At 44.1% G+C, this 47,470-nt stretch carries 43 protein-coding genes and 1 tRNA gene; 16 read left to right on the forward strand and 28 right to left on the reverse strand.

From position 1 onward, the window contains the following. Positions 1-139: 139 nt before the first annotated feature. From csdA to QQ041_RS15015, 3 genes are all read right to left on the reverse strand, one after another. Positions 140-1,351 (reverse strand): cysteine desulfurase CsdA, encoded by a 1,212-nt coding sequence (gene csdA / locus QQ041_RS15005; protein WP_146491377.1) that lies wholly within the window; start codon positions 1,349-1,351, stop codon positions 140-142. Positions 1,352-1,438: 87 nt separating this feature from the next. Further along, entirely contained in the window at positions 1,439-2,332 is an 894-nt protein-coding gene (gene panE / locus QQ041_RS15010; protein WP_285954337.1) for a 2-dehydropantoate 2-reductase, read from the reverse strand. A 110-nt stretch (positions 2,333-2,442) separates the two neighbouring features. Further along, on the reverse strand, positions 2,443-3,252 hold the full coding sequence (locus QQ041_RS15015) for an outer membrane protein OmpK (protein ID WP_146491379.1): 810 nt from the start codon (positions 3,250-3,252) through the stop codon (positions 2,443-2,445). Positions 3,253-3,841: 589 nt separating this feature from the next. Between QQ041_RS15015 and QQ041_RS15020 the strand changes: the two genes are divergently transcribed. Further along, the gene (locus tag QQ041_RS15020; protein ID WP_285954338.1) at positions 3,842-5,188 is read left to right on the forward strand and encodes a DUF4397 domain-containing protein; all 1,347 of its coding nucleotides are present in this window, start codon (positions 3,842-3,844) and stop codon (positions 5,186-5,188) included. 76 nt (positions 5,189-5,264) lie between these two features. Here the strand turns inward: QQ041_RS15020 and QQ041_RS15025 are convergent, their stop codons facing one another. The 4 genes from QQ041_RS15025 to QQ041_RS15040 form a co-directional block, all read right to left on the reverse strand. After that, complete coding sequence (locus QQ041_RS15025) at positions 5,265-6,623, reverse strand: MFS transporter (protein WP_285954339.1); 1,359 nt, start codon at positions 6,621-6,623, stop codon at positions 5,265-5,267. A gap of 53 nt (positions 6,624-6,676) precedes the next feature. Then, complete coding sequence (locus QQ041_RS15030) at positions 6,677-7,225, reverse strand: peptidylprolyl isomerase (protein ID WP_017071274.1); 549 nt, start codon at positions 7,223-7,225, stop codon at positions 6,677-6,679. Next, positions 7,225-7,794, reverse strand: a complete 570-nt coding sequence (locus QQ041_RS15035; protein ID WP_017067736.1) for a YajG family lipoprotein — start codon at positions 7,792-7,794, stop codon at positions 7,225-7,227. Before QQ041_RS15035 ends, QQ041_RS15030 begins: the two co-directional genes overlap by 1 nt. Positions 7,795-7,860: 66 nt before the next feature. After that, the gene (locus tag QQ041_RS15040; protein ID WP_146491382.1) at positions 7,861-9,012 is read right to left on the reverse strand and encodes a methyltransferase; all 1,152 of its coding nucleotides are present in this window, start codon (positions 9,010-9,012) and stop codon (positions 7,861-7,863) included. 174 nt (positions 9,013-9,186) lie between these two features. On the opposite strand from QQ041_RS15040, the gene bolA reads away from it, so the two are divergent. The 9 genes from bolA to nqrM all read left to right on the forward strand — a co-directional run bounded on the left by bolA (position 9,187) and on the right by nqrM (position 17,306). Further along, a complete protein-coding gene (bolA, locus tag QQ041_RS15045; protein ID WP_004737616.1) occupies positions 9,187-9,495 on the forward strand; it encodes a transcriptional regulator BolA in 309 nt (102 codons plus the stop codon). Between the two features lie 521 nt (positions 9,496-10,016). Further along, positions 10,017-11,357, forward strand: a complete 1,341-nt coding sequence (locus tag QQ041_RS15050) for a Na(+)-translocating NADH-quinone reductase subunit A (RefSeq protein ID WP_032545690.1) — start codon at positions 10,017-10,019, stop codon at positions 11,355-11,357. Between the two features lie 5 nt (positions 11,358-11,362). Continuing rightward, the gene (locus tag QQ041_RS15055) at positions 11,363-12,607 is read left to right on the forward strand and encodes an NADH:ubiquinone reductase (Na(+)-transporting) subunit B (RefSeq protein WP_010439046.1); all 1,245 of its coding nucleotides are present in this window, start codon (positions 11,363-11,365) and stop codon (positions 12,605-12,607) included. Then, positions 12,597-13,364, forward strand: coding sequence for a Na(+)-translocating NADH-quinone reductase subunit C (locus QQ041_RS15060; RefSeq protein ID WP_004735209.1), 768 nt, complete (start codon positions 12,597-12,599; stop codon positions 13,362-13,364). Before QQ041_RS15055 ends, QQ041_RS15060 begins: the two co-directional genes overlap by 11 nt. Continuing rightward, positions 13,364-13,996, forward strand: coding sequence for an NADH:ubiquinone reductase (Na(+)-transporting) subunit D (locus QQ041_RS15065; protein WP_008223083.1), 633 nt, complete (start codon positions 13,364-13,366; stop codon positions 13,994-13,996). Before QQ041_RS15060 ends, QQ041_RS15065 begins: the two co-directional genes overlap by 1 nt. A 7-nt stretch (positions 13,997-14,003) precedes the next feature. After that, complete coding sequence (gene nqrE, locus QQ041_RS15070) at positions 14,004-14,600, forward strand: NADH:ubiquinone reductase (Na(+)-transporting) subunit E (RefSeq protein ID WP_009848375.1); 597 nt, start codon at positions 14,004-14,006, stop codon at positions 14,598-14,600. A gap of 29 nt (positions 14,601-14,629) precedes the next feature. Continuing rightward, complete coding sequence (nqrF, locus tag QQ041_RS15075; protein WP_010439056.1) at positions 14,630-15,856, forward strand: NADH:ubiquinone reductase (Na(+)-transporting) subunit F; 1,227 nt, start codon at positions 14,630-14,632, stop codon at positions 15,854-15,856. A gap of 174 nt (positions 15,857-16,030) precedes the next feature. Beyond that, a complete protein-coding gene (locus QQ041_RS15080; protein WP_146491383.1) occupies positions 16,031-17,035 on the forward strand; it encodes an FAD:protein FMN transferase in 1,005 nt (334 codons plus the stop codon). Between the two features lie 16 nt (positions 17,036-17,051). Beyond that, on the forward strand, positions 17,052-17,306 hold the full coding sequence (gene nqrM / locus QQ041_RS15085; RefSeq protein WP_009848378.1) for a (Na+)-NQR maturation NqrM: 255 nt from the start codon (positions 17,052-17,054) through the stop codon (positions 17,304-17,306). Between the two features lie 134 nt (positions 17,307-17,440). Here the strand turns inward: nqrM and QQ041_RS15090 are convergent, their stop codons facing one another. Further along, positions 17,441-18,679, reverse strand: coding sequence for a response regulator (locus tag QQ041_RS15090; RefSeq protein ID WP_285954340.1), 1,239 nt, complete (start codon positions 18,677-18,679; stop codon positions 17,441-17,443). 164 nt (positions 18,680-18,843) lie between these two features. On the opposite strand from QQ041_RS15090, the gene dinB reads away from it, so the two are divergent. Continuing rightward, positions 18,844-19,920, forward strand: coding sequence for a DNA polymerase IV (dinB, locus tag QQ041_RS15095; protein WP_285954341.1), 1,077 nt, complete (start codon positions 18,844-18,846; stop codon positions 19,918-19,920). A 96-nt stretch (positions 19,921-20,016) separates the two neighbouring features. Here the strand turns inward: dinB and QQ041_RS15100 are convergent, their stop codons facing one another. Further along, entirely contained in the window at positions 20,017-21,951 is a 1,935-nt protein-coding gene (locus QQ041_RS15100) for an ATP-dependent DNA helicase RecQ (protein WP_285954342.1), read from the reverse strand. A 145-nt stretch (positions 21,952-22,096) separates the two neighbouring features. Between QQ041_RS15100 and QQ041_RS15105 the strand changes: the two genes are divergently transcribed. From QQ041_RS15105 to QQ041_RS15115, 3 genes are all read left to right on the forward strand, one after another. Next, a complete protein-coding gene (locus QQ041_RS15105; RefSeq protein WP_060983362.1) occupies positions 22,097-22,570 on the forward strand; it encodes a GreA/GreB family elongation factor in 474 nt (157 codons plus the stop codon). Positions 22,571-22,658: 88 nt separating this feature from the next. Continuing rightward, positions 22,659-23,417: a YggN family protein gene (locus tag QQ041_RS15110; protein WP_285954343.1), complete on the forward strand. Its 759-nt coding sequence runs from the start codon at positions 22,659-22,661 to the stop codon at positions 23,415-23,417. Positions 23,418-23,706: 289 nt separating this feature from the next. Further along, positions 23,707-25,068, forward strand: coding sequence for a sodium-dependent transporter (locus QQ041_RS15115; protein WP_146491389.1), 1,362 nt, complete (start codon positions 23,707-23,709; stop codon positions 25,066-25,068). 185 nt (positions 25,069-25,253) lie between these two features. On the opposite strand, the gene lipA is transcribed toward QQ041_RS15115, so the two are convergent. The 12 genes from lipA to leuS all read right to left on the reverse strand — a co-directional run bounded on the left by lipA (position 25,254) and on the right by leuS (position 38,065). Further along, complete coding sequence (lipA, locus tag QQ041_RS15120) at positions 25,254-26,219, reverse strand: lipoyl synthase (RefSeq protein ID WP_017059920.1); 966 nt, start codon at positions 26,217-26,219, stop codon at positions 25,254-25,256. Between the two features lie 4 nt (positions 26,220-26,223). Beyond that, positions 26,224-26,883 carry a lipoyl(octanoyl) transferase LipB gene (lipB, locus tag QQ041_RS15125; protein WP_004737632.1) on the reverse strand — a complete coding sequence of 220 codons (660 nt, stop codon included), beginning with the start codon at positions 26,881-26,883 and terminating at the stop codon, positions 26,224-26,226. A gap of 195 nt (positions 26,884-27,078) precedes the next feature. Continuing rightward, positions 27,079-27,357, reverse strand: coding sequence for a DUF493 family protein YbeD (ybeD, locus tag QQ041_RS15130; protein WP_026084358.1), 279 nt, complete (start codon positions 27,355-27,357; stop codon positions 27,079-27,081). Positions 27,358-27,589: 232 nt separating this feature from the next. Next, positions 27,590-28,771 carry a serine hydrolase gene (locus QQ041_RS15135; RefSeq protein ID WP_017067140.1) on the reverse strand — a complete coding sequence of 394 codons (1,182 nt, stop codon included), beginning with the start codon at positions 28,769-28,771 and terminating at the stop codon, positions 27,590-27,592. A gap of 93 nt (positions 28,772-28,864) precedes the next feature. Further along, the gene (locus tag QQ041_RS15140; protein ID WP_285954344.1) at positions 28,865-29,704 is read right to left on the reverse strand and encodes a septal ring lytic transglycosylase RlpA family protein; all 840 of its coding nucleotides are present in this window, start codon (positions 29,702-29,704) and stop codon (positions 28,865-28,867) included. Between the two features lie 3 nt (positions 29,705-29,707). Further along, on the reverse strand, positions 29,708-30,829 hold the full coding sequence (gene rodA / locus QQ041_RS15145; protein WP_048607962.1) for a rod shape-determining protein RodA: 1,122 nt from the start codon (positions 30,827-30,829) through the stop codon (positions 29,708-29,710). Next, on the reverse strand, positions 30,829-32,721 hold the full coding sequence (gene mrdA / locus QQ041_RS15150) for a penicillin-binding protein 2 (RefSeq protein WP_048657915.1): 1,893 nt from the start codon (positions 32,719-32,721) through the stop codon (positions 30,829-30,831). The genes rodA and mrdA overlap by 1 nt, the downstream gene beginning before the upstream one ends. Before the next feature lie 6 nt (positions 32,722-32,727). After that, positions 32,728-33,198: a 23S rRNA (pseudouridine(1915)-N(3))-methyltransferase RlmH gene (rlmH, locus tag QQ041_RS15155; RefSeq protein ID WP_004735246.1), complete on the reverse strand. Its 471-nt coding sequence runs from the start codon at positions 33,196-33,198 to the stop codon at positions 32,728-32,730. Between the two features lie 3 nt (positions 33,199-33,201). After that, complete coding sequence (rsfS, locus tag QQ041_RS15160) at positions 33,202-33,519, reverse strand: ribosome silencing factor (RefSeq protein ID WP_004735247.1); 318 nt, start codon at positions 33,517-33,519, stop codon at positions 33,202-33,204. A gap of 64 nt (positions 33,520-33,583) precedes the next feature. Beyond that, on the reverse strand, positions 33,584-34,609 hold the full coding sequence (gene holA, locus QQ041_RS15165) for a DNA polymerase III subunit delta (protein WP_285954345.1): 1,026 nt from the start codon (positions 34,607-34,609) through the stop codon (positions 33,584-33,586). A 12-nt stretch (positions 34,610-34,621) separates the two neighbouring features. Then, positions 34,622-35,275, reverse strand: coding sequence for an LPS assembly lipoprotein LptE (gene lptE / locus QQ041_RS15170; protein ID WP_285954346.1), 654 nt, complete (start codon positions 35,273-35,275; stop codon positions 34,622-34,624). A gap of 213 nt (positions 35,276-35,488) precedes the next feature. Further along, on the reverse strand, positions 35,489-38,065 hold the full coding sequence (gene leuS / locus QQ041_RS15175) for a leucine--tRNA ligase (protein WP_239717534.1): 2,577 nt from the start codon (positions 38,063-38,065) through the stop codon (positions 35,489-35,491). A gap of 263 nt (positions 38,066-38,328) precedes the next feature. On the opposite strand from leuS, the gene QQ041_RS15180 reads away from it, so the two are divergent. Beyond that, positions 38,329-38,799 (forward strand): zinc ribbon-containing protein, encoded by a 471-nt coding sequence (locus QQ041_RS15180; protein ID WP_012603380.1) that lies wholly within the window; start codon positions 38,329-38,331, stop codon positions 38,797-38,799. Between the two features lie 85 nt (positions 38,800-38,884). On the opposite strand, the gene lnt is transcribed toward QQ041_RS15180, so the two are convergent. The 5 genes from lnt to miaB all read right to left on the reverse strand — a co-directional run bounded on the left by lnt (position 38,885) and on the right by miaB (position 44,617). Then, positions 38,885-40,402, reverse strand: a complete 1,518-nt coding sequence (gene lnt / locus QQ041_RS15185; RefSeq protein ID WP_285954347.1) for an apolipoprotein N-acyltransferase — start codon at positions 40,400-40,402, stop codon at positions 38,885-38,887. Positions 40,403-40,434: 32 nt separating this feature from the next. After that, complete coding sequence (gene corC / locus QQ041_RS15190) at positions 40,435-41,325, reverse strand: CNNM family magnesium/cobalt transport protein CorC (RefSeq protein ID WP_285954348.1); 891 nt, start codon at positions 41,323-41,325, stop codon at positions 40,435-40,437. Between the two features lie 120 nt (positions 41,326-41,445). Further along, entirely contained in the window at positions 41,446-41,907 is a 462-nt protein-coding gene (ybeY, locus tag QQ041_RS15195) for an rRNA maturation RNase YbeY (protein ID WP_146491396.1), read from the reverse strand. Further along, positions 41,908-43,029 carry a PhoH family protein gene (locus QQ041_RS15200; RefSeq protein WP_285954349.1) on the reverse strand — a complete coding sequence of 374 codons (1,122 nt, stop codon included), beginning with the start codon at positions 43,027-43,029 and terminating at the stop codon, positions 41,908-41,910. Positions 43,030-43,192: 163 nt separating this feature from the next. Then, positions 43,193-44,617, reverse strand: coding sequence for a tRNA (N6-isopentenyl adenosine(37)-C2)-methylthiotransferase MiaB (miaB, locus tag QQ041_RS15205; RefSeq protein WP_060983373.1), 1,425 nt, complete (start codon positions 44,615-44,617; stop codon positions 43,193-43,195). Positions 44,618-44,924: 307 nt separating this feature from the next. Here miaB and QQ041_RS15210 point away from each other — a divergent pair, with 307 nt between their 5' ends. Continuing rightward, on the forward strand, positions 44,925-46,100 hold the full coding sequence (locus QQ041_RS15210) for a 2-octaprenyl-3-methyl-6-methoxy-1,4-benzoquinol hydroxylase (RefSeq protein WP_285954350.1): 1,176 nt from the start codon (positions 44,925-44,927) through the stop codon (positions 46,098-46,100). A 69-nt stretch (positions 46,101-46,169) separates the two neighbouring features. Here the strand turns inward: QQ041_RS15210 and QQ041_RS15215 are convergent, their stop codons facing one another. Then, complete coding sequence (locus tag QQ041_RS15215; protein ID WP_285954351.1) at positions 46,170-47,216, reverse strand: lactonase family protein; 1,047 nt, start codon at positions 47,214-47,216, stop codon at positions 46,170-46,172. Positions 47,217-47,373: 157 nt separating this feature from the next. Then, positions 47,374-47,458 (reverse strand) — tRNA-Leu (locus QQ041_RS15220). Between the last annotated feature and the right edge of the window lie 12 nt (positions 47,459-47,470).

A 47,470-nucleotide genomic window follows, 5' to 3' on the forward strand; every position in this document is an offset into this window, starting at 1 on the left:
AATCCAGTAAGAAGACATGGGACTCTAGGTGGAGTGAGTCCCATGGACTTTGAACTAATCAACTAAACCCCTGTGTCTACTTTTTAGGGGCCATATCACTATCACATATCACTACTCGCTACTCGCTACTCGCTACTCGCTAAAGCATCTCAACGGCTTTTTCTATCGCCGCTACGAGTTTTTCAACATCATCCATGTTGTTGTAAATACCAAATGAAATTCGAACCGTTCCTTTCACTCCAAGTGCATCCATTAATGGGTGAGCACAGTGGTGCCCTGCACGTACCGCGATACCTTGCTGATCCAACAGCGTAGCAATGTCTTGGTGGTGAACGCCATCCATCACAAAAGTAATCACACTTGAATTTGGTTTGTAGCCAAGGATTTGGATGTCATCCAATTGATTGAGTGCTTGGTAGGTTTTCTGTTGTAGCTGGTGGATATGATTTTCGACATCTTGTTGTGCAAAACCACTTAACCACTCAATTGCGGTGCTTAATGCTATAGCACCGGCAACATTTGGTGTGCCCGCTTCGAACTTCCCTGGCAGTTCAGAAAAAGTAGTGCCAGAGAACGCAACTCGCTCGACCATTTTGCCACCGCCATGCCAAGGGGGCATCGCTTCGAGTAATTCAAGCTTGCCATAAAGCGCGCCGATACCCGCAGGGGCATAGAGTTTGTGCCCAGAGAATACGTAGAAATCCGCACCTAAAGATGAAACATCAACAGGCTCATGAACGATGCCTTGTGCGCCATCGACCACAACAATCGCATTCATTTTGTGTGCTTTCTCGATGACGACTTCAATCGGCTGACGAGAACCTGTTACGTTGGTTATCTGAGCTAATGCAACAATTTTGGTTTGTTCATTTAAAAGTGCATCAAACGCAGTGAGGTCAAATTCGCAATCCGATGTCATTGGTACTTTAACGACTTTAGCGCCGGTTTGTTCTGCAACAATTTGCCAAGGCACTATGTTGGCGTGATGTTCCATTTCACTCACTAAGATCTCATCGCCAGGTTGAAGGGTACTTCTTGCGTAAGTTTGAGCAATTAAATTGAGTGCTTCGGTGGCACCACGAGTCCAGATGATCTCTTTTGATGAGGCTGCGCCAATGAACTGAGCGACCTTATCTCTAGCAGCTTCAAACTGACTGGTCGCGTTCGCTGTTAAGCTATGACTACCACGGTGAACATTGGCATTTTGTTTGGAGTAATATTGGCTAATGGCATCAATAACTACCTGAGGTTTTTGTGTTGTTGCCGCGCTGTCTAAGTAAATCAATGGTTGTTGATTGATGGTTTGTGATAGCGCAGGAAACTGCTCTCGGATGTGATTGATATCAAACATCTATTCTTACCTAAAATCTTGGAAATTGGTGCTAGCGTTGTGCTTAGCGGTATTGTTATTTTATCGCGACTTGTTAACCGTTGCTGACTAATCTTGATGATTCCAGCTATTTTCTTGCTCTTTGACCTGATCGAACAGCTTTTGGTTAACGGGAACTTTTATCTGATGCTTAAGCGCTGTTTTTATTAGGTGCCCAGTGATGAAGTCGATCTCTGTCTTGCGTTGGTAAAACATATCCTGCTTCATGGATGAGTTGTTCTGCGCTGTGGCTTGGATTACCTGTTTGACGCTGGCTTCTAATTCGTAGAATGAACAAGCGATCTCTTCGGCTTGCATAACTTTTGTGAGCTCTTCAACGATAGAGCTTAAAGTATCCCCAAACTTTTGGTCTGCAAGTTCGCCATTCTTGATTTGTTCCAACCCAGTCAGTGGATTGATAGCACAATTGATGGCGAGTTTGGTCCAAAGCGCGGTTTTTATTTGTGGGTTCCAACTCACAGCGGGGAGAGCATGTTCCAATACATCAACTAAAAACGTGCACTGCTGACCCGTTTGATTAAAAGCACCCAGTTGAGTTTGTCCTAACCCTGTGTGACAAACATTATTCTTGTCGGGCTTGAATGCGGCTTGGGTGGTGGTTGCTAGTACTACCGGGTGGTCATTAATTTGAGCCGCTATCTGATCAACTGCGCCCATTCCGTTATGCATGAACATGAGAATGGTATCAGAGTCGAGATATTGAAGTAACGGAGTGGTAGCTTCTTCTACTTGCCAAGCTTTGACTGTGGAGATCACTAAGTCACTCGCAGATAGCTTTTCGATATTGTTATTACTGAAGGAAAGTGAAGCTTGCTCATCAAGTGATAGGTCCATTGAGGTTTCTGGGGAGCGGCTCCACAAAGAGACATTATGACCAGCTTGAAGTAGTTTTATTGCCCATAAAGAGCCAATTGCTCCAGGTCCAACAATAGTGATGTTCACAGCAATACCGAGATAAGAAAGTGATGCTGCAAGGATAGCGAGGCATTAAATGAAAGCAATAAAAAATGGCACCCGAGGGTGCCATTTTGGAAACTTTCTTAGAAGTTCGATTAGAACTTGTAAGTTACTGCTACGTAGTGACCTACGCCAGAAGATTCAGCTTGTGTAGATGCATCCCATGGAAGGTTTGCGCCATCTTTAAAGCCGTATACATCGCTGTATAGTTTCAAGCCGTAACCAACTGCAAAGCGATCTGAGTGCCAGTAAAGACCGTTAAACATCGCGCCGCCGTTGCTTACTTGAGAGTACTCATCTTGCATACCGAATTGGTAATCGATGTAACCTTGGTAAGAGATGAATGAACCGTTCTCGAAGAAGTAGAATGGCTTGAACCAGTTAGTCGAGATTTGGAAACCGTTCCAGTCTTTGTTGTTTGAATCGTATGTACCGTAAAGGTTTAGACCCATTTTGCCAAACCATGGAACCATTACATCAGAACCAAGACCAACTTTTTGAGTGTTAACGCCAGAGTTACCACCCCATTCCATAAGCGTAGATACGTAAAGCTCTTGAACTGGACCGAAAGAAAGATCTTTACCTGTTAGCCCGTCAAGAGACATACGAGGAGCAAACTTCATGAAGATTTTTTCTTGGCCATTTTTATCACTACCTGGATCAGAAGTTAGGTTGAACACGTCAACGTAACCGTAAAGATCAAAGATTCCAGAGCGACCACCAAATTCCATCTCTAGGTAATCATGAGTAGACTCAGTAACGCCTTTCTCATTGAATGCACCCATAAGGTTGAACTGCATCCATTTGTAATCGTTCTTATGGATGTCGCCGTCAGAATAATCAGCTGCCATTACTGGAGCAGATACTGCTGCAAGTAGGCCAAGAGTTAAAAGTGATTTACGCATAATGGAACTCTCTATGTTTGAAATAAGTAACCCGCTAATCCGTGCGTGTTTATGATGTCCGAATGCCGAGCATAATAGCGATTTTGTTCTCAAATAAAAGTGAGACAGAGTGAAAACTACAATTATTAAGGTGAGATCGATCACACTACTGAGCTAAATGATGGAACTTTAAGGTGGTAGTGCATCTTGATGCACTTTAGGTTCTATTGGTTTTGTGAAATCTGATTATTTTGTAGATAAATTGGTGAATTGCTGTTCTAAGCAAACGATTATACTAAATAGAGTGATATGCATATCAAAATCAACAGTATTCTTTTCTATGTAATTTATCCCCAGAAAACGACTAAATCTCTCCTCAGTTAGATCCTCTCTTTGATCTATTTTTAACCAACTCCGTAATGGTGGTGGAATCAATTGATGAACAACTCATGTGATAAGTAATTTGGAATGTGAGCCTTTTTACTTTTCCCATCACAGATATTATTGAGACAGTTCACTGCACTAAATACTGAGAGAGAGTATTTGAAGATTTTTTACTGAGCTTATCTTTTGTGTGACGAACTGGTCTAACTTTTTGGAGAGAAGACCGATGAAATATTCACCATTACTAGCGGTAGCAATATCAGCGCTGTTCATTGTTGGGTGTGATGATGACGATGAACCTACTACACAACTTCAAGCTGTTCATGCATCACCCGATGCACCTTTAGCTAATGTTATTGTCAACAGTCAGGCTCGTTGGACTGGCGTCGATTATGCTCAAGCGTCTGGGTACGCTTCAGTAAATCAAGGCCAGACAACTCTTCAAGTCGATGTCCAACTCCCAGGTGACGCAGTTGCCACTGTAATTTCGCCAAGCCAATTCGATTTGAGCGGTGAATTAGATTACACCGTGATGGTGGTCGGTGACGCTGACGGTTCTAATAACCCGGTTGAGGCTTTAGTTGTGACGCGACCTTCTGAGGGAACGACATCGAGTTCAAGTTTAGATGTGCAAGTTGTTCACGCGGCAACAGGGGTTGGAGATGTGAACTTATACGTAACGGCGCCGAATGATCCATTGGGTGCTCCACTTGGCACTCTCGGTTATAAAGACTTTACTGACGTACTCAATATTCCAGCAGGGCAATACCGAGTGAGATTAGAAACCGTGAGCGGCAATGCTATTGCTTTTGACTCCGGAGAAATAACTCTGTCTGGCGGTAGCGAGCTAACGATCGCGGCTGTGCCAAGAGCTGACTCCAATAGCACTTCCCCAGTAAAATTGATGGTAATGGACGGTTCGGGCTCATCTTTAATCTACGACATGGCAGAAACTGCAGAAGTAAGAGTCGGTCATCTCGTTGATGGCGCCCCAGATGTAGATGTTTTTGTCAACGGAGCTGCATTTGCACCTCTTGCTGATTTGATGTTTAAAGAGATCCGCGGTTTTATCGATTTAGCCGCAGGAAGTTATGACATTGACATCTTTGCTGATGGCACTACAACCAATGCACTGATTGATGCAGACGGAGTCGCGGTATTTGCTGGTATGGATTACAGCATCTATGCAGTAGGGACGGTAACTCCACTGAGTTTGGAACCATTGGTTATTCCTGAAAACCGTCGTCCGGTTGCGACCAGCGCGGTGCTAAACATTACCCACGCCGCTGCTAACCCAATAGCGGCTTCGGTGGATATTTACTTAACAGAAAACGCGGGGATCTCTGGTAGCACTCCAGCGCTAAGTGATGTGAAGTTCAAAGATTATGCGAATGGCATTTATGTTGCGGCGGGGTCTTATTTTGTGACGATTACTGTAGCGGGTCAGCCGTCGGTTGTGGCTATCGACTCTGCGCCCGCAACCTTAGCTGATGGTGTAGTGTATCAAGTGGTGGCGATCGATGACTCGGCTGGCACAGGCTTCAACCTTATTGTGAGTGATACAACAGACTAGTTCTTACAGGTTACTAGTGACAAAGAAAAAGAGGGTAGCGTGATGCTACCTTCTTTTCTTTTGCTTTTTTGTTCAACTACTCTTGGTTGGTTTTTGCTTTTTCCAGTAAATCTGTGAAAAAGTGGCGCAACGAATAGAGCATGATCAAACTTGGAATCACCATAAGTGCGGTTAGTATAAAGAAGGTTGACCAATCATTGAGGTAATCAACCAACTCACCACTGAATGAAGCCAGCGTTGTTCGACCGAAATTCCCCAACGATGCTAACAAGGCATACTGTGTCGCTGAGAAAGCTTGCCCGGTTAATAGTGTTAAGAAAGAGACAAACGCTACGGTTGAAAACGCAGTTGTAAAGTTATCGACAATGATGGTTGCCAAGAACAAGGTTTCACTCGGGCCAGTGTGAGCGATCCACGCAAACATTAGATTACTGGCCGCCATTGCCACACCGCCGATCATCAGTCCGCGTACAATACCGAATTTCACATTGAAGACACTGCCTACCAAAGTGAAGAATATCGTCGCGCCCCAGCCAATTAACTTGGAGTAATGACCGATCTGTTCATTACTGAAACCTATCTCTTTATAGAAGGTGATCGACATGCGACCTAGGAAGGCTTCACCTATCTTAAATAGGAACACAAACAGCAATAGAGTAATGGCAACTTGAACTCCGTTTCTTTTGAAGAAATCATAAAATGGTTCAATTACCGTCACACTGAACCAAGCGACAATCTTTGAGCCGACCACTTTATTGTGTCGCTGTTGTGCTTGTTCTTGTAGGGCTTCACGTTGTGTATTTGGCTCTCCGACAAAAAGAGTAAACAGCATTAATACAACAACGACACCTGCCATTCCGTAATACACGCCATTCCAACCGATTGAGTCTGCATTAATAAAGGCAAGGTAGCCTGGTAGTGAATAACCCGTCCACCACCCAATTACGGCCATTGCGGAAGCTTGCGGCAGTTTTGATGCTTCGGATTTTGGGAAGGTATCAATACGAAATGCATCAATCGCGATGTCTTGCGTGGCTGAGGCAATGGCAATAGCGAGCGCCAACATTGAGGTAAACGCCAAATTCTCTGCGGGATTGACGCCTGCGATGAATAAGGTGCCGATTAAAACAATGGTTTGGCAGAAAAAGATCCAACTGCGGCGCTGGCCGAGTATTGCGTGAAGCACCGGCAGTTTTACTCGGTCTACCAATGGTGCCCATAAAAAGTTAATCGCATACACGGCAAACACACTACCAAAGTAGCCAATGGCAGCACGCGTTAAACCTGCATCTTTTAGCCAGCCAGACATGTTGGATCCAATAAGAACCCATGGGAAGCCACTCGAACAGCCGAGCATAAACACCCAAAGTAGACGTTTATCTAGGTAGCTGCGAAAAGTCTGCATCCAAGAAAGAGAGGGAGTGCCTGATGACATAGGGCGTCCTTGTATAGAAAAACGCCCTTAAGAAATAAGGGCGCTACATTGGATTACTTAAGAAGGGTCACTTTAGTGATGACGATTGGGTCGACTGGAATGTCTGACATGCGGCCCATTCGCTTAGTTGGGATCGTTGCCATTTTTTGAACAACGTCAAAGCCTTCGGTTACTTTGCCGAATACAGCGTAACCAGGGTTGCCACCTTTAGCGTTTAAGAAGTCGTTATCTGAAAAGTTAATGAAGAACTGGCGAGTTGCAGAATCAGGCGCATTGGTACGAGCCATTGCGATCGTTGCTGTATCATTCTTTAGGCCGTTACTGCCTTCATTTTTGATAGGAGCATAAGTCGCTTGTTGATTCATATCTTGATCGAAGCCGCCACCTTGCGCCATAAAACCAGGGATAACACGGTGGAAGATAGTGCCTTCGTAGCTGCCGTCTGCGACGTATTTTAGGAAGTTCTCTGCGCTAACCGGTGCTTGTTCTTGGTTTAGCTCAATTGTGAAGTCGCCTAATGTTGTTTCTACGTTCACTTTAGGACCAGCCCAAACGCTCACGCTCACCAGCATTAATGCGATAGAAGATAAAATACGAACCATTAGAAACGTTCCTTCATGTAAGTTTGTAGCTCTTGGTCGTTAGCGATTTCCGTAAGAACCAAGTTAATTACGTCATTAAGAACCATAGAGATGTCGTCATTTGAGGCACTCAAAGCACCAGTGCGCGTTGCAGTACCGTTGAATGTTTTCACTAACTTGCCTTCAGGCGTTTCAGCCGTAACTTCAAGCGTCACTTTACCGTCCATTTTGTTTTCCATAATGGTGTGTTCTACGGTAACAAGCGCTTCTTGAATCTCCAAAACAATTGAGTTTTCACTGTTTACGCTTGCACGAAAACCTTGAGACTCTAACTGCTGAGCAATAGCGTTTTCTAGAGAAATACGCATGTTTTGCTTAGCATGAATTGGTTGAATGTTTGAACGGCCACTATCAACCAATGCAACATATTGAGCGGCACGAACATCTTTACTGGTTAGTGTGTATGTTTTGCCTTGTACAAGGTTGCTTGAGCTTAGTGAAGCTTCTGGCATTACATTGATTTGTTCTTGCTGAGGGGCTGAACATGCTGTCAAAGCCATAATAGAAGCAGCCAAAATCAGTTTTTTCATTCCTTTATCCTTTCTAAATTCACACCAGAAGCTCGGTATCTTAAATTCTTGTGAAGTCGTTTCTGCTTATTTATTAAAATTCGCAGGCTCTCTTGTTGCTTGTAATATCTCAAATTTTTGGTTTAGTTCAAGCGTTTCAACGTTAGCTTCACCAAATAGTCTCGCTAGTTTGACATCGTATCCGAGGTGTCGGTTGCCAATAACAATTAATTTGCCTCCATTGCTAAGAACATGCTTTGCATCACAGAACATTTGCCATGCAATGTGATCAGTAATCGCTTGTTGCTGATGGAATGGAGGATTACACATCACTAAGTAGGTGCTGTTTTTCTTAAAGCCATCTAAACAGTTGTTGGCGATGAACTGGAAGTTGCCGTCTTCACCAAGGTTATCCTTGACGTTTTGGCGTGCTGACTCCACAGCCATAAAGCTTTCATCCACACAGGTAATACGAGCTTGTGGGTTCAATTGCCCTGCTTTTACGCTCAATACACCGTTGCCACAGCCTAGGTCGATGATATGACGCAGCTCTGGATCTTGAGGGATATGCTCTAGCATATAGCGAGCGCCTTGATCGAGTGCTTCCCCTGAGTAAACATTTGGTAAATTTTTCAGGCGGATATCTTCACCGTCTACATCCCACTCCACAAAAGGCTCTACCGTTTGAACAGGTTGGCAATTTGGAGAAGAGAAAACCAAGCGGTGCTTTTTCTTCGCTAACGAGGTTTTGGTCTCGCCTAGGTACTTCTCGAAAAGGTTAAGTGTAGAGGTGTGGATCTCTTTGACTTTGTTGACACCGATCACTTGGCAGCCTTCTGACAGTGCTTGGCGTAACTGACTTAACTGCCATACTAGGTGGCGGTTGGTCTTTGGTAGCTGCATGATCACAAGGTCGATACCGTGCGGGATATCATCCATGGTGTTTAAAAAGTTGACTCGATTACATTGATTACGCTGTAAGTTTTTTAGCGCACCGCGATGAGAAATAAATGAGTCGCTCATCATGGTGACATCATGATCTTTCGAGAACCAAGCGGATAGGGCACCAAAGCTGTCGTTCATGATCAGAATGTGTTTGCCAGGTTCAAGATTCATCTCTTCAACATGACTGATCAGGTATTCGTCGCCCGCATCCCAAGCTTGAAGGGTTTCATTTGAACGTTTTGGGAAACGATGTAAGGTCAAAGTTCTGTCGTGAAAGGTAAGTTCGGTTTTCATTGCTTGAGATACTTATGTAAGAAATAACAAAGATATTGTCTCAAATGCGGCCTGAACAAGATAGATAAAACTCAACCAAACCTATGCCATTCGCTATTAAATACTCGGACACTCGACCTATTAGGGTTTATACTCACCCCACGGATAATGCCAATACGTTATAAAGGAATCACAATGATCCAAGAAGTTATCGAAACAAAATTGCACAATGAGTTTTCACCAAGTCATTTAAACGTGATCAATGAGAGCTATATGCACAATGTTCCGGCCGGTTCTGAGAGTCATTTTAAAGTGATTGTTGTCAGCGATGCGTTTGAAGGTTTACGCCTTATTGCTCGTCATCGAGCGGTAAATAAAGCTCTTTCAGAAGAGCTTGCGAACAATATTCACGCACTGTCCATTCACACTTATACAAAAGATGAATGGTTGAAGCAGCTAGATAACGTGCCAGATAGCCCAATGTGTATGGGCGGTGGGAAATAGTAGAGTAATCGAATATAGAAGAGGTGGCGATGCCACCTTTTTTGTTGCCAAATACATCTGTTTTTCGTTGTTATATCACTCAAACTGATGGTAAATCGAGCGGTTGAAAATACCCACAACGAGTAGTGTTTTTATTAACAGTGTTTCAACATAACTCGAAAAATATGAGTTTGTGACAGAGTATTAATCTCTTGTTTAAAACACGATTCAAAAGCCATTTTATCTGTGCGGCTCGTCAAATTTATACATATTTTAGAGTCCATATGCTTCAAATCTCACCAAATATAGGCCGTATTCAAGTTATTGGTCATGGCATCAAGTTGTCAAAAAATGCTAGAATACGGCACCTGATAAATCTCACATAATCTTTGTGGTGAATTTATTAATGTAATGTTGCGATTTTGGTATCTCAAATTTACCAAGACCGGACACTGTAATGTCGTGTCTAAGGGCGATTTTAAAACGTCCTGAATTTACGCAATTAAAAGAATCTTTTTCCCGATAAAGTAGTGCAAGTGCGTATGATTACAATAAAGAAGGGTTTGGATCTTCCTATCGCAGGAACTCCATCCCAGGTGATTAATGATGGTAAGTCCATCACTAAAGTCGCCTTGCTTGGCGAAGAGTACGTTGGTATGCGTCCTACGATGCATGCTCGCGTTGGTGATGAAGTGAAGAAAGGCCAAGTTCTTTTTGCAGATAAAAAGAACCCAGGTGTTGTATTTACTTCTCCAGCAAGCGGTAAAGTTATTGAAGTGAACCGTGGTGCTAAGCGTGTTCTTCAATCAGTAGTGATTGAAGTAGCAGGCAATGAGCAAATCACGTTCAATAGCTATGAAGCTAACCAACTAGCAAGTCTTGACCGTGAAACGGTTAAAGCTCAGTTAGTTGAGTCTGGCGCATGGACCGCTTTGCGAACTCGTCCGTTCAGCAAGGTTCCAGCAGTTGATTCTGAAACTCAGGCTATTTTCGTTACTGCTATGGATACGAATCCGCTAGCAGCTGAGCCAGAATTAATCATTAACGAGCAGTCTGATGCTTTCGTTGCTGGTTTAGATCTTCTTTCAACTCTGACTAACGGTAAAGTGTACGTTTGTAAAAAAGGTACTAGCTTGCCTCGTTCAGCTCAGTCTAACGTTGAAGAACATGTTTTTGATGGCCCACACCCTGCAGGTCTTGCAGGCACGCATATGCATTACCTATACCCGGTAAATGCACAAAATGTAGCGTGGAGCATTAACTACCAAGACGTTATCGCATTCGGTAAGTTGTTCCTTACTGGTGAGATTTACTCTGAGCGTGTTGTTTCTCTGGCTGGTCCAGTAGTTAATAACCCACGCCTAGTTCGTACTCAAATTGGTGCTAGCCTTGAAGAGTTGACGGACAGCGAGTTGATGCCAGGTGAAGTTCGCCTGATCTCAGGTTCAGTATTATCTGGTGTTCACGCTTCAGGTCCACATGCTTACCTTGGCCGTTACCATCAACAGGTTTCGGTTCTTCGTGAAGGTCGTGATAAAGAGCTATTTGGCTGGGCTATGCCTGGTAAGAACAAGTTCTCTGTTACTCGTTCATTCCTTGGTCACGTGTTTAAAGGTCAGTTGTTCAACATGACAACGACAACAAACGGTAGTGATCGCTCTATGGTTCCAATTGGTAACTACGAGAAAGTAATGCCATTAGATATGGAGCCTACTTTGCTGCTTCGCGATCTATGTGCTGGCGACGTTGATAGTGCACAAGCACTTGGTGCGCTAGAGCTAGATGAAGAAGATTTAGCACTGTGTACCTTTGTATGTCCTGGTAAGTACGAGTACGGTCAGTTACTTCGTGAATGCCTAGATACAATTGTGAAGGAAGGGTAATTTTCATGGGCCTTAAAAAGTTTATCGAAGACATCGAGCATCATTTTGAACCAGGTGGTAAACACGAAACGTGGTTTGCGCTTTACGAAGCTGCAGCAACACTTTTCTACACACCAGGTACAGTTACAAAGAAAAGCTCGCATGTCCGTGATAGCGTTGACTTAAAACGTATCATGATCATGGTTTGGCTTGCGGTATTCCCAGCAATGTTCTGGGGTATGTACAACGCAGGTGGTCAAGCTATTGCAGCACTAAACCACATGTATTCAGGTGCAGAACTAGTTTCTATCATTGATGGTAACTGGCACTACTGGCTAACCGAAATGCTTGGAGCCTCCTTAGGAGCCGATGCAGGTTGGGGCAGTAAGATGCTCTTGGGTGCGACTTACTTCTTACCTATCTACGCGACGGTCTTTATCGTTGGTGGTTTCTGGGAAGTACTGTTCTGTATGGTGCGTAAGCACGAAGTTAACGAAGGTTTCTTTGTTACTTCTATCTTGTTCGCGCTTATTGTTCCGCCAACACTTCCTCTATGGCAAGCTGCACTAGGTATTACCTTCGGTGTTGTTGTTGCTAAAGAGATCTTTGGTGGTACGGGTCGTAACTTCCTAAACCCTGCACTTGCTGGCCGTGCGTTCCTATTCTTTGCATACCCTGCTCAGATTTCTGGTGACGTAGTTTGGACTGCAGCTGACGGTTTCTCTGGTGCAACAGCGCTTAGCCAATGGGCTCAAGGCGGTGGTAGCGCGCTAATGAACACGGTATCTGGTGAGACGATCACTTGGATGGACGCATTCATTGGTAACATTCCAGGTTCTATCGGTGAAGTATCAACGCTTGCACTTATGATCGGTGCTGCAATGATCGTATACATGGGCATTGCTTCATGGCGCATCATTGCTGGTGTTATGATCGGTATGATTGCTGTATCAACATTGTTTAATGTGATCGGTTCTGACACTAACGCAATGTTCAGCATGCCTTGGCACTGGCACCTAGTTCTAGGTGGCTTCGCATTTGGTATGTTCTTCATGGCAACAGACCCTGTATCAGCGTCATTTACCAATGGTGGTAAGTGGTGGTACGGCATCCTAATCGGCGCAATGTGTGTAATGATTCGTGTAGTTAACCCTGCATACCCAGAAGGCATGATGCTTGCGATCCTATTCGCAAACCTATTTGCTCCTCTGTTTGACCACGTTGTAATCGAGAAGAACATTAAGCGGAGACTAGCGCGCTATGGCAAGTAATAACGATAGCATTAAAAAGACGCTGTTTGTTGTTATCGCATTGAGCTTAGTGTGCTCAATCATCGTTTCAACAGCTGCAGTTGTTCTTAAACCTAAGCAACAAGCTAACGCAGTTCTGGATCAGCAAACTAAGATCCTTGAAGTTGCGGGCATTGAACTTGCGGGTAATATTCCAGCACTGTACGCAGAGAACATTGAACCTCGTCTAGTTGATTTCGCTACTGGCGATTTCGTTGACGGCGACGCTGCTGCATACGACCAACGTAAAGCGGCAAAAGATCCAGCTCAGTCAATCAAGCTTTCAGCTGAAGATGACATCGCTAAGATCATTCGTCGTGCTAACACGGGTACTGTATACCTAGTGAAAGATGGCGCTGAAACTTCTAAAGTTATCATCCCTGTTCACGGTAACGGTCTATGGTCAATGATGTACGCATTCGTTGCGGTAGAAACTGATGGCAACACAGTTTCTGGTATCACTTACTACGAGCAAGGTGAAACTCCTGGACTTGGTGGTGAAGTTGAGAACCCAACTTGGCGTGCTCAATTCGTTGGTAAGAAATTATTCGACGAAAACCACAAGCCTGCTATTCAGGTTGTTAAAGGTGGCGCTCCTCAAGGTTCTGAGCACGGTGTAGATGGCCTTTCTGGTGCAACACTGACTAGCGTTGGTGTTCAACATACATTTGACTTCTGGTTAGGTGATATGGGCTTTGGTCCGTTCCTAGCAAAAGTTCGTGACGGAGGTCTGAACTAATGTCTAGTGCAAAAGAAATTAAAAAGAGCATCTTAGCGCCGGTGTTGGACAACAACCCAATTGCGCTACAGGTTCTTGGTGTGTGTTCTGCTCTTGCGGTAACCACTAAGCTAGAAACAGCATTTGTTATGACTATCGCGGTAATGTTTGTTACTGCTCTGTCTAACTTCTTCGTTTCTTTGATCCGTAACCACATTCCTAACAGTGTGCGTATCATCGTTCAGATGGCAATTATCGCATCACTAGTAATCGTGGTAGACCAAGTGCTTAAAGCATACCTATACGATATCTCTAAGCAGCTATCTGTATTCGTTGGCCTAATCATTACTAACTGTATTGTAATGGGTCGTGCTGAAGCATTCGCAATGAAGTCTGCACCAATCCCATCTCTAATCGATGGTCTTGGTAACGGTCTTGGTTACGGTTTCGTTCTTATCACTGTTGGTTTCTTCCGTGAGCTTCTAGGCTCTGGCAAACTATTTGGTATGGAAGTACTACCTCTAGTGAGCAACGGTGGTTGGTATCAGCCAAACGGCTTGATGCTTCTAGCACCTTCTGCATTCTTCCTAATTGGTTTCTTGATTTGGGCAATTCGTGTGTTCAAACCAGAACAAGTAGAAGCGAAGGGGTAAGGTAGTCATGGAACATTATATTAGTCTGCTAGTTAAATCGATTTTCATCGAAAACATGGCGCTTTCTTTCTTCCTAGGTATGTGTACATTCCTAGCGGTATCTAAGAAAGTTAAAACTTCTTTTGGTCTTGGTGTTGCGGTAGTTGTAGTACTTACAATCGCTGTTCCTGTAAACAACCTTGTTTACACACACATCCTAAAAGAAAACGCGCTTGTTGAAGGTGTCGATTTAAGTTTCCTTAACTTCATCGCATTCATCGGTGTTATCGCGGCACTTGTGCAAATCCTAGAGATGGTTCTAGACCGTTTCTTCCCACCTTTGTACAACGCACTAGGTATCTTCCTTCCACTGATCACAGTTAACTGTGCAATCTTTGGTGGTGTATCTTTCATGGTAACTCGTGACTATAACTTTGCTGAATCTGTTGTTTACGGCTTCGGTTCTGGTGTGGGTTGGATGTTAGCTATCGTTGCTCTTGCGGGTATCCGTGAGAAGATGAAGTACTCTGACGTACCTCCAGGTCTACGTGGCCTTGGTATCACGTTCATTACTGTTGGTCTGATGGCGTTAGGCTTTATGTCTTTCTCTGGTGTTCAACTGTAGGGTAAGCACCCAGTAATAAGGAATAACAAATGCAAAGCATTATTCTTGGCGTAGCGATGTTTACCATTATTGTATTGGCTCTAGTACTAGTGATTCTTTTCGCTAAGTCTAAGCTGGTACCATCAGGTGACATCACTATTTCAGTAAACGGCGACCCTGAAAAGGCGATCGTTACTCAACCTGGTAGCAAGCTACTTGGTGCCCTAGCTGGCGCTGGTATCTTCGTATCTTCTGCTTGTGGTGGCGGTGGCTCTTGTGGTCAGTGTCGTGTAAAAGTTAAGTCTGGCGGTGGCGACATCCTGCCAACTGAACTTGATCACATCACAAAAGGCGAAGCTCGCGAAGGCGAACGTCTTGCATGTCAAGTTGCTATGAAAACTGACATGGAGATTGAACTAGACGAAGATATCTTTGGTGTTAAAAAGTGGGAATGTACTGTTATCTCGAATAACAACGAAGCTACTTTCATCAAAGAACTTGCTCTAGCAATCCCTGAAGGTGAAGAAGTACCGTTCCGCGCGGGTGGTTACATTCAGATTGAAGCTGAACCACATCACGTGAAATACGCAGATTACGATATTCCTGAGGAATACCGTGGTGACTGGGATAAGTTCAACTTGTTCCGTTACGAGTCTATCGTTAAAGAGCATTCGATCCGTGCTTACTCTATGGCTTCATACCCAGAAGAGAAAGGCATCATCAAGCTTAACGTGCGTATCGCAACTCCGCCGCCAAACAACCCTGACGTAGCTCCTGGTGTGATGTCTTCATACATCTGGTCTCTTAAAGAAGGCGACAAATGTACTATTTCTGGTCCATTTGGTGAGTTCTTTGCTAAAGACACAGACAATGAAATGGTATTCATCGGTGGTGGTGCAGGTATGGCGCCAATGCGTTCACATATCTTCGACCAACTTAAGCGTCTTAACTCTACTCGTAAGATGTCTTACTGGTATGGTGCACGTTCTAAGCGTGAGATGTTCTACATTGAAGATTTCGATGGCCTAGCGGCTGCAAACGAGAACTTCGTGTGGCACTGTGCACTGTCTGATCCTCAACCTGAGGACAACTGGGACGGTTACACAGGTTTCATTCACAACGTATTGTACGAGAACTACCTGAAGGATCACGAAGCTCCTGAAGACTGTGAGTACTACATGTGTGGTCCACCAATGATGAATGCGGCTGTTATCGGCATGCTGAAAGATCTTGGTGTAGAAGATGAAAACATCCTACTAGATGACTTCGGTGGTTAATCCATTTAAGTGATTGATATTATGGCTGACTCTCACGAGTCAGCCATTTGTTTTTCTAAGACTATTTTTGACAACATACTGGCTTATATAAGAAAGAGTAAGGCATTCAAAATACCTATTTTTTACTCTTATTTTTCCTTATATAAATCCTCAACATTAGACAGGAGTAAGCAAGTGAGAATTTGGCTTGTTGCATTAACTTCTTTAATTTTTCTTGCTGGCTGTGAACAGCCAAGAGAGCAAGTGCATTTAAGTGGCCCGACAATGGGCACCAGTTACAATATTAAATACATCAATGGTGATGAATTTCCGGAGTCTAACGAAGTTCATACTGAGATCGATCGTCTACTTGAAGAAGTGAATGATCAAATGTCGACTTACCGTGAAGACTCAGAGCTGAGTCGTTTCAACCAACACAAAGGTGCGGACGCATTCGAAGTCTCTGAACAAACCGCTATCGTTGTGAAAGAAGCAATTCGTTTGAACGGTCTTACTGAAGGTGCGCTGGATGTTACGGTTGGTCCATTAGTTAACCTTTGGGGTTTTGGTCCTGAAGCTCGTCCGGAAGTGGTTCCATCAGATGAAGAGCTTGCTGCTCGTAAAGCTAAAGTTGGTATTCATCACTTGAGCGTTGAAGGCAACAAGTTAACTAAAGACTTGCCTAATTTGTACGTCGACCTGTCAACCATTGCAAAAGGTTGGGGCGTTGATGTTGTTGCTGATTACCTTGATTCAATTGGTATTCACAACTACATGGTAGAAGTAGGTGGTGAAATCCGCTTGAAAGGCCTAAACCGAGAAAATGTAGGCTGGCGTATTGCCATCGAGAAGCCAAGTATTGACGAACGCAACATTCAAGAGATCATCGAACCTGGTGATATGGCGATCGCAACGTCTGGTGACTACCGCAACTATTTTGAGCGTGATGGTGTTCGTTACTCACACATCATCAACCCAGAAACAGGAAAGCCTCTTCATCATAAAGTGGTTTCTGTGACTGTTTTAAACCCGTCTTCAATGACTGCAGACGGCTTATCTACTGGCCTTATGGTCTTAGGTGAGGAAAAAGGAATGGAAGTCGCAAACCAACATAACATTCCAGTGTTCATGGTGGTAAAAACAGCAGATGGCTTTAAAGAAATTGCTTCTGAAGCATTTAAGCCATACTTAGGTAAATAAGGTAAGCGAGATAATTATGAATACATTTCTGATTACATTTGGTGTTTTTCTTGCAGTAATCGCAGCAATGTCAATTGGCTACATTATCCAAAAGAAAGTTGTGAAAGGTAGCTGTGGTGGTTTAGGTGCTGTTGGTATTGATAAAGTATGTAACTGTCCTGAACCCTGTGACGCGCGTAAGAAGCGTGAAGCACGTGAAGCTTACCGTGAAGAGAAGCTAGCTGAACGCCAACAAAAAGAAGCGGCTTGGAGTAAAGACCGTATCGCCTAATTAGTGACAGTCATAGGGATAGAGTTATCTGTGCCCTTAAATTGAAAAGCTCAAGATTATCTTCTTGAGCTTTTTTGGTTTTGAGGCTTAGTCATTTATCTTGGCAGATTAAAAATGGAAACAAAAACGAATGCCTATTGTTCGATTTGCATGCTGTTACGCGCAAACACTAGCTGGTTTCTACCTTGCTCTTTTGCCGTATAAAGAAGCTCGTCAGCGGCTTTGATCTGTTCATCTAACTTCGCGTCTAAATCGGTTACGCCAATACTGATACTGACCTTGATTCTTTGAGAGTCATGTACAACAACGTGGCTTTCAATGGCTTCTCTCATGGACTCTAAATTGTCAACAAAGCTCTCAAACGCACCGCATGACTGAATACAAAACTCTTCCCCCCCGAAGCGTACAGCGACATCGTCTTTAAAATGATCTTTGATGATTTTCCCTACATCGATCAGCACGGCATCACCACCATCGTGGCCAAAGGTATCATTCACTTTCTTAAAGAAGTCGATATCCATCATCGCGATATTTCGTTGATCGCAGCCCTTACAAGGATGATTGAACAGGTAGCGACGATTCCATAAGCCAGTAAGAGCATCCTCGTTGGCATGTCGAAACAGCTCATTGGCCGCTTCTTTCATATCAAGCAGTTGATGGATTCGGCAGAAAAACTCTTCTTGGTTAAAAGGCTTGTAAAGGAAGTCGTTAGCTCCTGCTTTCAGAAATCGAGCTGTCATGGTGCGGTCATCGCTGCCTGACAGTCCTAGAATAGCTAATTGGTTTCTATCATGATCACGTCGAATATCACGGATCATCGCTATACCATCTTTCTTCGGCATATCATGGTCTGTAACAACGAATGTAATCTCAGGGTCGTTATGAAGAAGCTTTAATGCTTGTTCGCCGTCTTCGGCTTGGATAGTTTGGATATATTGGTGTTCTAGAAGTTGAGCTATGTAACGGCGAACGACCGCAGAATCATCGACAACCAATGCTTTGTGGCGACGATTATTTGAAATTCTTTGAACCAGAGGGAGTAGGTAGCTTACTGATGACATACTGTCTTTAAGTATGTAGTCAATAACGCCTTTTGCTAGGACTTGTTCTCGCAGTTGATTGTCGAACATCCCGGTAAGAACAATTATTTTCTGTTGATAGCTTAATACGAGATCAATGATCTCACCGTCTTGCCCGTCAGGTAAGCAGTAATCTAATACGGCACACAAGAAATCCGTCTCTTGTTCCAAGATGTTTTTTGCTTCTGCAATCGATTCAGCAAGTGCGACCTCATAACCGCTATTTTTAAGCTGTTGGTACAGGTAGTTGCGGAATGCTCGGCTATCTTCCACTACTAGTATTTTTTCACTCACAAGCGATCCCTACTTATAGACTAAATACTCGTTAACAATAGTATCAGAAGAGCTTATGACTATTGAAGCGAAACCTCTTTAGCTGGACTCGAGATCGTTTTAAATCTGATAATAATTGGATTATACTGTTTATAGATACAGTTGTAAGGTCGAGTAATTCCTAGATGTGTAGCGCGGGTGAAGAGAGAGTAAGAAAAATAATTCATGTCGATATGGATTGTTTTTACGCGGCTGTAGAAATGCGTGATAACCCTGCTTACCGAAATCGCCCGTTAGCTGTTGGTGGGCATGAAAAGCAACGCGGCGTTTTGAGCACCTGTAATTATGAAGCCCGCAAGTTTGGTGTTCGCTCTGCAATGCCGACAGGAAAAGCCCTACAGCTTTGTCCTAATCTATTGGTTGTGCCGGGAAGAATGTCGGTCTATGTCGAGATATCTAAAAAGATCCGTGAAATTTTCTCTCGATACACATCAGTCATTGAGCCTCTTTCTTTGGATGAAGCTTTCCTTGATGTCACCGACTCTAAGCAGTGTTATGGTTCAGCTACACTTATTGCTGAGTCGATTCGCCGTGATATTTGGAATGAACTGAATCTGACGGCTTCTGCAGGTATTGCACCGATTAAATTTTTGGCGAAAGTGGCCTCGGATCTGAATAAGCCCAATGGTCAGTTTGTTATCCCTCCACAAGATGTGCAATCAGTGATCGATGAGCTACCACTTGAAAAGATTCCTGGTGTCGGTAAGGTGAGTATTGAAAAGTTGCATCAAGCAGGCTTTTTTACTTGTAAGGATATCAAGGAGTCTGACTATCGAGACCTGCTACTCAAGTTTGGCCGTCAAGGTGCATCACTCTGGAAGCGCAGTCATGGCATTGATGATCGAGAAGTTATCATCGAGCGCGAGCGAAAATCGGTAGGCGTAGAGCGCACCTTTACCCAAAATATTTCAACCTACGCCGAATGCTGGCAGGTAATCGAAGACAAGTTGTTTCCTGAACTTGAAACTCGTTTAGAAAAAGCCAGCCCAAGCAAAGCGATCATCAAACAGGGCATTAAGCTCAAGTTTGCCGACTTTCAACAAACTACTATTGAGCACATCCACGCCTCTTTAGATCGTGAACACTTCAAAGAACTGTTAAGTGAAATACTGAAAAGACAACAGGGGCGAGAAATACGCCTGCTTGGTTTAAGTGTGATGCTGCAACCCAAAGATCAAATGCGCCAGTTGAGTTTCTTTTAGGGTAAGGCGTTGGGAGTATAGATTTAGAAGTGTTGGTATTTGAATGCCGACTAGGTTTGATAACCTAGTCGGTTTTTTCTAATCAAGGAAATTAGCTTATCTAGGAAGTTGCTTAACTCGCGCTAAGGTATCACTGAATGGTTGCTGCTCCAGCTTACCGTAACCAACCATTTTGCTGGCTTTAAGCTTGGTTGAAAGTGGGGTGGCGATTCCGCATAAGAAGCGAGTAATAGCTTCGTCGGTAATCAATTGTTGGCTAGCAGAAATAAATTCATGTATCCATGTCATCACCGTCTCATCATCGACAGGTTCAACATCAACGGTTGGTAAGATTGCCACTTCTCCTCTACATACAGAGCAGTGACCGCAGTTTGTTGGTGCTTTATCATCAGCAAAGTAACTCGCAAGGCGTGAGCTAAGGCAAGTATCCGCCTCAAAGAAATTCAGCATTTGGCTAAGACGGTTTATCTCGCTGTTCTCTTTTGCTTTAAACAACTCAGTTAGACGCTCGGACAGTTGCATCATATCTTCAGAAGTATTGTGGATCGTGTAGACATCCGTGATCTGCTTGCTCTCCAATTCAATCCAACCTTGTTCATTGAAGTAATCGATAGCTGCAATTACGCGCTGACGATCGGCTTGGAAGTGAGTCCAAAGTGCATCGAAGTCGACTTGGCACCACACTCTTGCTTGAGGAGAGCATTGGAAAATCGCTTCTACAAATTGACGACGTTCACTTTGAAATTGCTCTGTGATCTGCTGCTTTGGGCGAATGAACTTAAATTTGTAATCAGCAAAGTAGCTGTACTTCGGCTCAATCACACCTTCAATTTCGAGATACACCAGTAGTGTTTTAAGCGGTAATTGACGAATGTTGGATTCACGTGATAGCTGGTTAAGCATGATCTCCCATTGGTTCGAGCCAGAAGCGCCAATGTTTTGATTTTCGTAGATCTCTTTCAATACTGCCTGGATCGATATGTTGTCGGGCGTATCACCAAAAACGAAGTTCTCGAGTGTGCTTAAACCATGTTTGTTAGCGAGTAGAATACATTCAGACGCTTGACCATCTCGGCCAGCTCTGCCGATCTCTTGTGAGTAGTTCTCTATCGATTTTGGTAAATCAAAGTGAATTACTCGGCGAATGTTGGACTTATCCACGCCCATACCAAACGCAATGGTTGCGACGATACAGCTCACTTCATCATTCATGAATTGATGTTGAATAGCATCTCTATTTTCAGGCTTAAGACCCGCATGGTAAGCCACCGCATTAACGCCAGCATTGCGAAGTTGCTGAGCCACCATCTCTGCTGTTTGTTGAAGGGTGACATAAACAATAGTTGGAGCGAGAGAAGCTTGGTTAACGACATTACACAAGGTTTCTAGCTTGCTGGTTTGTTCGCAAGGTTGAATCGACAGGTCGAGGTTTTGACGATAGAACCCCGTAACCACAACGCGTTCCTCATCAATTTCGAACTTCGATTTCATATCTTGGATAACAGATGTCGTCGCGGTTGCTGTCAGTAGCAGCACTTGAGGAATATTGAGCTGTTTCTGATATTGAGGAAGCTTCAGATAATCTGGTCTGAAGTTGTGTCCCCATTCTGAAATACAGTGCGCTTCATCTACCACCAGTAACGAGATCGGCACTTGGGAGATAAACTGGCGAAAGCGTTCGTTTTTCAAGCGCTCAACGGAGATCATGAGGATCTTGGTGTCACCGTTACGTACCGACTGCATAACCTGTTGTGTGGTTTGTCTGTCTTGGCTTGACTCGATTGCAGCTGCGCTAATGCCTTTACTGTGTAGGAAAGCGAGTTGGTCTTTCATTAAAGCTAACAGTGGTGATATCACCAAGGTTAATTGCGGCAGCTCTAATGCTGGTAATTGATAGCACAGCGATTTACCTGAGCCTGTAGGGAATATGGCCGCAGTTGAGTGACCAGATAGAACATTATCAATGACTTGCTTTTGCCCATTACGCAGTGAGTCGAATCCGAATACTTGTTTTAGCTTCTGCTCAATCATTTATGTTCTACCTGAGTTATTAAGTGTCGTATTGATGCTAAAGCGGGCGCCTATTCATGATAGCGTCGCTTGATGAATCAAATGTCTTGCACCTGATTGTACCTAATTCTATTCTGTAGCTCCTATAGAAAAGCACCCCAATAGTATGAATAAGTCTGAGCTTCGCCAAATAATTATAGAGCAACTCGAATCCCGATTACGTATCGCACAATCTGCCACTCAACGCGCGATTGACGCTGCGACAGATGAAGAGACAGTGCCTGAGCATAAGTACGATACATTGGCGCTAGAAGCTTCATATCTTGCCCATGGTCAAGCGGTGAGGGTGCAAGAGTGTGAGGACGACATTCAGTGTTATCGTAACTTAGTGCTGCGTGATAGTGAGAAGATTACGGTGAGCAGCTATGTTGTGGTCATTGACGAGCGAGATAAATATAAACACTTCTTTATGGGGCCGAGAGTTGGGGGGCTGTCTGTCACGTGGAATGATAATGAAGTAGCTATCGTGACGGCAAATGCACCTTTTGGTCAGGCGTTAATGGGTAAAGAAGTCGGTGATGAAATTGAATTTAAAGTTGCTGATAACCAGTTTTGCTACGAAGTGGTATCGGTTTGCTGAATAATTGGCTAAGGAATATAAGACGTTGCTCTGACAAAGAAGTATAAACCCAAGGTATAGTAATTTGTCAGATTGATGAGAGGATGTTATGAAAAACAGTGTATTAATTGCATCACTAACAGCGGTTATTGCTGTTGTGAGCCTGCCAACGTTTGCAGCGCAGTGTCGAGTTGATTTGAAGAATGAATTACGAATCGATGACCAAAAAGTCGAAATTCATCAGGTGAATGGTGATACTGCGGTCTTCGATGAAAACAATGACCTCTATATCCATGGCGAAAAAGTTGAGCTCGATGCTAACCAACAAGCTGCAATAGAGAAGTATCGTGACAGCATGAGTGAGTATTTACCTCGCGCAAAGCAAATGGCTAACGAGAGCTTAGCATTAGCCAATGACGTTATTGATGATATTGCTGCTAGCCTAGATTCGCCTGAGTCGTTTGATAACGTAAAAGAGTCAATGAAGACGTATTTTGCTGAACTTGAGGCTCGTTACTACAAAGATGGTGAGCTAGTACTACCAGCAGAAAGCTTTGATTCGATGGCCAATGGTTGGTCTGAAGATTTCGAGAAGGCTAAAGAGATCTTTAACCAAGAATTTATTTCTAGCGCTTTTAATGCGATGTCAGAAAAAATGAAACAAGACGGTGGTCTAAACCTTACCGAACTAGCTGACAGTATGGCTGAATTAAAGCTGAAAGTTGAAGAGCGAATGAAAGAACACTCTCAACAAGTACAAGAAGAAGCAAACGAGTTCTGTGATTCTCTTGATGAGATGGCGGAGCAAGAGCAAGAGTTGCATGAAATCATTCCGAACCTAAAAGACTATCAAGTCTTCACGATCTAATCTGGATCGACTTATGAATAGCAAGAGCATCGGTTGGTGCTCTTTTTGTTTGTACAAATGTAGCCACACGGCGAGTATTTATCTCAATTTAATCCATTTCCTTTTCAAGCCTGCCACCTCGCTTTATTGCTTTTAATTGAACGATAAGACTGGTCGTTTGTTAATTTTATGGTTCTAAATAGCGTATTGATTGTAAAAATTAGATAATTGTTCATTTATTGGTTGTACCTATCATTGCTTTTTATTACTGTACTTCTCAACTAGTTCACTGATTTTTAATGCGGGCGATATGGACCAACAATCTTCCTCTTCAAGAGAGCATTTTAGCTCTCGTTTAGGCTTTATTTTAGCAGCGGCTGGTGCAGCGGTTGGCTTAGGTAATATTTGGGGGTTCCCGACTCAAGTTGCCAGCAATGGTGGCGGTGCTTTCCTTTTGGTCTATTTGATCATGATCTTTGTGGTTGCTTTCCCAATGCTAGTGGTTGAGATGGCGATCGGTCGTCACGGCCAAGCAAATCCAGTTGATAGCATGCGCTCGTTGACGGCAAACCCTTTAGGTAAAAAAGTCGGTGAGTTTGTCGGTTGGATTGGCTTAAGTGTACCAAGTGCCGTATTGGCGTTTTACAGTATTGTTGGTGGTTGGTTAATCTGCTTCCTAATTGGCGCCGTCGCTGATCTGATTGGTTTAGAGGCTGCTGCTGATTGGTTTAAAGGCTTCAGCGTTGAGCGTAATGTATTTGGTACCGTCGCGTTCTATGTGCTGACGATTCTGATTGTACAGGGTGGTGTTAAGCAAGGCATCGAGAAGTGGTCGACGCGTTTGATGCCAGCACTGTTTGTGTTGTTCGGCCTATTGTTTGTCTACATCATGACGCAAGCTGGTGCGATGGAAGGCTTAAAACATTACCTAGTTCCAGACTTTGAGAAAGTGTGGGATAGAAAGCTGATTCTAGCGGCGATGGGGCAAGGCTTCTTCTCGCTAACGATTGGTGGCTGTTCAATGTTGGTTTATGGCTCTTACTTAAGTAAGAAAGAAAACCTGCCAAAAATGGCGATGAACGTGACGCTGGTAGATACTGCAGTGGCTTTTATTGCTGGTTTGGTAGTAATGCCTGCAATGTTTGTTGCGATGCAAAAAGGCGTTCAAATCTATGCGGAAGACGGTTCACTATTGAGCTCTGACACACTGGTATTCACTGTTCTGCCGTTGATGTTTGATAGCTTAGGTGTGCTTGGTCAGATCTTCGCAATTGTTTTCTTCTTGTTACTAACCATTGCCGCGCTGACTTCTTCTATCTCAATGTTAGAAGGCCCGGTAGCGTTAGTGAGTGAGCGCTTCAATACTAAACGTACGTCAACAAGTTGGGTGATTGGTGGTGCTATCGCGCTGTTTAGTGTGGTGATTGTTTACAACTTTGCTGCGATGTTTGGCATGGTAGCGATGATTGCAACTCAGTACCTTCAACCAGTCGCTGCACTGATGTTCTGTGTGTTTGGTGGTTGGGTATGGAGCCGAGCTTCAAAAGTGAAAGAGCTTGAGCAAGGTTGCTCTGATTTCCAATTGGGTTGGTTTGGTAAGGTTTGGCCTATGTATGTGAAGTTCGTGTGCCCAATCTTGGTAGCAACGGTTATCTGGGCTTCTTTCGGCTAATTAGCCATTATTGTCCATTTGTCCATTTGTCTATTGTTCACTCGTCTTAATTTAACAAAGCCGCTCTCATAGAGCGGCTTTGTTGTATCTGAATGATGGCGATGTAACGTGACAGTTTGTCGATACTAAAAAGGCGCATACCTGAGGGGATGCGCCTTTCAAATAGAGGGGAGTTAAGTAATGGCTTACTTAATTTCCATACCTTGAGCTTGTAAGTCTGCATGGTAAGAAGAACGTACAAATGGACCACAAGCTGCGTGAGTGAAGCCAAGCTCTAGAGCAATCTCTTTCAGCTCATCGAACTCAGAAGGCGGCACGTAGCGTTCTACTGGTAAGTGGTGGCGGCTTGGTGCTAGGTATTGGCCTAGTGTCAGCATAGTCACACCATGTTCGCGAAGGTCTTTCAGTACTTGAACGATCTCTTCTTTCGTCTCACCAAGACCCATCATCACACCTGATTTTGTTGGAATATCAGGGTGCTGCTCTTTGAATTTCTTCAGTAGATCAAGAGACCACTTGTAGTTCGCACCTGGACGCGCTTTACGGTATAGACGTGGCGCTGTCTCTAGGTTGTGGTTGAAAACATCTGGCGGGTTGTCTTTCATTAGATCAAGCGCAACATCCATACGACCGCGGAAGTCTGGAACCAGTGTTTCGATACGAATATTTGGGTTTAGTTCGCGAATCTCACGGTTACAATCAGCAAAGTGCTGAGCACCGCCGTCACGCAAGTCATCACGGTCAACTGAAGTGATTACTACGTACTTCAGTTTCATGTCTTTAATCGTCTTAGCCAGTTTCTTCGGCTCTTCTGCTTCAGGAGCAACAGGACGACCATGGGCAACATCACAGAACGGGCAGCGACGAGTACAGATAGCGCCAAGAATCATAAACGTTGCCGTACCGTGGTTGAAACACTCGGCTAGGTTAGGGCAAGACGCTTCTTCACAAACTGAGTGCAGGTTGTTTTTGCGCATTGCTGATTTGATTTCTTGAATACGATGGCTGTCTGAAGGAAGTTTAATCTTCATCCATTCAGGCTTACGTAGAACTTCTTTCTGTTCAGCAGGCATATTCTTTACGGGAATTAATGCCATTTTGTCAGCGTCACGATATTTAACGCCTTTTTCCATTTGGATTGGTTTGCTCATGATTTTATGCTTCTGCTGTAATGTTACTGGTGGCTTGAATGTCTACTTGGTCATAGCCGAGTAGCTCTACGAGCTCTTGTATTAACTGTTGCTCAACGTTTTCTAGTTCACTTGGTCCGCCGAGTTGGCTTACCTGTGCCATTTCCATACCTTGGTAACCACATGGGTTAATACGTAGAAATGGAGACAGGTCCATATCGACGTTGAGTGCTAGTCCGTGGAACGAGCAGCCACGTCGAATACGTAATCCGAGTGAACAGATTTTTTTGCCATCGACATAAACACCAGGAGCGTCAGGTCGGGCAGCTGAATCTATATTGTAAGCTTTCAGAGTATTGATTACGAGGTTCTCGATATGAGTAACCAAATCACGCACTCCGAATTTCTTGCGGCGGATATTAATCAGAAAGTAAGCAACTAATTGGCCTGGACCGTGGTAAGTCACTTGGCCACCGCGATCGCTTTGTATCACAGGGATATCACCGGCATTTAATACATGCTCAGCTTTGCCTGCTTGTCCTTGAGTGAAGACAGGGTTGTGCTCAACCAACCAAACTTGGTCTACGTCTTCTTCCGTGCGTTCGTCTGTGAACTTATGCATGGCTTTCCATACAGGTTCGTAATCCTGACGGCCTAATTTTTTTACGATTAGCTTATTTTGCAAAGCGGCACTCCCTCAAGGATTAATAAAGTGAACGCATTATAAACGCGAAACATGATTCTAACTACAGACGGACTGCAAGGTTTTTCAACTTTCTTTGTATTTATTTAAAATTAAGTTGAATGAATTTGGTGTCGATACTGTGCTTTAAACAAAAACAGCGGCAATAAGCCGCTGTTTTTCATGCGTAATCAAAGACTACAGAACCATACGAACGATTTCGATCTCGCCCAGTTCTTTATAAAGAGTTTCTACTTGTTCAATTGAAGTCGCAGTAATATTGATAGAAACAGAGTGGTAGTTACCTTTCGCACTCGGTTTTAGCGTTGGGCTGTAGTCACCAGGAGCGTGGCGCTGGATCACTTCTAGCACTAGCTCAGTCAGTTCTGGCTTAGCGTGGCCCATTACTTTGTAAGTGAATGAACAAGGGAACTCTAAGAGGTCTTTTAGTTTTGCATCAGAATTGATGTTCATGATTAGCTCCAAAAGGCTAGACTCTCGCAAATTGGCGAAATGTCGATAAAAAGCGTATTCGGTCAACAGACACGAGTAATAAGGCGGAATATTACGTGTAAATATCACCGAACTCAAGATCAACAAAAGCCGCACATGGCGGCTTTTGGTTCACTAATGAGTAAATCATGAACTTACTCATTAGGTTAGCTAGACAACAAGCTTAGGTTTTACTTAGAACAAACCTTTGGCTGGTTTAGAATAAACCCTTGAACAGAAGAACTAGGTAGTCCCATAGGCGGCTGAATAGGCTGCCTTGGTCTACATCTTCAAGTGCTAGTAGTGGGTATTCAGCAACGTCTTCACCGTCGACTTGGTAGAATAGTTTACCAACCACATCGCCTTTGCTGATTGGCGCTTCTAGCTCTTTCTCAAGAACGAAGCTTGCCTTCAGGTTCTTAGCTTGACCACGAGGTAGCGTAACGAAAGTATCTTCGTCGACACCCAGTGCCACGGTGTCTTTACTGCCCATCCAGATCTTCTCTTCTACGAAGGTTTCACCCGCTGTGTGTGGTGCCACTGTTTCGAAGAAGCGGAAGCCGTAGCTAAGCAGCTTTTTACTTTCTGTCTTACGAGCATTAGCATTCTTGGTACCCATAACTACAGCAACTAGGCGCATTTTTCCTTCGGTCGCTGAGCTTACTAGGCTGTAACCTGCATTGCTTGTGTGGCCCGTTTTGATGCCATCAACGTTCATGCTCTTATCCCATAACAGACCGTTACGGTTGTACTGGGTGATGCCGTTGTAAGTGAATTTCTTCTGTGAGTAGATACGGTACTCGTCTGGTACGTCGCGAATCAGAGCCTGACCAAGTAGCGCCATATCGTAAGGCGTTGAGTATAGGTTCGGGTTGTCTAGACCGTGCACGTTAGCGAAGTGCGTGTCTTTCATACCGATAGAGCTTGCCCATGCGTTCATTAGGTCAACGAATGCATCTTCAGATCCGGCGATGTGTTCAGCCATCGCAACACAAGCATCGTTACCTGACTGAACAATGATACCGCGGTTCAGTTCTTCAACTTTAACCGTTGTACCTACTTCAACGAACATCTTAGATGAATCTGGGAAGTTTTTAGCCCAAGCATTTTCACTGATTACAACATCGTCGTTTAAGTTGATGTTGCCACGTTCTAGCTCTTGGCCAATTACGTAGCTCGTCATCATCTTGGTTAAACTTGCTGGAGAAAGTTGAGTATTCATCTCTTTCTCTGCTAGTACTTTGCCTGAATGGTAATCCATCAGAACAAAACCTTTAGCGGCGATTTGAGGTGCATCAGGAACAACAATAGGAGCGGCGAATGACGATGTAGCTATCGTTGCAGAAAGAGCAACAGAAGTAGCAAAAATCGATTTAACAAGTTTATTAGATTTAATCATTTTGAATGCAATTATTTGGTGAACTATTCATATATTAACAGAATCACTCTGTCACACCAGAGCGCTGATTACCAGAAGTAACTGTTAGATTAATTAGCGAGTTAGGGTGTGTTTTTTTATATAAGCTGACGGGTAACCCATTAGCTTAACTTGTTCTAATTTTTCTTGAGTCAGAGCATAGTCATGAAATGGCCCAATCATCAGACGGTAGTTGTCATCATTTGGCTGCAAGAACGTTGCTACTTCTAGCTTTTCGGCTAGATCTTTAGCTAACTTCTCGGTTCTATCTTCATGCGGAGATGTTGCGACTTGAATGATAAATTGCGGTAAAGCGGCCTTTTTATTTGCGTCGGTTGGCATAGCCACAGTAATGACTTCAATCTCAACATTTGCCGTGCCCGTTCTCAGTACATCGAGCTTATAAGCTGCCGCATAACTAAGGTCAATGATTCGGCCTTCATGGAATGGGCCACGGTCATTGATACGAACAATAGTGGTTTTGTTATTGTCGGTATTCGTCACTTTTACATAGCTTGGAATTGGCAATGTTTTGTGAGCTGCTGACATCGAATACATGTCGTAGATCTCGCCGTTAGACGTTAAGTGACCATGAAATTTCTTACCGTACCAAGAGGCCTTGCCTTTCTCAGTAAACCCTTCGGTCTTTTTTACGATCTTGTAGTCTTCGCCACGCAGAGTGTAATCCGTATTACCACCTAAACTATAAGGTTCATACTGAGGGTAAGCATCTTCTAAATGCTCTACCGAAATCGGTGCGTCTGGTGCAATATCTGAATCAATATCGTAGCGACCTGTTGGCTTTTGTGAAGAACACCCATTGATTAAAACCGCTAGCCCTAAGATAGAGACTATTTTTTTGATTGGCAGCTCATCAACTAAGGATGCTTTTTTTGGAAACGTTGTAATAGACATCGATTAGGTCGCCTTTGAGAATGCTTTTCTGTGTGTATGGATCGACATTAAAATACCAAAACCAGCCATAAGGGTAACCATTGAAGTACCGCCATAACTGACCAGAGGAAGAGGAACACCTACAACAGGTAGAATGCCACTTACCATGCCAATGTTTACAAAAATGTAGACGAAGAAGCTCAGTACAATGCTGCCGCCCATCATTCGGCCGAATGCTGTTTGAGCTTGGCTAGCGAGCACTAAGCCACGTCCAATAATAAACAGGTAGATGGCAAGCAAGAACAAGATACCAATCATGCCCCATTCTTCGGCAATTACCGCAAAAATGAAGTCGGTATGGCGCTCTGGAATGAACTCTAGTTGGGATTGAGTGCCTTGCAGCCAACCTTTTCCTGATATACCACCAGAACCTATCGCAATCTTACTTTGAATGATGTGGTAACCCGCACCTAATGGATCGGATTCAGGATCAAAAAGGGTTCTTACACGTACTTTTTGATATTCACGCATCAAGAAGAACCATAAGATTGGGATAAATGCCCCCAACGCTATTGCCGCACTAGCAATGATTTTCCAACTGATACCTGCTAGGAATATCACGAAGATACCGGATGCGGCGATAAGGATAGATGTGCCTAGGTCGGGTTGCTTTGCGATTAGAATCGTAGGTACAAACACCATCACTAGCGAGATCGCTAATGTTTGGAAGGTGGGTGGAAGTGAGCGCTTACCGATAAATCGCGCCAGCATCAAAGGTACCGCCAGCTTTAACAGCTCTGAGGGTTGGAATCGAACAAAGCCGAAGTTTAACCAACGCTGTGCACCTTTAGAGGCTTCACCAAAGAACAATACGCCTAATAGCAAGATGACACCACCTGCAAACAGTAGTGGTGCCAAGGTCTCATAAGTGCGAGGTGAGATTTGCGCTAGGAAGATCATCACACCTAAAGACAGAGCCATACGCATCGCCTGGCGATCCATCATCGCAAGGCTTTGTCCGCTTGCGCTGTACATGATCAGTAGGGCAAAGCCCATTAAAACCAGAATGCCAAGTAAAAGCGGCAGGTCGATATGCAGCCTTTCGAATAAGGCTCTATTTCGTCCAGTTGAAGGATCAAGTTTCATTATTTAATTGGCTCGCTTTGATAATCTTCTGCAAGGATAATATGGTCTAAAATCCTTCTTACTACTGGGCCGCCGTTAGAAGAGCCACCACCTGCGTTTTCTAGAACGATAGTCACGACGGCTTCAGGATCTTCAAAAGGCGCGTAACCCGTAAAGAGGGCGTGATCGCGTAAGTGCTCTGCGATTTCATCCGCGTTGTACTCTTCATCTTCTTTTAAGCCGAACACCTGCGCGGTACCCGACTTACCAGCGGTTTGGTAAGACATCTTCTGGAATGAACGTCTTGCTGTGCCTTTCTTACCGTGGTTAGCCAGTCTCATGCCTTCCTGAGCGATATCCCAATACTTCTTCTTAACCCCGGTTAGTGGTGGGTAAGTTTCAATATCCGACATAATTTGTTCATCGAATGGGCGACCGTTATCAATGGTTGAACGCAGTAGGTGAGGGGCTGTTACTTCCCCTTCATTAACTAAAACTGATGTGGCTTTTGCAATCTGCATTGGTGTTGCTGTCCAGTAGCCTTGGCCAATGCCGACAGGGATAGTGTCACCTTGGTACCAAGGCACACGGTGTCTTGCCATTTTCCAATCACGAGTTGGCATATTGGCTTTACTTTCTTCATAAATATCGATGCCGGTATAATCACCGAATCCGAACATCATCATCCATTTGGATATGCGATCAATACCAAGGTCATAAGCAATTTGGTAAAAGAAAGTATCCACTGACTCTTCTATCGCTTTCTCGATATCAACGACACCGTGTCCCCAACGCAACCAGTCACGGAATGGTCTTGTTTTTGAGTTAGGGATCTTCCAATAACCTGGGTCATTACGCGTTGTATTGGGTGTAATCACACCTTCTTGCAGAGCCGCAACAGCAATGAAAGGTTTGATCGTCGACGCTGGTGGATAAATACCTAGCGTTGCACGGTTAACCAAAGGTCGGTCTTTGTCTTGAAGTAGCGCGTTATAACCTTTAGAGGAGATACCATGCACAAATGCATTTGGGTCGTAGCTTGGGCTAGACACCATGGCTAACACGCCATTGTCTTTAGGGTCGAGAACGATGGCTGAGCCACGGCGACCATCAAGTAATTTATGTACGTATAGCTGTAGCTTGATGTCCAAGTTGAGCACGATATCTTTACCCGGAACCGAAGGCACAAACTTCAGAGTGCGGATCACTCGTCCGCGGCTGTTTACTTCGACTTCTTGATAACCAGCGGTACCGTGCAACATGTCTTCGTAGTAGCGCTCAATGCCAAGTTTACCGATGTCACGAGTCGCTTGGTAATTAGCGTCTTTCTCTTCTCGTGCTAGGCGCTGCATATCACGGTCATTGATACGCGATACATAACCAATAACGTGAGTCAGCACATCACCATAAGGGTAGAAACGTTTTAACGTGCCTGTGACCTCAACACCAGGGAACTTATGTTGGTTTACAGAGAAGACCGCAACTTGTTCTTCTGTGAGTTGGTTCAGAATCGGTACTGACTTGAAGCGTCTTGAATTACGGCGATCACGATTAAAACGCTCGATGCGTTCTGGTGGGATCTCGATTAACTCTTGTAGACGGACAAGCGTGTCATCCATATCGTTGATTTTTTCTGGTGTGATTTCTAGGTTGAAAACGGGGCGGTTTTCGGCAAGAAGTACACCGTTGCGATCGTAAATCAAACCACGGTTAGGCGCGATTGGAACGACCTTGATACGGTTGTCGTTAGAGCGGGTTTTATAGTCCTGATATTGGTTGATTTGAATGTTGTAAAGGTTCATAACCAACATCGACATCATCACTATGATCCCTGCAAACGCAACAAAAGCACGACTAGTAAATAGTCGTGCTTCTGCTTTGTAGTCTCGGATTTGGCTACGTTTACGTAACATTAACGCTTATTCTCGATGATAAGGGTGGTTAGCAGTGATGCTCCAAGCTCGATACAAGCTTTCAGCCATGATAACGCGTACTAATGGGTGAGGGAGAGTAAGCGCAGACAGAGACCAACTTTGGTCTGCTGCCGCTTTACATGCCGGTGCTAATCCTTCAGGCCCGCCAATCAGGATAGAAACGTCACGTCCATCCAACTTCCAGCTTTCCAGTTGCTCAGCCAGTTGTGGTGTATCCCATTTTTTACCTGGGATGTCGAGCGTGACAATTCTGTTGCCTTTTGGCACTGCTGCCAGCATCGCTTCACCTTCTTTCTGAAGAATGCGTGCAATATCGGCATTTTTACCGCGCTTTCCTGCAGTAATTTCAATGAGCTCTAACGGCATATCGTGAGGGAAGCGACGTTTGTATTCTTTAAACCCTTCTTCAACCCACTTTGGCATTTTTGTACCAACTGCGATTAACTGGATCTTCAAAGCTTAGCCCCAAAGTTTTTCTAGTTGGTACAGTTCACGGTGTTCTTCTTGCATAACGTGAAGCATGCTTGTGCCCATATCTAGAACAACCCATTCACCTTCTTGCTGGCCGTCCATGCCTAGTGGTTGCATGCCTGCTTTACGTACTTCATCAGCAACATGCTGTGCAATAGAAGCAACATGGCGTTTAGAGGTGCCAGTACAAACAATCATGTAATCAGTAACACTTGATTTGCCTTCTACATCGATAGTCACAATCGATTCTGCTTTCATGTCGTCGGCTTTGTCTGCAAGAAAATCTTTTAGTTCTTCACGTAACACGGGGTGTTCCTTTAATCTGAATTTAGCTTTTTAGGGGCTGTTGACCCTAGAATATACCACGCTTTTATGCGTGAAATGGTATTGAAGCTGAAGGGATACAAAACTCTACGCTTAACTGATGAATTAGTGGCCAAGGCGACTGCTCATATTGAGTTTTTGTCATCAATTCAGCTTGAGTGAGCAACGCGAACAAAGAGTGTAATTGAGAAATCGAAACTCTTGTTAGCGCGGCGTTATAAAGAGGCTTTTTTGATTGCCAGATGCGGTGTTTCTCGAAGACCTGACCAATCGGCATCTGTTTCATTTGTTGTTGCATTTGCAGCAGTAAGGCGAGTTCTCGCTGCACGCTACGCAGTAAAATAACAGGCTCAACACCCTCAGCTTCTAATTGTCTTAAAATTCGCTGCGCTCGATTCCCTTTACCCGCCAGTAAGGCGTCACTCCAGTGGAATGGAGTAAAGTGGTTGTGTCGACTCAGCGATTCTTCTAAGCGTACTAATGTGAGCTTTCCATCTGGGTATTGGAGAGCCAGCTTTTCTAGGCTCTGAGTCAATGCAAAAAGGTTGCCTTCGTGCCATTGTGCCAACATTTGAATCGCCTCAGGATCTGGCGTTAAACCTATTTGACGGCAGCGAGCTTGGACAAATTGAGGTAATCGACTGACATCTGGCGTTAAGCAACTGACCCAGTGTCCTTGATTCGAGAGAGCCTTAAACCACTTAGCGTTTTCTTGAGCTTTAGTTAGTTTAGTACCCACTAAGATCAACAAAATATCGTTATGGATATTCTCGGAGATTGCGAGTAGCTCTTTTGCTATTGCGGCATTGACGCCTGACTCTGGCAGCTCAAGCTCGATGACTTGACGGCTAGAGAATAGGCTCAGTGCTTGAGTGCAGTCGTAGACTTGATTCCAGTCCAGACTGCTATCAATCGCAAAGCGGTGACGTTCTTCAAAGCCTTGCTGTTTTGCAGCCTTTTGAATCGCTTCTCGGCTCTCTTGCAACAGTAGAGGCTCGTTACCAAAAATGAGGTAAACATTACTCAACTGTTTAGCAAGTTGCTCTGATAAGCGGTCAGCAAAAATACGCATCAAATAAACCTATTACTCAGCCGATTCGCTAAGTGTTGGTTGCTCTGCTGAAGCCGGTACGATCTCAACGTCGTCAATTTCAACATTCTTGATGTTGTATTGCTTTTCAAGCTCTTTAACTTGAACGTTTTCTAATGACTCTAGATTCATGCTACCAGCGGCAATATTGGCTTTTAGTCGAGCCATCTGACGTAAGATTTGGCTTGTTGCCAGCTTACGCATTTCGTCTTCGATCATGTCGCGCTCAACTGATTTCGCAAGTGCTGTTAGCGGGTTATCTAGATAGCTACGGGTTACGCTAGTAGAGAATGTTTTGGATCCAATTTCGGGGATAGTTACGCGATATGAAGCGTAGAACGTTAGCTCAATCTCAGCTGCGCGAGTATTTTGGTATAAAGATAGCGTTCTTTCACCAACACCTTCACCGATAATATATAAGTTCGGTGTATTTTCAGCCGGTGGTACAATTTCTACATCATTCATACGTAGCTGACCTTTCATCATACGTGTAAACGTACTGTATTGGTCGTAACTGGTTACGGAGATCTTGTTGAGTTCTTCTGGTACGGAGTAATCACCACGCAGGTGGAAACCACACGCACTTAACAGGCTGACGGTTAAAACAACAATAGTAACTTTCAATGAAGATAGTGAAATCAGGCGCATTATTTGATGGCTCTCATGAAGGTAGAATACTTATTTAAAGGCTTTAGAGCTTTCGAATCGTAGGGCTCTGAGTCTAAAGCACTTAAATAAGTAGACAGGGCAATGTTGCACCCTGTCTAAAGACTACTGAAAACAAAATAAGTTCGCTTCAGCAGTTATATGTGCAGACTAAAGATAGTTCGCTTTAATCTGCGACTAGTTAGTTAGCTAATATTAGTTAGCTACGATGTTCAGAAGCTTGCCAGGTACAAAGATAACTTTACGAATAGTTAAGCCATCTAAGAACTTCTTAGCATTCTCATCGTTTAGACCAAGTTCACGAACTTGCTCTTCGGTCGCGTCAGCAGCAACCGTTAGCTTCGCTCGTAGCTTACCGTTGATCATTACAACGATAGTCTTCTCGTCTTCAACTAGCGCTTTCTCATCGAAAGTTGGCCATGTTGCTGAGTCTACGTTTGATTCACCAAGTGCAATCCACATTTCGTAAGAGATGTGTGGAGTCATTGGGTAAAGCATACGAACTACTGCTTTTAGCGCTTCATCAAGAATTGCACGATCTTGTACTGACTCTTGAGGTGCTTTCGCCAACTTGTTCATCAGTTCCATGATTGCAGCGATAGCTGTGTTGAACGTTTGGCGACGGCCGATATCGTCCGTTACTTTCGCGATAGTCTTATGGATATCACGACGAAGTGCTTTTTGGTCGCCAGATAGAGCAGAAGCGTCAACAGATTCAGCGGCACCTTTAGAAGAGTGAGCGTGAACCAATTTCCAAACACGCTTAAGGAAGCGGTTTGCGCCTTCAACGCCAGACTCTTGCCACTCAAGCGTCATGTCTGCAGGTGATGCAAACATCATGAATAGACGTACAGTATCAGCGCCGTACTTATCTACCATCTCTTGTGGGTCGATGCCGTTGTTTTTAGACTTAGACATTTTGATCATGCCTGAGTGTTCAACATTGCGACCTTCGCTATCAACTGCTGATTCAATGCGACCTTTACCGTCACGCTCAACCGTTACGTCAGTCGGTGCGATCCACTCTTTAGTGCCTTTTTCGTTTTCGTGATAGAACGCGTCAGCCAAAACCATGCCTTGACATAGTAGTTGCTTGAACGGTTCGTCAGACGTTACGTAACCAGCGTCGCGTAGAAGCTTATGGAAGAAACGAGAGTAAAGTAGGTGCATACAAGCGTGCTCGATACCACCAACGTATTGGTCAACTGGCAGCCAGTAGTTTGCTTTCTCTGGATCTAGAATGTCGTCTGCTTGTGGTGAACAGTAACGAGCGTAGTACCAAGAAGATTCCATGAACGTATCGAATGTGTCTGTCTCACGTAGAGCAGGTTCACCGTTGAATGTTGTTTCAGCCCAAGACTTGTCTGCCTTGATTGGGCTCGTTACGCCATCCATTACCACATCTTCAGGAAGAATGACTGGTAGTTGGTCTGCTGGTACAGGATGAACTTCACCGTCTTCAGTCGTTACCATTGGGATTGGCGCACCCCAGTAACGCTGACGAGATACACCCCAGTCGCGTAGACGGAAGTTTACTGTCTTCTTACCTTTGCCTTCTGCTTCAAGCTTCGCAGCGATTGCATCGAATGCTTCTTGGAAAGCAAGACCATCGAATTCACCAGAATCGAACAATACACCTTTCTCAGTGTACGCCGCTTCAGAAACGTCTAGCTCAGAGCCATCTTCTGGCTTGATTACTGGGATGATATCGATGCCGTACTTAGTTGCGAACTCATAGTCACGTTGATCGTGAGCAGGAACCGCCATTACCGCACCTGTGCCGTAATCCATAAGTACGAAGTTTGCTACGTATACAGGAACAACACGACCGTTAAGAGGGTGGATAGCTGTTAGGCCAGTATCCATACCTTTCTTTTCCATCGTTGCCAGTTCAGCTTCAGCAACTTTAGTGTTACGACACTCTTCAACGAATGCAGCAAGCTCTGGGTTGTTCTTCGATGCTTTCTCTGCAAGAGGGTGACCTGCAGCGATACCAACGTATGAAACACCCATCAGTGTGTCTGGACGAGTTGTGTACACTTCTAGTGGCGCTTCTTCGCCGTTAACAGCGAAAGACAGCTCAACACCTTCAGAGCGGCCGATCCAGTTGCGCTGCATGGTTTTAACCATTTCAGGCCAGCCTTCAAGGTTGTCTAGATCGTCTAGTAGCTCTTGAGCGTACTCAGTGATTTTGATGAACCACTGAGGAATTTTCTTTTGTTCTACCGGAGTATCACAACGCCAGCAGCAACCGTCTTCTACTTGCTCGTTTGCCAGTACAGTTTGGTCATTTGGACACCAGTTCACAGAAGAAGTCTTCTTGTAAACTAGGCCTTTTTCGTAAAGCTTAGTGAAGAACTCTTGTTCCCAACGGTAGTACTCTGGAGTACATGTTGCGAATTCACGGTTCCAGTCGTAACCAAAGCCTAGAAGCTTAAGCTGGTTTTTCATGTACTCAATGTTTTCGTAAGTCCATGGCGCAGGCGCTGTGTTGTTTTTAACAGCTGCGTTTTCTGCAGGTAGGCCGAATGCATCCCAACCAATTGGCTGCATTACGTTTTTGCCTTGTAGACGTTGGAAACGAGATACCACATCACCGATGGTGTAGTTACGCACGTGACCCATGTGCAGTCGGCCACTTGGGTAAGGGAACATAGAAAGACAGTAGAATTTTTCTTTGTTTGGGTCTTCACTTACAACGAAAGTTTCGCTGTTATCCCAGTGTTGTTGAACCTTTTGTTCAATCTCTTGCGGGTTATATTGTTCTTGCATCGATGGTATCCGGTTATCTTGGAATTTGTGAGTTCGGTTAGAACAGAATCTTACAGATCGTCATAGAATACCTAAAGGAGCTGAGTACAACAATAGTTATACCCTTCATACTTGCAGTTGCTGCCTAGTAGATTGTGTAATTTTCACTGAATTTCGCAGGGCAACTATACTTAAGAGTATGAATTGCATTTGTTTGTAAGCGGGAGTGCATTGCGGCGCATCCGTTTGCTCGCTTCAAGGTTGGTTATCTTAAGGAGGTTGTTATGCCGAAGAAAAAAGCACTCTATGAAGAAGTTGTTGAAGAGGTCATCGAAACGCTGAAGCATAGTCCTGAAGAGCTCAACAACAAAATCGAAACGTCAGGCAAGTATGCGAAAGCAGCCAACGACATGACCAAAGATGAATTATCGCTGATTTCAGCCTACGTGAAATCGGACTTGAAAGAGTTTTCTGAAAGCTATGAAGAGAGTAAAAGCGGTCCATTCTATTTGATGATTGCAGACTCTATATGGCAAGGTCTTCTAGACATAACCGATCGAACGAAAGTTGAATGGGTTGAGCTGTTCCAAGATCTTGAACATCAGGGCTTATATCAAGCGGGTGAAGTCATTGGGTTAGGCACCTTGGTATGTGACGAGTGTGGCCATCAAACTGAATATAACCACCCAACCAATATCATTCCATGCATTAAATGTGGCTCTACAGGGTTTAGCCGCAAAGCACTTAAGCCGTAAACATGTAATTAACTTCAAACCGCGGCAATAAAAAAGGGTTGACCCACCAGTCAACCCTCGAATCTAAAATCACTTTTCGTCGAATCTAGCTCTTTGGCTGTCTTATTAGCCAACCAATCACCAAGCTGAGCATCGCCCAAATATACAGTGGCCAAGTACCTACTGTGTGATAAGGCGTTTGCCCATCCGTTGAAATGAGCTCGGCTTTTAACACTGCCGTTTCGAACTGAGGTATTTGCTTGATGATGTTGCCTTTGTAATCGGTAACTGCCGTCACACCATTGTTGGTAGAGCGAATAAGTGGCTTACCAAGCTCCAGAGCGCGCATTTGTGCGATTTCCATATGTTGTAATGGCCCAATAGAACGACCAAACCACGCATCGTTAGAGAGTGTGAGGATAAAGTCAGTCTCATCAGTCACATTCTGTCTAACTTGATCATTAAAGATGATCTCATAGCACAACGCTGGCGCTAAGTGGCGTCCATTTGCCACGATGTTTGGTTGAACAAAATCACCACGGCTGAATGATGACATCGGCAAATTAAAGAATGGTGCCAACGGGCGTAGGATATCTTCAAACGGGACAAACTCACCAAATGGCAATAAGTGATGTTTATGATAGCGTTCGTCTGGATCGTAGCTGTACTCACCATATGGGTTCACGCCAAGTGAAAGAACACTGTTGTAGTATTTCTTATCTTCAGACTGATTAAGCACGCCTGTGATGATAGAGCTGTTGTTCATCTTCGCTGCGCTATCTAAGTTACGTAGGAAAGAAGGAATCTCTACCTCAAACGCAGGGATAGCGGCTTCAGGCCAGATGATGATATCAGCGTCCCAATTTTCTCGGCTTAGGTCGGTGTACTTCATCATGGTTGGCCAACGATGACTTGGTAGCCATTTGCTATCTTGATCGACGTTGCCTTGTATTAAAACGACTGACGTGGTTTTTTCAGGGTTCGGCGTTACCCAATCGATGTTGCGAATACCAAAGCCAGTACTAAATACGACCGCAGGAATAACAGCGATACTCCAGGCTCTATTGATAACAGCATAAGCAAACGCTGATGCTGAAACAATGATCGCTAGAGTTACTAACTCTACGCCGCCAATCGGTGCAAAGGACCCTAATGGCGAATCGATTTGGCTGTAGCCTAACCAAAGCCAAGGGAACCCTGTCATTACCCATCCACGTAGCCAATCACTGATTAACCATAGTGCAGGTGCTGCGAGGAAAAAGCGGCTTAGATTATTAGCAGGGAAGAACTTGTTCAAACTCCAAGTAAATAAACCTGAATAAACAGCTAGGTAGCCAACAAGTAATGCCATCAAAAATAGGTTAGCTGCCAGTGGCATACCACCAAAACCATCAATGCTGACGTATACCCAGCTGATACCTGTCGTGAATTGACCTAAACCCCATCCGTAGCCAATCCAAAGCGCACTTTTAGGAGAGCGGTTATGAATCAGTAACAGCAACAAAGCTGGGCTGAGAATAGCAAGAGGCCATATAGAGTATGGAGCGAATGAAAGGGTGGTTATAGCGCCAACAAAAACGGCCGCAAGCGGCCGTAATAGGCGATGAATAAAAGTCTTAGTCATCTAATTTCTGTCATCTCTTTAGAGAGAAGTTGTTATTCTTCGATAGTCGGAAGAGGTTGCTCGTCAGGAATGGTTACCTGTAGCTGAATCACACGGCGGTTATCTGCTGATGTTATTTTGAAATGGTAGCTTTCAATCTCTACAATTTCGCCACGAACAGGCAGGTGACCGAGTGCGGTCATAACCATGCCGCCTACCGTATCCACTTCATCGTCACTAAAGGTAGTGTTAAACGTATCGTTGAACTCTTCAATAGTGGTTAAAGCTTTTACAGAGAAGGTATGCTTACTCAGCTTACGAATATCTAGCTCTTCTTCATCGTCGAACTCGTCTTCAATTTCACCAACGATTTCTTCGAGGATATCTTCAATGGTTACTAGGCCAGAAACTCCGCCAAACTCATCGACAACGATAGACATGTGGTAGCGCTCTTCTTGGAACTCTTTAAGCAGGCGATCTACTCGCTTACTTTCAGGAACAACCACAACAGGGCGAATCACTTGTTCGATATCAAATGGGGCACTTTCTGAACCCAAATACTTAAGTAGGTCCTTTGCTAATAGAATGCCTTCAACATGGTCTTTATCTTCACTGATCACTGGGTAGCGAGAGTGTTGAGCATCAGTAATAAGCGCAATCAATGTATCTAAATCATCGGTGCGTTCAACTGTAACCATTTGAGAGCGAGGCAGCATGATATCGCGTACTCGCATCTCTGAAATTTCCATAACACCCTCGAGCATGTCGCGCGTGTCATGGTCAATTAGGTCATTAATTTCTGAGTCGCGGATTACATCCACGAGCTCTTGGCGATCTTTTACTTCACCTTGAAATAGTTGGCCTAGGCGTTCAAAGAAGGACTTTCTACTCGGACCTTCAGATTTTTTACTTCCCTCAGAAGTGGGGGGGTTACCTTCGTTCATGATTTCTCAAAAAATAACGCTATCAGAAGTGTGATAGCACACGTTACAACTCAGATTCCTGCGGAAATCGCAGGTTCGATGAGTTATTGTTTCTCTGCAACCTACTTTACTAGAATCAGTTTACTTTTCTAGAATATAAGGGTCTTCAAACCCCATAGATTGCATGATTTCTGTCTCGAGTGACTCCATCTCTTCAGCTTCATCATCTTCGATATGATCATAACCTAGCAGATGCAGACTGCCATGTACAACCATATGAGCCCAGTGTGCTAGCAGAGGCTTACTTTGCTCTTCTGCTTCTTTTTCGACAACTTGGCGGCAGATAATGAGGTCGCCAAGTAGATCTAACTCGATCCCTGGAGGAGCCTCGAATGGAAAAGACAACACGTTAGTTGGCTTGTCTTTGCCACGATATTCATGATTGAGCTGGTGGCTTTCTTGTATATCAACGATACGAACCGTCAACTCAGCGTTCTCTTGAAACTGAGGAATTGTCTTGTCCAGCCAAATCTGAATATCTTGCTCAGTTGGAAGACCTTGCTCATTTTCGACCGCTAATTGCAGGTCTAGTTCAATAGACATCTATTTATCACCTTGTTCTGCAATTACAGAGCTATTTTGTGTTGCTAATTGTGTCGTAACGGCCTGCTGAGCCTCAAGAAGTTTGGCTTCGCGCTCTTCACGTTTACGCTTTTCAAACTCTTTGCGTTCTTTCTGGTCTTTCGCTTCCCACTTCTCGTAGGCGTTGACGATACGAGCAACTACAGGGTGACGAACGACGTCTTCAGACATGAAGAAATTAAAACTAATGTCATCCACTTCACTGAGCACTTCAGTCGCATGGCGTAAGCCTGACTTTGCACCACGAGGTAAATCGATTTGCGTAATATCACCAGTGATCACAGCACGTGAATTAAAGCCGATACGGGTTAAGAACATCTTCATTTGTTCTACCGTGGTGTTTTGGCTCTCATCAAGAATGATAAACGCATCATTCAACGTACGACCACGCATATACGCCAGTGGTGCAACTTCAATCACGTTACGTTCAATCAGCTTCTCGACTCGCTCAAAGCCAAGCATCTCAAACAGTGCATCGTAAAGTGGACGCAAATATGGGTCTACTTTTTGGCTTAAATCACCCGGTAGGAAACCAAGCTTCTCACCAGCTTCAACAGCAGGGCGAGTCAGTAGGATTCGGCGAACCTCTTGGCGTTCAAGTGCATCAACTGCTGCAGCAACGGCTAAGTATGTTTTACCTGTACCGGCTGGCCCAATACCAAAAGTGATGTCATGAGTGACCATGTTCATTAGGTATTGTGCTTGGTTTGGCGTACGAGGTTTGATGACGCCTTTTTTAGTCTTAATGGTCACTTCTTTGCCGTAGTCGATTTCAGACTCGACGTGTTGCTCCAAAATGCCAGACTCGGTGATCGCCAGATGCACTTGTTCTGGTTCGATATCGATTATGTTGCCTTTAACTGGAGCCGTTTCAACATAGAGGTGTTTGATGATGTCTAAAGCTGCGGCTGTCGTGTGAGGCTTACCGACAATCGTAAAAAAGTTGCTACGGTAATTAACCTCAACGCCCAGACGACGCTCAAGATGTTTGATGTTGTCGTCGAATGGCCCGCATAAACTTGCCAAGCGCTTGTTGTCTGCTGGCTCTAGATTTATCTCTAAGGTAACGATTTTATTGCTCAAATTAGCCTCTCATTTTGTGCCACTCACTCTTAAATAAAAAAAAGAGCAAAAAGCCCGATTTAGACCGGGCTTCTGATGGTGATATCCCTATTTCTAAGATGGTCACTTAGTTAGGTAATTTCAAGCTTTGTGTTTGCGCTTTGTGCTCAAACAGTTGTATTGCCTATGGCGTAAATGTTGCTACACCTAGCTCGTCTTCACGTTTTGTTTTTTCCATCATTTCTGCTGGAGTCATAACAACGCGTAGACCCATGTCTTTTTCTGTACGAACTAGCTCACCACGTAGTGAGTTGGTGTAAACCTCAGTGATCTTCACATCTACGAACTGACCGATTAGGTCTGCAGAACCTTCGAAGTTCACAACACGGCTGTTTTCTGTACGGCCGCGAAGTTCCATTAGGTTCTTTCTTGATGGGCCTTCAACAAGGATACGTTGCTCTGTGCCTAACATTAGACGCGAGAAACGCATTGCTTGTGTGTTTACCGTTTGTTGCAGTTCGTACAGACGATCTTTCTTCTCTTGTGCTGGTACATCACATGGGTAATCTGCTGCTGGCGTACCTGGACGAGGAGAGAAAACAAAGCTGAAGCTCATATCGAAATCAACTTCTTTAATTAGCTTCATTGTATCTTGGAAGTCTTGTTTAGACTCACCAGGGAAACCAACAATAAAGTCTGAACTGATTTGAATGTCAGGACGAGCTTTACGCAGTTTACGGATAATAGATTTGTACTCGATCGCCGTATGTGGGCGCTTCATCATTGTAAGAATACGGTCACTACCACTTTGTACTGGCAGGTGAAGGAAGCTCACTAGTTCAGGTGTATCTTTGTAAACGTCAATGATGTCGTCACCAAACTCAAGCGGGTGGCTGGTTGTGAAACGAATACGGTCGATACCATCGATAGAAGCAACAAGACGAAGCAGTTCTGCGAATGAACAGATATCGCCTTCGTGTGTTGGACCGCGGTAGGCGTTTACGTTCTGACCCAGTAGGTTAACTTCACGTACGCCTTGCTCTGCAAGTTGAGCAACTTCGAACAGTACATCATCCATTGGACGGCTAACTTCTTCACCACGCGTATATGGTACAACGCAGTAAGTACAGTATTTAGAACAACCTTCCATAATAGAAACGAATGCTGTCGCGCCTTCAGCTTTTGGCTCTGGCAGATTATCGAACTTTTCGATTTCTGGGAAAGAGATGTCCATTACTGGCTTTTCGTTAGACAGTGATGATTTAATCATCTCTGGCAAACGGTGTAATGTTTGTGGGCCAAAGATTACGTCTACGTATGGTGCACGTTGACGAATGTGATCACCTTCTTGAGTCGCTACACAGCCACCCACACCGATCACCACACCTTCTTTTTTATCTTTCAGCGTTTTCCAACGACCAAGCTGGTGGAATACTTTCTCTTGCGCTTTTTCGCGGATAGAACAAGTATTCAGTAGTAGTACATCTGCTTCCTCAGGTACTTCAGTTAGCTCATAGCCATTAGCAGCGTTAAGCAGGTCGGCCATTTTTGATGAATCGTATTCGTTCATCTGACAGCCCCAAGTTTTAATTAGCAGTTTCTTACTCATCTTTTGTTCGCTCGATCGTTAGTTTAATTTAAGGGAGCAAATCGCCCAGTATTCATCTGCGAGGACCATTTGTCATAATTAGGTATTCATTTTATGACTGGCTCTAGCAGCAAGCGGCGTATTGTACTGGTTTCAAAACCGACTGACTAGTAGTCTGATAAAATCTCTTATGTAGTGGTTTTTATTATCGTTAACGCCATATGCCATAAGGGATAACCCTTTTTTCGAATAAGGTTTTTGGTTACAAGTTAGTTATGAAAAAGTACAATCAAAAACAGTCAAAGAATCAAACTGATAAGTACAAAATATGAACAGTTACGATATTGTAGTAGTCGGTGGCGGCATGGTTGGTGCAGCAACAGCAATTGGTTTTGCAAAGCAAGGTCTGAGTGTTGCGGTGATCGAAGGTTTTGCTCCACAAGCTTTTGATGAGTCACAAGCGATGGATATTCGTGTTTCCGCTATTTCTCAAGCATCGGTCGATTTACTTAACGATCTTGGCGCATGGCAACACATAGAAGCGATGCGAGTATGTTCTTATAAGCGCTTAGAGACGTGGGAGCACCCAGAATGTCGTACTCGGTTTGATGCAGAGTCACTTGATTTGCCTCGTTTAGGCTACATTGTTGAAAACCGACTCATTCAATTGGGCTTATGGTCTCAGTTTGATGCTTATGAAAATTTAGAACTGTTATGTCCAGAAAAGCTCGATGAGATTGAGTTTGGTGAAACCAATATCGTTAAGCTTCAATCAGGGGGAGAGCTATCCGCGAAGTGGGTGGTTGGTGCTGATGGTGCGAATTCAGCCGTTCGTCAACAAGCTGGAATTGGCATTACGGCTTGGGATTATCGACAACACTGTATGCTTATCAACGTAGAAACAGAACAGCCTCAGCAAGATATTACTTGGCAGCAATTCCTACCAAGTGGCCCTCGTTCATTTTTGCCTTTGTGTTCTCTAACCTCTGACGATCAAGAAGTCGGGCAGGGCTCGTTAGTTTGGTATGACTCTCCACTGCGTATCAAGCAACTGTCAGCAATGACCCCTGAAAAACTACGTAACGAAGTACTTACTCACTTTCCTAAAGAGTTAGGTGATATCAAAGTCTTGAATTCGGGGTCTTTTCCTCTGATACGACGTCATGCTCAATCATATTCGAAGAATAACTGTATTTTAGTCGGGGATTCTGCGCATACGATTAACCCGTTGGCTGGGCAGGGTGTTAACTTAGGCTTCAAAGATGTATCAGTACTGTTGCATGCCACCAAAGAAAAGGGTGAATTGAATCAGTCTGTAGCAAGACGCTATGAAGTGATGAGAAGAGGCGACAACCTAATGATGCAGAGTGGCATGGATTTCTTCTACAAGACATTCAGCAACGACATTGGTCCGCTCAAGTTTGCACGTAATGCTGCGCTAAAATTAGCAGAGAACTCTGGGCCGATTAAAACTCAAGTATTGAAATACGCCTTAGGTCTTTAATTTATTAGTTCAGGTTATCTATATAGAGAAGGAGAGCAGATGCTCTCCTTTTTTGTATGGTGTTGAATGTTATAACTGCTGTGTAACGCAAACTGGTGCGTCGATCTCTAAAGAGTATCCTGTATAAACCAAAGACCCATCCTCATTATCTCGCTTGAATGAGGTGATGTTGTTGGAGTGTTGGTTTGCTGCGATAAGCCATCGTCCGCAGTCAGTAATATGAAAATCACGAGGGAAGCTGCCTTCAGTATTATAGCTATCAATAAAAATAGGCATTTTCGTTGTAGGCTCGATTCTGAAGCAACTGATCATCGATTGGTGTCGACATGATACATAGAGGAATTGCTCATCCGGCGATAGCTTTATTGCAGCTGTAGCCTCTCCTTTTTCCACATTTGGGAGCGCGTCAATCTCTTCGACAATACTCCAGTTCCCAAGAGTTTTTTCCATCATCAGTATCGTTTCAGAGAGCTCACAGATCACATAGGCTTTGTCTTCATCTTTATTGAAGACGAGGTGACGAGGTCCATTGCCCGCAGGAACTTTAATAGATTGCATAGGTTCGTCTAGAAATTCTTCTTGCTCTTCATCAAAGCAATAGAAGTTGATTCGATCAGCACCAAGGTCGACGGTGACAAATTGTGGTGAATTTTGTAAGAACAGACATTGATGAGCATGTGGAGCTGTTTGGCGTTCTTTGTTAGTCCCTGAACCCACCATAGCAATCGTTTTGAGTCGCTTATCGATATTGCCATTAATACTTAAACTAAAAATATCGAATGAGCCGGATGAGTATTGAGACGTAATAGCAAATTTGTGGCTAGGATCAATTGCGATGTGGCAAGGGTGAGCACCAGCGATAGTGCCGGAGTTCTTAACCGCCTTTGAGTTAGGGCTAGGTATATGAATTAACTGTGGCTGTTTTGGCTGATCAACTTCAGACGCGGTATAGATACCAAGCTCGGTTGCTACGACAAAAGACGGGTTAGTGCACTCTGCAAAGAGATCTAAAGGTAATAGCTTTCCGTTTTCCAAGTCTAATTGAGCCTGATATACGCCTTGGCTTTTACTTGGCGTATCCGTGTAGCAACCGATCGTTAAAGTGAGGTTTTTCATAGGGTAGTCATACTCAATTAGAAAATGGAGCAGACATTGTCTTATAAAAAAGTCATGAAGTGATTAGATAGGGAGAAATACTTGGTGACGGGGTTATCAGATTTGCATATTCCAGATAAAACAAAACCCAGCTAAAAAGCTGGGTTTCATTCAATGATGGTGCGGTCGGAGAGACTTGAACTCTCACACCTCTCGGCGCCAGAACCTAAATCTGGTGCGTCTACCAATTCCGCCACGACCGCAGCAAATCTTTA

The organism is Vibrio sp. TMPB1044, assembly GCF_030442075.1.
In the GTDB taxonomy this organism is placed as follows: Bacteria; Pseudomonadota; Gammaproteobacteria; order Enterobacterales; family Vibrionaceae; genus Vibrio; species Vibrio satsumensis.

Coding starts and splice junctions, on each gene's coding strand:
- ybeY (WP_146491396.1), bottom strand. CDS start 41,907: ATGTCTATTGAACTAGACCTGCAATTAGCGGTCGAAAATGAGCAAGGT.
- QQ041_RS15180 (WP_012603380.1), top strand. CDS start 38,329: ATGCCGAAGAAAAAAGCACTCTATGAAGAAGTTGTTGAAGAGGTCATC.
- QQ041_RS15215 (WP_285954351.1), bottom strand. CDS start 47,216: ATGAAAAACCTCACTTTAACGATCGGTTGCTACACGGATACGCCAAGT.
- bolA (WP_004737616.1), top strand. CDS start 9,187: ATGATCCAAGAAGTTATCGAAACAAAATTGCACAATGAGTTTTCACCA.
- QQ041_RS15110 (WP_285954343.1), top strand. CDS start 22,659: ATGAAAAACAGTGTATTAATTGCATCACTAACAGCGGTTATTGCTGTT.
- QQ041_RS15040 (WP_146491382.1), bottom strand. CDS start 9,012: ATGAAAACCGAACTTACCTTTCACGACAGAACTTTGACCTTACATCGT.
- QQ041_RS15135 (WP_017067140.1), bottom strand. CDS start 28,771: ATGATTAAATCTAATAAACTTGTTAAATCGATTTTTGCTACTTCTGTT.
- leuS (WP_239717534.1), bottom strand. CDS start 38,065: ATGCAAGAACAATATAACCCGCAAGAGATTGAACAAAAGGTTCAACAA.
- dinB (WP_285954341.1), top strand. CDS start 18,844: ATGTGTAGCGCGGGTGAAGAGAGAGTAAGAAAAATAATTCATGTCGAT.
- QQ041_RS15065 (WP_008223083.1), top strand. CDS start 13,364: ATGTCTAGTGCAAAAGAAATTAAAAAGAGCATCTTAGCGCCGGTGTTG.
- QQ041_RS15055 (WP_010439046.1), top strand. CDS start 11,363: ATGGGCCTTAAAAAGTTTATCGAAGACATCGAGCATCATTTTGAACCA.
- QQ041_RS15060 (WP_004735209.1), top strand. CDS start 12,597: ATGGCAAGTAATAACGATAGCATTAAAAAGACGCTGTTTGTTGTTATC.
- nqrM (WP_009848378.1), top strand. CDS start 17,052: ATGAATACATTTCTGATTACATTTGGTGTTTTTCTTGCAGTAATCGCA.
- holA (WP_285954345.1), bottom strand. CDS start 34,609: ATGCGTATTTTTGCTGACCGCTTATCAGAGCAACTTGCTAAACAGTTG.
- QQ041_RS15115 (WP_146491389.1), top strand. CDS start 23,707: ATGGACCAACAATCTTCCTCTTCAAGAGAGCATTTTAGCTCTCGTTTA.
- QQ041_RS15105 (WP_060983362.1), top strand. CDS start 22,097: ATGAATAAGTCTGAGCTTCGCCAAATAATTATAGAGCAACTCGAATCC.
- QQ041_RS15050 (WP_032545690.1), top strand. CDS start 10,017: ATGATTACAATAAAGAAGGGTTTGGATCTTCCTATCGCAGGAACTCCA.
- lnt (WP_285954347.1), bottom strand. CDS start 40,402: ATGACTAAGACTTTTATTCATCGCCTATTACGGCCGCTTGCGGCCGTT.
- miaB (WP_060983373.1), bottom strand. CDS start 44,617: ATGAGTAAGAAACTGCTAATTAAAACTTGGGGCTGTCAGATGAACGAA.
- nqrE (WP_009848375.1), top strand. CDS start 14,004: ATGGAACATTATATTAGTCTGCTAGTTAAATCGATTTTCATCGAAAAC.
- QQ041_RS15100 (WP_285954342.1), bottom strand. CDS start 21,951: ATGATTGAGCAGAAGCTAAAACAAGTATTCGGATTCGACTCACTGCGT.
- nqrF (WP_010439056.1), top strand. CDS start 14,630: ATGCAAAGCATTATTCTTGGCGTAGCGATGTTTACCATTATTGTATTG.
- QQ041_RS15020 (WP_285954338.1), top strand. CDS start 3,842: ATGAAATATTCACCATTACTAGCGGTAGCAATATCAGCGCTGTTCATT.
- lipA (WP_017059920.1), bottom strand. CDS start 26,219: ATGAGCAAACCAATCCAAATGGAAAAAGGCGTTAAATATCGTGACGCT.
- QQ041_RS15030 (WP_017071274.1), bottom strand. CDS start 7,225: ATGGTTCGTATTTTATCTTCTATCGCATTAATGCTGGTGAGCGTGAGC.
- mrdA (WP_048657915.1), bottom strand. CDS start 32,721: ATGTTACGTAAACGTAGCCAAATCCGAGACTACAAAGCAGAAGCACGA.
- QQ041_RS15035 (WP_017067736.1), bottom strand. CDS start 7,794: ATGAAAAAACTGATTTTGGCTGCTTCTATTATGGCTTTGACAGCATGT.
- QQ041_RS15015 (WP_146491379.1), bottom strand. CDS start 3,252: ATGCGTAAATCACTTTTAACTCTTGGCCTACTTGCAGCAGTATCTGCT.
- QQ041_RS15025 (WP_285954339.1), bottom strand. CDS start 6,623: ATGTCATCAGGCACTCCCTCTCTTTCTTGGATGCAGACTTTTCGCAGC.
- QQ041_RS15140 (WP_285954344.1), bottom strand. CDS start 29,704: ATGTCTATTACAACGTTTCCAAAAAAAGCATCCTTAGTTGATGAGCTG.
- lptE (WP_285954346.1), bottom strand. CDS start 35,275: ATGCGCCTGATTTCACTATCTTCATTGAAAGTTACTATTGTTGTTTTA.
- corC (WP_285954348.1), bottom strand. CDS start 41,325: ATGAACGAAGGTAACCCCCCCACTTCTGAGGGAAGTAAAAAATCTGAA.
- QQ041_RS15210 (WP_285954350.1), top strand. CDS start 44,925: ATGAACAGTTACGATATTGTAGTAGTCGGTGGCGGCATGGTTGGTGCA.
- csdA (WP_146491377.1), bottom strand. CDS start 1,351: ATGTTTGATATCAATCACATCCGAGAGCAGTTTCCTGCGCTATCACAA.
- rodA (WP_048607962.1), bottom strand. CDS start 30,829: ATGAAACTTGATCCTTCAACTGGACGAAATAGAGCCTTATTCGAAAGG.